The following is a 56,082-nucleotide window of genomic DNA, read 5'->3' as shown; positions in this document are numbered from 1 at the left end:
CGATCCACACACACCTTCATCAAAGCATCGGGGAGGAAATTAGCCAATCGGCGGCAGAGGGACTGATTTATCAGTTGGAGGAAGCCCATTTTTTAAGCAAAAGGGAAGCGTGTTTAATGAAGGCCGCTTTATCGAGGGATACATTATTGCTGAAGCTTCCCTATCGCGACCAACTGCGAGCAAGGTTGCTTAAAGCTATGCTGATCTCGTTGCTGGCGACCAAATAGCCAGTAGCCATTAACCAGTGAATAGAGATTTGCGATTCAGATGTAGGGATTTGTGAAAATCCAGACGTTGAAGGAGGTGCTTTTATGCTGTGCCAAGAATGTAATATGCGGCCGGCAACTTTGCATTTCACCAAAATTGTGAATGGCGAAAAGACAGAGTTTCATATTTGTGAGACATGTGCGAAGGAAAAAGGGGAAATGCTCCCTGGAACACCTAACGGCTTTTCGATTCATAGCTTGTTGTCGGGGATGCTGGATTTTGACTCCAGTACCAAGAGCCACTCTTCAGGTCACACTGGCCCACAAAATCTGCAATGCAAGGATTGTGGCATGACCTATACACAGTTTAGTAAACTGGGGCGTTTTGGGTGCCCGTCGTGCTATCAATATTTTGACAGTCGTCTGGACCCTCTGTTCAAGCGTGTGCATGGCAGCACAGGTCATGTGGGTAAAGTTCCGGTCCGGACTGGAGGCCGATTGAAGGTTAAACGGCAAATTGACGATTTGAAAAAAGAGATGCAACAGCATATTGTACAGGAAGAATTCGAGGCAGCTGCCGAGCTTAGGGATCAAATCAGAAAGCTTGAAAAAGAAATGACTGAAGAGTAAAGTTTGTGAAGAGTAGGAGGGAATGCGTGATGCCCAATATCCGATTTACGGAAAAGCCGCTAAGTGATTGGATGCGTGGTGATGCTGCGGATTCGGAGATTGTCATTAGCAGTCGGGTAAGAATTGCGCGTAACTTGCAACATCTGCCTTTTCCCATGCTTGCTACCAATCAGCAGTCGGAAGAAGTGCTTCAACGCTTGACGGATATCCTTCAGTATGATGATTTGGGTCGTTTTGGTACTTTTCATACCTTGAAAATATCCGAGTTGGATGAGATCGACAAGCAGGTACTGGTTGAGAAGCATTTGATTAGTCCTAATTTGGCGAACGAATCTCGTAACGGTGCTGTGTTGATTAGTGATGATGAATCGGTTAGTGTTATGATAAACGAAGAGGATCACCTGCGTATTCAGTGCTTGTATCCGGGATGTCAGGTTAGAGAAGCTTGGGAACGAGCTATGGTCATTGATGATGCATTTGAAGCGCATGTTGATTATGCATTTGATGATCGGAGAGGTTTTCTGACCAGTTGTCCGACGAATGTCGGCACAGGTATGAGAGCTTCGGTGATGATGCATCTGCCCGCATTAGTCATGACTCACCAAATCAATCGTATATTGTCTGCTGTTTCACAGGTAGGTCTTACGGTTCGCGGTATTTATGGTGAAGGCAGCGAAGCGGTCGGTAATTTGTTTCAGATATCCAATCAGATTACATTAGGACAAACCGAAGCGGAGATTATTGAAAATCTACATGGCGTGGTGCTGCAAATTATAGAGCACGAGCGTTCTGCAAGAGAACGGCTGATGAATGAGTCCATGCTGCGAATTACAGATCGAGTGATGCGTTCATTCGGTATTTTGTCATATGCAGCGGTGCTGGATTCGAAGGAGGCTGCGCAGCGGCTGTCCGATGTACGTCTTGGCGTAGATTTGGGGATTTTGGAGCGTCCATCCATCGCAGCGATGAATGAGCTGAATGTGATGACACAACCCGGATTCCTGCAAAAAAGCTTTGGCGATAAAATGAACACCGGTGAGCGCGATATGTACCGGGCGAAGCTGATCCGGCAAAAATTAGGCTCAACCCTTTAATATATATTTTTATCTGAAATACACACTGTGGAGGTGCAGGATATATGATGTTTGGAAGATTTACGGAACGTGCACAAAAAGTGCTTGCCTTGGCCCAGGAAGAAGCTGTTCGATTGGGACATAACAATATTGGCACAGAGCACATTTTGCTCGGCCTCATTCGTGAAGGCGAAGGAATAGCAGCCAAAGCCTTGATCGGTTTGGGGCTGGGACTGGAAAAAATCCAGGATGAAGTGGAGACGCTTATTGGACGCGGTCAAGAGCAACCGACGAACATTGCCTATACTCCACGTGCCAAAAAGGTCATCGAGCTGTCTATGGATGAAGCGCGCAAACTGGGTCATACCTATGTAGGCACAGAGCATATTTTGCTTGGTCTCATTCGTGAAGGCGAAGGCGTAGCGGCCCGTGTACTGAACAATCTGGGCATCAGTCTGAATAAAGCGCGTCAGCAAGTGCTTCAATTGCTCGGCAGCAGCGAGGCGGTTTCCAGTCACCACGGTGCTCCGGCTAATGTCAGCACACCAACCCTGGATAGTCTCGCACGCGATCTGACGGCATCTGCGAAAGAAAACAACCTGGACCCTGTTATTGGGCGTAGCAAGGAAATCGAGCGCGTCATTCAGGTGCTCAGCCGCCGTACTAAGAACAATCCGGTTCTGATCGGTGAGCCTGGGGTAGGTAAAACAGCGATTGCCGAAGGATTGGCACAAAAAATTATAGCAAATGAGATTCCTGAAACGCTGCGCGACAAACGCGTAATGACACTCGATATGGGCTCTGTGGTAGCAGGCACCAAGTATCGTGGTGAATTTGAGGATCGTTTGAAAAAAATTATGGACGAGATTCGTCAAGCCGGTAACATCGTATTGTTTATTGATGAGCTGCATACGCTGATCGGTGCTGGTGGAGCGGAAGGTGCAATTGATGCCTCCAACATCCTGAAGCCTGCATTGGCGCGTGGCGAACTGCAATGCATCGGTGCGACAACGCTGGATGAATACCGTAAATATATTGAGAAGGATGCTGCTTTGGAGCGTCGTTTCCAACCGATTACAGTGGACCAACCTTCTCCGGAAGAAGCAATTCAAATTTTGTATGGTCTGCGTGACCGTTACGAAGCGCATCACCGTGTGAAAATCACGGATGAGGCTATTGAAGCGGCAGTAAAATTGTCTGATCGTTATATCACTGACCGATTCCTGCCGGATAAAGCCATTGACCTTATTGACGAAGCAGGCTCCAAGGTAAGGCTGAATTCCTACACCGTACCGCCAAACCTGAAACAGCTGGAAAACCGTCTGGAAGATATCCGTAAGGAAAAGGATTCAGCGGTACAAAGCCAGGAGTTCGAAAAGGCAGCAGCGTTGCGTGATACAGAACAAAAAATTCGTGAAGAGCTGGATGTTACGAAAAACCAATGGAAAGAACAACAGGGTCGTACAGATTCCGAAGTTACGCCGGAGGATATCGCTCAGGTCGTTGCAATCTGGACAGGTGTCCCAGTCAGCAAGCTGAAAGAGGAAGAAACACATCGTTTGCTGAATATGGAACAGCTGCTGCATGAGCGGGTGATTGGGCAGGAGGAAGCTGTTAAGGCAGTAAGTAGGGCCATTCGCCGGGCACGTGCGGGTCTGAAAGATCCGAAGCGTCCGATCGGCTCCTTTATTTTCCTCGGTCCAACTGGAGTTGGTAAAACCGAATTGGCACGTGCATTGGCTGAATCCATGTTCGGAGATGAAAATGCGGTTATCCGTATTGATATGTCTGAATATATGGAGAAGCACTCCACGTCCCGTCTGGTAGGAGCGCCTCCAGGGTATGTTGGATATGAAGAGGGCGGCCAACTGACCGAGAAGGTACGTCGTAAGCCATACTCTGTTGTGTTGCTGGATGAAATCGAAAAAGCACACCCGGAGGTATTCAATATTCTGCTGCAAGTGCTGGAAGATGGACGTCTGACCGATTCCAAAGGCCGTGTCGTTGATTTCCGCAACACCCTCATCATCCTGACCTCCAATGTAGGTGCACAGGCGATCAAACGCAACTCCACGCTTGGCTTTACAGCCGTTGTGGACGCTGGAGCGGATTACGATAACATGAAGGGCAAAGTGATGGATGAACTGAAGAAAAGCTTCCGTCCTGAGTTCTTGAACCGGATTGATGAAATTATCGTTTTCCATTCTCTTGAAGAAAAACATATCGCGGAAATCGTGTCGCTCATGTCTGAGGAACTGCGTAAGCGTCTAAATGAGTATGAGGTGGACTTTGATCTGACAGACAAGGCCAAGACATTCCTTGCGAAGGAAGGCTTTGATCCGGCTTACGGTGCGCGTCCATTGCGGCGTGCAATCCAGAAGCATATCGAGGATCGTCTGTCCGAGGAGCTGTTGACTGGAAATATTGCTAAAGGTGATTCTCTGCTCATTGATGAGGAGAATGGTGCATTGACAGTAACGAAAAAGGATAACGTATCCGCGAAGTCCTAAAACGTTTTACTAAATAAAGCTGTGCAAAAGAGTGTCTCGCAGGCTAAAAAGCCATTGCGAAGGCACTCTTTTTGTATATTGAACACTGCGAAAGTGTTGGATAAATGCTTTGGAAAAGTTTGTGATATTGCTTTACGTCCGCCAAGCTTCAATGGTAAACTTTTATTGTTACAGCTCATTCCGGGCTGTAACAGATAAATTTGACATCATTTGTCGTCAATAAGGAGCCAGGGATCAAAGTATGGCTAAAGTGAAAACTAAATTTTCCTGTACCGAATGCGGGTATGAATCGCCCAAATGGTACGGAAAATGTCCTGGATGCCAGGCATGGAATTCCATGGTGGAAGAAACGGAAAGCATTGTAAAAACTCAAGGAATGGGTTCTTCCCTTCTTACTCATAGCACAAAAGATAAGCCGCTCCCTATTATTGAGGTAGAGAGTGGCAAAGAAGCACGAATTTTGACGGGAATTGGCGAATTGAATCGTGTACTAGGCGGAGGCGTAGTGCCAGGGTCCCTCGTTCTGGTGGGCGGTGATCCGGGAATTGGCAAGTCTACGCTTATGCTACAAACATCTAATGAGCTCGCTTTAACCGGTTTAAAGGTGCTGTACGTGTCTGGTGAGGAGTCGGTTCGTCAAACGAAGCTGCGTGCAGACCGTCTGGGTGCCTTATCTCCCAATTTATACGTATTATGCGAAACAAATTTGGAGACGATTGAAGAAGCAGTGGACAGCTTGAAGCCCGAGTTTTTGGTGATCGACTCTATTCAGACCGTATATTTGCCTGAGGTGACAAGTGCGCCGGGGAGTGTGGCTCAGGTGCGGGAGTGTACTTCACGCTTTATGCGAATTGCCAAGGGACTAGGTATTGCTACGGTACTGGTAGGACATGTGACCAAAGAAGGGGCAATTGCAGGCCCGCGTCTGTTGGAGCATATGGTCGATTGCGTGCTTTATTTTGAAGGAGAGCGTCATCACACGTACCGGCTGCTGCGTGCAGTTAAGAACCGTTTCGGTTCTACGAATGAAATTGGTATTTTTGAAATGGCTGAAAGTGGTTTGCGTGAGGTGGCGAATCCTTCTGAGCTTTTCCTGTCTGAACGACCACTGGGGGTGGCTGGTTCCACTGTCGTAGCCAGTGTGGAAGGAACTCGGCCTGTGCTGGTTGAGCTGCAGGCACTGATTGCAGCCACGCATTTTCCTTCTCCACGCCGAATGGGTACAGGAATCGACCATCATCGGATGGGATTAATCATCGCTGTGCTGGAAAAGCGAATGGGTATGTTTTTGCAAAATCAGGATGCTTATCTCAATGTAGCCGGAGGTGTAAAGCTGGATGAGCCTGCGGTGGATTTGGCTATAGCGGTGAGCATCGCTTCCAGCTTTCGGGATGCCCCTACCAAGCCGTACGATGTGATTTTTGGCGAAGTAGGGCTGACAGGCGAGGTGCGAGCTGTATCCCGAGCAGAGCAGCGAGTGCGGGAAGCGGAAAAGCTGGGTTTCAAACGGGTGATCATGCCGGAGAAAAGCTTGAAGGGCTGGACACATCCGAAAGGGATACAAATTATAGGAGTAGCAACGGTGGCAGATGCATTGGCAGCCGCATTAGATTAGGGGGCAATGAGAATGAAAGAAGCGAGCCAACTGGATAAAATGAATGATTTGCTGCGGCTTGTGGCACCGGGAACTCCCTTTCGCGACGGATTGGAAAACGTTTTACGTGCTAAAACGGGCGCTCTTCTGGTCGTTGGCTATAGCCCGGAAGTAATGGAAGTCGTGGATGGTGGTTTCTCTATTAACTGTGATTTTTCGCCGAACTATTTGTATGAATTGGCTAAAATGGACGGCGCAATCATATTGAGCGAAGATTTAAAGCGGATTTTATACGCAAATACGCAATTGATTCCTGACTCTTCTATTTCGTCGATTGAAACAGGAATTCGGCATCGGACAGCAGAGCGAGTTGCAAAGCAGACAGGCAAGCTAGTTGTGTCCATTTCCCAGCGGCGTAATATTATCACGTTGTATCAGGGAACGCTACGCTATGCGCTCAAGGAAATCGGAGTTATCTTAACGAAAGCCAATCAGGCGATTCAGACGCTGGAAAAATATAGATCCGTGTTGGGGCAAGCCTCGACGAATTTGACAGCATCTGAATTCGAAGAGCTGGTTACCATGCCGGAGGTCGTTAATGTCATTCAGCGGATTGAAATGGTATTGCGCATTAAAATGGAAATCAAACGCTTTATTAACGAGCTTGGAAACGAAGGCCGACTCATTAGCATGCAGATGGAGGAGCTTGTCAGCAATATAGAGGAAGAAGCCTGGCTGCTGTACAAGGATTATGCTAAAGACGACAGCGATGAGAAAATTCGTGAAATCATACTCGGACTCAAGCGATCTACGGACGACGAGTTGCTGGATGTGAACCATATTGTACGTTTACTTGGTTATCCGTCTTCGGCTGCAACGTCAGAGGAGTATATTGCTGCACGCGGGTATCGGGTGCTGAACAAGATACCGCGTCTACCGAATGTGATTATTCATAATCTGGTGGAGCGGTTTGGACGTTTTACGCATGTGATGACAGCCACGATTGAAGAGCTGGATGAAGTGGATGGCATTGGAGAGGTTCGTGCGCGTACAATTAAAGAAGGTCTCAAACGGTTGCAGGAGCAAGTTTTCATTGACAGGCAAATGTAAATGTAATACAGTGAAAGGATTATAATGGAACAATTCATACATCGAGGTGAAGAGATGATTACCAAATCAATTCCGAACATGTTTACCTTGGGTAACTTGTTTCTCGGAATGATCGCCATTTTACTGGCCGTAGACGGAAAATACAGTCTTGCCGCTATTATGGTCATTGTCGCCATGTTGTTGGATGGACTGGACGGAAGAATGGCCCGGGCGCTGAATGCCCAGAGCGAATTCGGTAAAGAACTGGACTCCTTATCAGATATGATATCTTTTGGTGTAGCTCCTGCAGTTATTATGTACATGGTTGCTTTTCATGATGCCAATTCGGCTTTGGCTTGGACGGTTACGGCCATTTTTCCGATGTGCGGAGCTTTGCGTTTGGCTCGATTTAACGTACGCCCCGGTGTACCAGGTTATTTCACCGGTTTGCCAATTCCGGCAGCAGGTGGCGTATTAGCCACTTTGTCCTTATTTCATAACGATATTTCATTGTTATACATGTCGATTGCCATGCTGCTGGTCTCTTATTTGATGGTCAGCTCCATGAGATATCCGAATTTTAAAAAGGTCGGCCTGCCGAAAAAAACGATCTGGATCGCTCCTTGGGTTGTGATTGCAGCGGTAGTGCTGGCTGTTAAATTTCCCGATCAGCTATCGAAACTGATTTTTGTTCCACTGGTACTGTATGCATTATATGGAATGAAACTGAACATCCGTAAACTTTCACGCAGACGTGGACGTGATCGGGAGCGTTCCAATCAGGAAGAGCAGGACGATCAATATCGTCATTCGCAACGTTAGTATCAGGCAAGAAACAAATGAGCATTTATTTCCTTGAATCATTTCAGGGAGATAAATGCTTTTTTTGTGCATAAAAAATGAAAACACAGGGTTAGCTGCGCGAGAATTGGATCATACTGGTAAGGAAAATGGTGTATATCCAATAAATAGCAGGATGTATGAAAACAAATAAAGGAGGTATAGAGACTCGATGTGGAGAAAGGCTATTTTAACTTTTACAGGATTGTGTGGAGCATGGTTTGGCTATACGTTGTACTATCGGGTAGGAGGTATCGTATCATGGATGCCGCAGTGGTTGAATGATGGTTCTTTACCGGGAATGGCCGCTTGGATGATTGCAGGAGCAGTGCTGTTTATGGCCGGTTGCTCATTCGCAGGGGCATCGGTGGCGAATCGGCTGCAGCAGGGTATTGAAGGCCTGGTACGGATACCTATGAATGAGTTGCTGGCAGGGGTAATTGGACTAGCGGTGGGATTGATACTTTCCTTGGCAGTATACCCGCTCTTATCATGGTTGGGAGCACCTGGTCAACTGATTCAGACAGCCGTTACCATTGTATGCGGATATGTAGGATTGATGGTCGGTCTGGAAAAACGGGACGAGCTGTCATCCTTTTGGAGCTCTGGCTTTTTTGGCCGGGGGGCGGGCGTAGAAGAACGGAAGCTGGAGGAACATAAAATTTTAGACACCAGCGTCATTATTGATGGGCGTATTGCGGATATTTGTAAGACAGGCTTTATTGAGGGAACGATTGTGATTCCTGAATTTGTGTTGGAGGAGCTTCAGCATATTGCAGATTCATCTGATTTGCTTAAGCGTAATCGTGGACGTCGGGGTCTGGATATTTTGAATAAAATCCAAAAAGAGCTGGATGTGAATGTGCTCATTTATGAAGGGGATTTTGAGGAAATTTCAGAGGTCGACAGTAAGCTGGTCAAGCTGGCGAAGGTGCTGGAGGGTAAAGTTGTAACCAATGATTTTAACCTGAATAAGGTATGCGAGCTTCAAGGTGTATCGGTGCTGAACATTAACGATTTGGCGAATGCAGTCAAGCCTGTCGTATTGCCCGGTGAGGAAATTATGGTACAGATTATTAAAGACGGCAAGGAGCATGGACAGGGTGTAGCCTATCTGGATGATGGTACGATGATTGTTGTGGAGGGCGGACGTGACTATATCGGTTCCCTGATGGAGGTGCTGGTTACAAGTGTACTTCAGACCTCTGCAGGTCGTATGATCTTTGCTAAACCGAAATTATTGGAAAAAGCTCAATAAACGCGGTATGATGAAGTAGATGTGTTATCATACGGATCGTACAAGTGCGATCAGGGCAGGAGTTATTTCAATGAACAATCGGGTAGGGGTCGTTATTGTGGCGGCCGGGCGCGGCTCCCGTATGGGGACGCAGGAGAGTAAGCAATTTCTGCTTTTGCGGGACAAGCCCATCTTCATACATACACTTGAAATATTTGCAGCTATGCCCGAAGTGGATGAAATGGTGATGGTGACGGGAGCTGAAGATGTGGAGCGCTGTCGGGAATGGATTCGTCAATACCAGATCGGTAAAGAGGTGCAGGTAGTAGCTGGTGGCAGTGAACGCCAGCACTCGGTGTATCGCGGCCTGCGCCACTTGCATGCGGATTGGGTGATGGTGCATGATGGTGTGCGCCCATTGATCCAGCCTGAGCTTGTACGTTCATGTCTGGAGGCGGCCCAGCGTACCGGTGCTTCTGTAGCGGCAGTACCTGTAAAGGATACGGTCAAGCAAGTGAACGGGGATGGTATCATTACAGCAACGCCGGATCGCCGAAGTCTGTGGAGTATTCAAACGCCACAGACTTTTCGTCTTTCCGATTTGCTTCGTGCCTATGAGGAAGCGGAGCAGGCGGGATTTTTGGGGACAGATGATTCTATGTTGGTGGAGCGGCTAGGCATTCCGGTTACGGTCGTTCAAGGCAGCTACAAGAACATCAAAATTACTACGCCTGAGGATTTGGACATGGCGGCGTTATGGGTAAAGACAGAGGGAGAGGATATCAAGTGATCAGAGTAGGACAAGGATTTGACGTTCACCAGTTGGTGGAAGGAAGGCCATGCATCATCGGAGGCGTGAATATTCCGTATGAAAAAGGTTTGCTGGGTCATTCCGATGCAGATGTGCTGCTGCATGCCATTAGCGATGCCATCCTTGGCGCGCTTGGCTTGGGAGACATCGGAAAGCATTTTCCGGATAACGACCCGGAATTTAAGGATGCCGACAGCCTGAAGCTGCTGGAGCATGTCTGGGGCCTGGCTAAAGAGCGGGGGTATCGCTTGGGGAATATTGATTCTACGATTATTGCGCAAAAGCCCAAAATGGCATCGTACATCCCGCAGATAAATGAAGTCATCGCCCGCGCGCTGGAAGCAGAGGAGCCATCCCAGGTCAACGTCAAGGCGACTACGACAGAGCAGCTTGGCTTTACCGGGCGGGGCGAAGGGATCGCGGCTCAATCGGTTGTCTGTCTTATCAAATAAATGCTATCATCTTGAGTAATTCAATTTGGAGGAGATTATATGAGCACGGAAGTTCGTGTACGCTATGCACCAAGCCCTACAGGACATTTGCATATTGGAAATGCCAGAACGGCATTATTTAATTATTTGTTTGCCCGCAATCAAGGCGGGAAATTTATTATTCGCATCGAAGACACAGATGTAAAGCGCAATATTGAGGGCGGAGAGGAAAGTCAGCTTAAATATTTGAAATGGTTGGGCATGGATTGGGATGAGAGTGTAGACGTGGGAGGCGAGTTTGGACCTTATCGCCAGACCGAACGCTTGGACATATACAAAACATACTGGCAGGATTTGCTGGATCGTGGTTTGGCCTACCGCTGCTACTGCACGGAGGAGGAACTGGAACGCGAGCGTGAAGAGCAGACGGCACGTGGGGAAACACCACGCTATTCTGGAAAGCACCGTGACTTAACAGAAGAACAATGTCAGGCATTTGAGGCAGAGGGCCGTGTGCCAAGCATTCGTTTTCGTGTACCGGAGAACCGCGAGTATACGTTTGACGATATCGTTAAAGGTCAAATTACGTTCAATTCCAAGGAGAGCGGCGATTTTGTTATCGTCAAAAAAGATGGTATTCCGACATACAACTTCGCTGTAGCAGTTGATGATTATTTGATGAAAATATCACATGTACTACGGGGTGAGGATCATGTTTCCAATACACCGCGGCAGTTGATGATTTTTGAAGCTCTCGGCTGGGAGCCTCCACGCTTTGGTCATATGACGCTGATCGTAGGCGAGGATCACAAAAAGCTCAGCAAACGTAACGAGTCCATTATTCAGTTCATGGAGCAGTATGACAAGCTGGGCTATCTGCCGGAAGCTATATTCAACTTTATTGCGTTGCTGGGCTGGTCCCCGGAAGGCGAAGAAGAGATCTATGATCGGGAGCAACTGATTTCAATTTTCGATCCCAATCGTTTGTCCAAAAGCCCGGCCGTATTTGACACGAACAAGCTTGCTTACCTGAACAATCACTATATTAAAAAGGCTGATCCTGAGCGGATTGCCAGCATGGCGATTCCTCATTTGCAGGCAGCGGGGCTGTTGCCGACTGAATTGTCGGCAGAACAGCAGGATTGGGCTAAGGCCCTCGTTCGCTTATATCAAGAGCAGATGACTTCTGCGTCCGATATTGTAGCGTTGTCTGAGCTGTTTTTCCGTTCACATCTGGAGATGGATGCCGAAGCGGCGGCTGTGCTGGCGGAAGAGCAGGTTCCTGAGGTGCTTAGAGCCTTTGCCGGCAAGGTTGAAGCAAGCGAGGAATTTACTGCTCCACAAATGGCCAAGCTGATCAAGGAAGTTCAAAAGGAAACTGGCTTTAAGGGTAAACAGCTGTTCATGCCGATTCGTGTGGCTCTTACAGGTCAAACTCATGGTCGGGATCTGAACGAAACCATCTATTTGCTTGGACGCGACAAGGTGTTGGACCGACTTAAGGCACAAATTAAAGGCTGATATTTCTTGTCAATTTGTTGTCTTTTCGCTATAATGACTCCATTGATACGGATTGATATTTACGTGTAAAGGCTGCGAACAGGAGAAGTACACTGCATATGGGCATCTGCCAGAGAGGACGGCCGAGGGAAACCCCGGGCTGGAAGCCGTCCAGATGACCTGCGGAGGAAATGCACCTGGGAGCCGTGCGCCCGAACCCTAATTAGCATCAACCGCTGGTTGTGGCAAGGGCGTGCCGAGTCGTTCCCGTTACCGGACGCCAAAGACGGACTTCTCTGCTTTTTAGGCAGCAGATATGTCCGAAGCAGAGTGGAACCACGTTCATGCGTCTCTGCAGCTTAGGCTGCGGAGGCGCTTTTTCATTTTTATCAGATTCAGACTCGACATAGATTGAAAAATGTCGAAGAATGCTGATGGATGCGAAAATTGGCGAAACGTGAAGTTTGTGAAGATGCGGCAAGGATATAGAGGGAGTAGGAGGGCGACATGTTCAGACATATCAAATCCGACATTCAGACTGTTTTGGATAATGATCCGGCCGCCCGGAGTAAGCTGGAGGTCATTTTTACGTATTCCGGCGTTCATGCCCTTTGGGCACACCGAATCGCACATTGGTTTTACTTACGAAAGTGGTGTACTCTAGCTCGTGTTATATCTCAGGTATCGCGGTTTATGACAGGTATTGAAATTCATCCTGGCGCTCGTATCGGAGATCGGCTGTTCATTGACCATGGTATGGGAGTGGTCATCGGTGAAACCTGTGAGATTGGCGACGATGTCGTATTGTATCAGGGGGTCACTCTTGGAGGGACCGGAAAAGAGAAGGGGAAGCGCCATCCCACTATTGGGAATAATGTAGTTATAGGCTCTGGCGCCAAGATATTGGGATCTTTTACAATTGGGGCGCAGTCCAACATTGGCTCCAACTCGGTTGTACTTAAAGAGGTTCCGCCTAACAGTACGGTAGTGGGGATACCGGGGCGAGTGGTCAGACAGGATGGCAGACGTCCAGACCGACTTAGTCATCAGCTGCCTGATCCGGTCGTAGATTCTATACGGGCTCTTCAATTGGAAATAGAACGATTACGTGCAGAATTGTCTGATTTGAAGGATGAGCAATCTGCTCGGAAACATCAGGTGACCCAAGAGAATAAATGACAAGGATAATTTTCATGAGGGAGGAACATAACGATGCCGCTTCAAATTTATAATACAATGACGAGGAGTCGGGAGCCTTTTGTGCCACTGGAGCCTGGAAAGGTTAAAATGTATGTATGCGGACCTACCGTGTATGATTATATTCATATTGGTAATGCACGACCTGTAATTGTGTTTGACTTGGTACGCAGCTACCTGGAGTATTTGGGTTATGATGTGAACTATGTAGTGAATTTTACAGATGTCGATGATAAGCTGATCCGCAAAGCTCGGGAACTTGATATGGAGGTTCCGGCAGTTGCCGAGAAATTTATTGCAGCCTATCATGAGGATCTGACCGGATTGAATGTTCCTGCCGCCAGCATAAATCCGCGCGTAACAGAGAGCATGGAGCTGATTGTTGATTTTATTAAGGAATTGGTAGACAAAGGCTATGCCTATGAGAATGATGGCGATGTGTTCTATCGGACCAAAAAGTTCAAAGATTACGGACAACTGTCAGGTCAAAATCTGGAGGAGCTTCAGTTCGGAATTCGCATCCATGTGGATGAGCGTAAGGAAAATGCCGAAGATTTTGTGCTCTGGAAGGCAGCAAAGCCGGGAGAAATTTATTGGTCGAGCCCTTGGGGAGATGGACGACCGGGCTGGCATATCGAATGCTCGGCTATGGCTCGCCATTATTTGGGGGATACGCTGGACATCCATGGTGGCGGACAGGATTTGCAATTTCCGCATCATGAATGTGAATGCGCGCAATCCGAAGCGATTACGGGGAAGCCATTGGCCCGCTACTGGATGCATAACGGATATATTCGCATTGATAATGAAAAAATGTCGAAATCGCTCGGTAACGGTATTTTGGTTAAAGATCTGCGTGCTCGTCACAAGCCCGAGGCTTTACGCTATTTTATGCTGTCGACACATTACCGCAATCCGTTGAACTACAACCAAGAGACGATGAGTCAGGCGGAGAACAGTGTCGAACGGATTGCCAATGCAGTCGCCAACGTAAAGCATCGTTTAGCTAATGCTTTGAAAGGTAATGAAGAAGTATCGGCTGGGCTGCAAACGAAGCTTGACGGGATTTTGCAGCAGTTTGGCGAAAAAATGGATGATGATTTCAATACACCTGATGCGATTACTGCGGTATTCGAATGGGTCAGCGAAGCCAACCATCTGTTGCAGCGTGATGTTGTCAATCAGGCAGAATTGCAGGCCGTGCTGCATACCTTTGATTCGATGAATAAAGTACTTCGTATATATTCGGAACCCAAAGAAGAGCTGTTGGATGATGAAATTGAGCAATTAATCGCAGAACGTGTCGAAGCTCGTAAAACCAAAAACTGGGGCAGAGCTGATGAAATTCGTGATCTGCTGGCTGCTAAAGGCATTGTGCTTGAGGATACGGCGCAGGGTATGCGGTGGCGGCGAAAATGAATGATAAGCCACTGAATACGGGGGCTTTGAAGGACGCGGGAAACTGGTTCCCGTATCCTGCGTCCAAACCGGCCCGTCTGATGCCTCCCATTGCGTTAGCTTACATTGGCGATGCCGTGTATGAGGTCGCCGTCCGTCAATATTTGTTGGCACAGCCCAACCTGCGCCCCAATCATTTGCATCGCCGAGCCACAGGGCTAGTCTCCGCGAAGGCGCAGAGCCGTATGCTGGGATTGCTGGAAAAGGTGCTGACGGAGGAAGAGTCCGACATTGTCCGGCAAGGGAGAAACGCCAAGTCAGGAAGCCTGCCCAAAAATGCGGATGTACTTGAGTACCGTCACGCGACTGCGCTGGAGGCACTGATCGGCTTTCTTTATAGCGATGGACGCTTGGACAGATTGAGAGAATTGATCACGTACGGTATTGCACAAATGGAAAATACAGAAAAATCATAATTGGGAACGGATCAGATGGATTTAGCATCTGGTGTTTCCCGGGAGGAAGCTAGCTATGGAAGAAGAATGGATTGCCGGTAAGCATTCGGTAACGGAGGCATTACGTTCAGGTAGAACGATAAATAAAATATGGATTGCAGACAATGCGCAAAAGCATTTGACACTACCGATTACAGCTGAGGCCAAAAAAGCAGGAATCATTGTTCAGCAGGTGGACAAGCGTAAGCTGGATCAAATGGTACCGGGGATTCAGCATCAGGGAGTGGTTGCACAGGCTGCGCCTTTTGCCTATGCTGAAGTGGAAGAATTGCTCGCCAATGCCCGTGATAAAGGGGAAGAGCCGTTTTTGATTTTGCTGGATGAAATTGAAGACCCGCATAATCTGGGCTCCATCCTTCGTACAGCGGATTGCACAGGAGCGCATGGTGTTATTGTGCCTAAAAGGCGTTCGGCAGCCGTAACTGTAACGGTGTCCAAAACATCGGCAGGTGCTGTTGAGTATGTCCCGGTGGCGCGTGTGAATAATTTGGGGCAAACCATTGACCGTCTTAAAGAAGAAGGTGTATGGGTAGTTGGCACGGATGTGGCAGCGACCGACCCTGTTTTTGGGAATGGAGTATTCACGGGGCCGGTGGCCATTGTCATCGGCAACGAAAATAAAGGAATGGGTCGTTTGATTCGTGAAAAATGCGACGTGCTCGTCAAGCTGCCGATGGCGGGGCAAATCAATTCCCTGAATGCTTCTGTAGCTGCAGGTGTCGTTATGTACGAAGTATTGCGCGGACGACAGGCACGGGGCTAACGATATGGCTGACACGCGGGATGTTCTGCTTGTGGACGGTTACAACATGATTGGAGCCTGGCCCGAACTTTCCGCACTGGTACAGTCTGGTATGCAGGAAGCGAGGGACAGACTTCTCGAACGACTCGCAGATCATCAGGCGTATTCCGGCAGAAGAGTCATCGTCGTATTTGATGCTTACAGGGTGCCAGGATTGGGTAAAACTTTTGCCCAGAGTAAAGTCCAGATTTATTTTACGAGAGAAAAAGAGACAGCAGACGAGTGCATCGAGCGATTAGTTCGGGAACTGAGCAGCAAGAGGAGAAGCATTTACGTAGCGACAAGTGATCAGGTAGAGCAGCATGTCGCCTTTGGCCAGGGAGCACTCAGGGTATCGGCGCGGGAACTGCTCATCGAGATTGAGGAATCCGAAAGGGAAGTACAGAAGCGAATTCAGCAGGATAGCGCTAAATTGTCCCGTAACTCGCTGGATGCCAAGCTGAGCCCGGAGCTTCGAAAGCTGTTTGAACGATGGAGAAGAGAATAATCCAGTAATTGGTCGCCCCTCCATTTTGAAACCATTGACAATTTTGTTAGCGCTCTTCTTTTTTAGGCTGTTGTGGTTGACGGTATCAGGTTGCATCGCGTATACTTGTCGTATATTTGAGAGAGTAACGGGTACCTTGCGTTGCAGCCGGAGGGATTGTTAGTGAGTGTGGACCTCAAGGATATCATGTTGTCAAAGTTTGATTACAAAAATGATGAAGACATTGTCGGAGCAGTCCATGAAGGTGATGGGGAGGCGCTGGAGTTCCTGATTAATAAGTACCGGAACTTTGTGCGGGCCAAGGCCAGATCCTACTTCCTGATCGGCGCCGATCGCGAGGATATTATTCAGGAGGGCATGATTGGTCTCTACAAATCCATTCGTGATTTTAAGGGAGACAAGCTTTCTTCGTTCAAGGCCTTTGCCGAGTTATGCATTACGCGACAGATTATTACGGCAATCAAGACGGCTACACGCCAAAAGCACATTCCTCTGAATTCTTACGTATCTCTGGACAAGCCCATCTATGATGAAGAGTCAGACCGGACGTTGCTCGATGTGATTTGCGGAACACAAGTAAGCGACCCTGAGGAATTAATTATCAATCAGGAAGAGTTTGTAGGGCTCGAGGACAAGATGTCGGAAATTCTGAGCGAGCTGGAACGAAAGGTGCTTATGCTGTATCTGGACGGACGTTCGTATCAGGAGATTGCAGAGGATCTTGACCGTCATGTAAAATCGATTGATAATGCACTGCAACGGGTCAAGCGTAAACTTGAAAAGTATCTGGAAGTAAGGGATAGTTGAAAGTAGAGGCTGACAAGGAAAGGCTCGAGTCCGAGTCTTTTTTTATTCGTTAAGGGCAGGATCCGCAGGTTTATATGTGCCCAAAATGATTTATACTAAAAAATATGAATAATAGATGTCGCTTGGATCTTGCAGCGGTTTTTCAGGGAATATTTTCGAAGGATGAACAGATGTTAAAATGCACCACAGTTGAGACTGCGAAATGTATGCAAACATTCGTTGACATGGAAAACCCCGTGTGATAAAGTGTTTTAGGTAGGCCTAAATTCGCGGTTTTTTTTAGGATCAATTAAGAGACTTCCGGTGTTGGATGTCTTCGGGAGGTGCACATCATGCGGGTAATTATTACTTTGGCTTGTACAACTTGCAAACAAAGAAATTACACAACGACGAAAAACAAGCGTAATCACCCCGACCGCATGGAGATGAAGAAATTCTGTAAGTTCTGTAACGAACAGACTTCTCATCGGGAAACCAGATAGTTTGTGGAGGTGTAGTCGGCGTGAAAAGCAGTTTCAAGTCTCTGTTTTCCTTTTTCTCTGAAAGCTGGGCTGAACTCAAGAAGGTTCGCTGGCCCAATCGTAAAGAACTGACCAACTATACGCTGATTGTCATTGGGACAATTGCGTTTGTCACGGTTTATTTTTGGGTTCTCGATATCGGCATTTCCGCTGTGATCGAAGCGATTATCTAGGAAGGGTTCCAGGTGGCTTGGTATGGAAAAAAGATGGTATGTCGTTCATACCTATTCAGGGTATGAGAACAAAGTCAAAGCCAATTTGGAAAAACGCGTTGAGTCCATGGGCATGGAAGACAAGATATTCCGTGTTCTTGTTCCAATGGAAGAAGAACTGGTAACCAAGGACGGTAAGAAAAAAACCGTTATGCGTAAAGTATACCCTGGTTATGTCTTAGTCGAAATGGTCCAAACCGACGACTCTTGGTATGTTGTTCGCAATACACCAGGTGTTACGGGATTTGTAGGGTCGACAGGCTCGGGTTCCAAACCGACGCCATTGCTTCCGGAAGAAGTTGAACAGATTCTGAAGCATATGGGCATGGTAGAGCCGAAACCGAAGATTGAATTCGATGTTAAGGAATCCGTGCGGATTAAAGTTGGTCCTTTTGCGAATTTTGTGGGCTCCGTGGAAGAAATTTTGGTTGAGAAAAGCAAGCTTAAGGTTCACGTCAACATGTTTGGACGGGAAACCCCGCTTGAGTTGGATTATACTCAAGTGGAGAAAATATAGATTTTTCTTACAGGTTTCTTGTGGGAGGATCAATAGGTCCGTCTACCACTATTGAGTCAAGGAGGTGTCATCCATGGCAAAAAAGGTAATTAAAATGGTAAAACTGCAGATTCCTGCAGGGAAAGCTAATCCAGCGCCTCCAGTAGGTCCAGCTTTGGGTCAAGCAGGTGTCAACATCATGGCATTCTGTAAAGAGTTCAATGCTCGTACTGCTGATCAAGCAGGCCTGATTATCCCGGTTGAAATTTCGGTATTTGAAGATCGTTCTTTTACGTTCATCACCAAAACTCCACCGGCTGCTGTTCTGTTGAAAGTTGCTGCTAAAATCGAAAAAGGTTCCGGTGAACCGAATAAAACGAAAGTTGCAACTGTAAATCGCGCTGCTGTTCGTCAAATTGCAGAGCAAAAAATGCCTGACCTTAACGCAGCTTCCGTAGAATCGGCAATGCGTATGGTTGAAGGTACTGCTCGCAGCATGGGTATCACCATCGTAGATTAATTTTATTAATCTACGTGTGTCGGCAGTTTGACTGTCCGGCAAGTGTGGGAGGAATATCCGCTAATACCACATAAGGAGGAAAACATAATGGCTAAACATGGTAAGAAGTACCTGGAAGCTGCTAAGCTGATTGACAGCGAAGCAACTTATGAGCCTTTGGAAGCCGTTGAACTGGTGAAAAAGGCTGCAACTGCTAAATTCGACGAAACCGTTGAAGCAGCAGTTCGTCTGGGCGTAGATTCCCGTAAACAAGACCAGGCTGTTCGTGGTGTTGTTGTCCTGCCGCATGGTACAGGTAAAACACAACGCGTTCTGGTATTTGCAAAAGGTGACAAAGTGAAAGAAGCGGAAGCGGCTGGCGCTGATTTTGTTGGCGATCAAGATATGATCAATAAAATCCAACAAGGCTGGTTCGAATTCGACGTCTGCGTTGCGACACCTGATATGATGAGTGAGGTTGGTAAACTGGGTCGTTTGCTCGGTGGTAAAGGCTTGATGCCTAACCCTAAAGCAGGCACAGTTACTTTCGATGTTGCCAAGGCTGTTCAAGAAATTAAAGCCGGTAAAATCGAATACCGTCTCGACAAAGCAGGTCAAATTCATGCACCAATCGGCAAAGCTTCCTTCAGTGCTGAACAACTGAACGAGAACCTTAAAGCCTTGATTGAAGCCTTGAACCGTGCGAAGCCAGCGGCTGCTAAAGGTGTATACCTGAAAAACATCGCTATTTCTTCGACTATGGGACCAAGTGCACGTGTGAACGCATCTGTTTACAGATAATATTTTGATTGACACGTTCAATCGAATTTGTTATTCTGTAAAAGTTGTGAGTCCTTGTGACTGACTGTTAAAGTTGAATATGCTTACCGTAGACAGTAGGTGCTTTCGGGCTTAATTTCCTACCGAGGTGTTATGATAGAACGTTTCATGTGGCGGGCTTGTCCCGTCCATGTGGATTTATCAAGCCTTCGTACTCTACGGAGGCTTTTTTCATGCTCAAGAAAGCAGCTTTGGGAGATTACCGGATCAGGTGTTTCGAACAGAGCGGATAAATTGATCAGGAGGTGTACAGTTTGGCAAATGCAAAGGTGATTCAAGCAAAACAAGAAGCTGTGGAAGTTGTAGCTGCAAAATTGCGCGAGAGCGTAACGACTGTGGTTGCGGACTATCGCGGTCTGAATGTTGCCCAAGTAACTGAGCTGCGTAAGCAGCTTCGCGAAGCCGGAGTCGAATTTCAAGTGCTGAAAAACACGCTGCTTCGTCGCGCTACTGCGGCAGCAGAATTGACTGAACTGGACGCAGTATTGACAGGTCCTACTGCAATCGCGTTCGGCAAAGATGATGCTGTGTCTGCAGCTAAAATCTTGAATGATTTCGCTAAGAAAAACAATGCGCTCGAACTGAAAGGCGGAGTTGTAGAAGGTCGCGTTATCGGTGTTGAGGAAGTCAAAGCGCTGGCAGAACTGCCATCCCGCGAAGGTCTCCTTTCTATGCTCCTCAGCGTGCTTCAAGCTCCTATGCGCAACTTCGCGCTTGCAGTTAAAGCTGTTGCGGAAAAAGAAGAGCAAAGCGCATAAGTTAAGGATTAAACCTGCTGTATAGCAGTTAAAAACAAAAAATACGAATTTAAATGGAGGTTCAACCATGAGTAAAGAGCAAATCTTGGAAGCAATTAAAGGTATGTCCGTATTGGAACTGAACGATCTCGTTAAAGCAATCGAAGAAGAATTCGGCGTAACTGCAGCAGCTCCAGTAGCTGTAGTTGGCGGCGCAGCAGGTGGCGCAGCAGAAGCTGAGCAATCCGAGTTCGACGTAATCCTGGCAAGCGCTGGCGCTTCCAAAATCAACGTTATCAAAGCAGTTCGCGAAATCACAGGTCTTGGCCTGAAAGAAGCAAAAGAACTGGTTGACAACGCTCCAAAACCACTGAAAGAAAAAATCGCTAAAGAAGAAGCTGAATCCATTAAAGCAAAATTGGAAGAAGCAGGCGCTTCTGTAGAAGTAAAATAATTGACTGCTATCTAGCAGACAATGAGTTAAAACAAACCCCTTGAGGTGATCTTCAAGGGGTTTGTTGCTGTAAAACGGTAGTATCAGCATGTCTGAAACATGATGACAAAGGCTATGATGGTATTACAACCGAAAGAGGTGGTCATGAATGGCTGATCATTATTACTCTAAACGGCCAGAGGCGGCGCATGAACGACGGAGTCTGGAGACAGTGCTAAGGGGACGGACATACCGTTTTGCCAGTGATTCAGGTGTTTTTTCAAAGCAAGGGATTGATTACGGCAGTCGTGTGCTGATTGAAGCGATGCAGCTTCCCGTACAAGCCTCCGTGTTGGATGTCGGATGTGGGTATGGACCGATTGGATTGACGGCAGCAACGCTTGTGCCAGAGGGCCACGTTACAATGATTGATATTAATGAGCGAGCCGTTCAACTGGCAAAAGAAAATGCGGAACGAAATGGGATTAAGAATGTAACCGTTAAGCAAAGTGATTTGTTCGCGGAAGTGAAGCATCAGCATTTTGACGTAATTTTGACGAATCCACCTATACGTGCAGGGAAAGAAACGGTACATGCTATTTTCGAGTTGGCGTATGAGCATTTAAACGAAGGTGGAGCTTTGTGGGTGGTCATCCAGAAAAAGCAGGGGGCTCCTTCGGCGAGTGCTAAAATCGAGAGTCTTTTTGGCTGTGTGGAGGAAGTTACGAAGGATAAAGGTTATCGAATTTTAAAAGCTGAAAAAAGTTTTGGAAAAAAGCAATAGGACCATTGACTTGAATCCTGGTCTGTGATATCATTGTAAAATGTCAGTATTAGGATGCCCTCCATGGCTTTAGTTTGTTGAAATGTCAATAGGTTTATGCGTAGAAGGGTATAGTATGTCTCCCTATTACGTATAATATAATCATTTTGGGCAAATCTACAAGTGATGAAGATCTTCCGGCAAGAGGATTCTGCAGATACGTCGCTCTTTTTTCGAATGCATTCGAGTAAGGGCTTTTCTGTATTTGTAAGATTGAATCTTCTGTATGTGTCTTATTATAAGGTCACAAACAGAGGTTCGCAATGTATTTTTAAAGTGAGTAGACATGAGGGGTGAGTTTAAGTTGGCAGGACATCTTGTTCAATATGGTCGACGCACTCGGCGCAGTTATGCACGTATTAATGAGGTACTCGAGGTTCCGAACCTGATTGAAATCCAACAAAAATCCTATGATTGGTTTTTGGAGGAAGGATTACGGGAGATGTTTCGGGATATTTCGCCAATTCAGGATTTCACAGGAAACCTGATTCTGGAATTTATCGATTACTCTCTCGGAGAACCTAAATATACCGTTGACGACGCAAAGGAACGCGACGTGACGTATGCAGCACCGCTTCGGGTAAAAGTCCGGCTTATTAATAAAGAAACCGGGGAAGTGAAAGAGCAGGAAGTATTCATGGGAGACTTCCCGCTGATGACTGAAACGGGTACGTTTATTATTAACGGTGCGGAACGGGTTATTGTCAGCCAGTTGGTTCGCTCTCCCAGCGTCTATTTCAGCACAAAAGTCGACAAGAATGCGAAAACAACATACACCGCAACGGTAATTCCTAACCGGGGGGCTTGGCTCGAGCTGGAGATGGATGCGAAGGATATTATCTATGTCCGGATTGACCGTACCCGTAAAATTCCGGTTACGGTGTTGCTGCGTGCGCTTGGCTTTGGCACTGATGCTGAGATTTTGGATTTGCTCGGCAATGACGAATATATCCGTAACACGCTTGATAAAGACAATACTGACTCTACGGAGAAAGCGCTGATTGAAATTTATGAGCGTCTTCGTCCGGGTGAGCCGCCTACACTGGATAATGCAAAGAGCTTGCTCGTTGCACGCTTCTTTGATCCAAAACGTTATGATCTGGCCAACGTAGGCCGCTACAAAATCAATAAAAAGCTTCACATCAAAAACCGCCTGTTCAATCAACGGCTTGCTGAGACCCTGATTGATACGACAACGGGTGAAATCATCGCTGAAGCAGGACAAATGGTTGACCGCCGTCTGTTGGACGAGATTTTGGCCCAACTGGAAGAATCGGTTGGACACCGTACGTATCATGTTGCTAGTGGCGTACTGGAAAGCAATGATATTCCGCTTCAAACGATTGACGTATTCTCACCAATTGAGGATGGTAAAGTTGTAAAACTGATTGCTAACGGAAATATTGATAAATCGGTTAAAAATATTACGCCTGCCGATATTATTTCCTCCATCAGTTATTTTATTAACTTGCTTCACGGAATCGGAAGCACAGACGATATTGACCACTTGGGTAACCGTCGTTTGCGTTCTGTAGGTGAGTTGCTCCAGAATCAGTTCCGTATCGGTTTGTCCCGTATGGAACGCGTGGTTCGCGAAAGAATGTCGATCCAGGATGCCAATGTAATTACGCCACAGGCGCTGATTAACATACGTCCGGTAATCGCCTCGATTAAAGAGTTCTTTGGTAGCTCCCAGCTGTCTCAGTTTATGGATCAGACGAACCCGCTTGCTGAATTGACACACAAACGTCGTTTGTCCGCACTCGGACCTGGTGGTTTGACACGTGAGCGCGCAGGCATGGAAGTACGTGACGTCCATCCGAGTCACTACGGCCGTATGTGTCCTATCGAGACGCCGGAGGGACCGAACATTGGTTTGATTAACTCCTTGTCTACCTTCGCGCGTATCAACGAGTACGGATTTATCGAAGCTCCTTATCGTTGGGTAGATCCGAAAACCGGAAAAGTTACAGATCAGATTGATTACCTGACTGCTGATGAAGAAGATAACTACATCGTAGCCCAGGCAAATGCGGAATTGACTGAGGAAAACACTTTTAAGGATGAAGTCGTCATTGTCCGCTATAACAAACAGTCTGATAACATTATTCCAATGGCGAGTAGCCGTGTTGATTACATGGACGTATCACCTAAACAGGTCGTATCGGTCGCAACTGCACTGATTCCGTTCCTGGAGAACGATGACTCTAACCGCGCATTGATGGGTTCCAACATGCAGCGGCAGGCTGTCCCGCTCCTGATTCCAAAGGCTCCTTTGGTTGGAACAGGAATGGAGCATAAGTCTGCAAAAGATTCCGGTGTTTGCGTTGTGTCCAAGTACAACGGGGTAATCGAACGTTCTTCGGCTAATGAAATTTGGCTGCGCCGTATTGAAACTGTAGATGGCGCTGAAGTAAAAGGCGACATTGTTAAGTATAAATTACACAAATTTATGCGTTCTAACCAAGGAACATGCATCAATCAGCGGCCAATTGTTAACAGAGGCGATATTGTCAAAGTTGGCGATATTCTTGCAGACGGTCCTTCCACAGAGATGGGCGAGTTGGCATTGGGACGTAACGTTGTCGTGGCCTTCATGACTTGGGAAGGTTACAACTATGAGGATGCGATCCTGCTGAGCGAGAAGCTGGTTAAGGAGGATGTATACACCTCGATCCATATCGAGGAATACGAATCCGAGGCCCGCGATACGAAGCTTGGACCTGAAGAAATTACTCGTGATATCCCGAATGTTGGTGAAGAAGCGCTTCGTAATCTGGATGAGCGCGGCATCATTCGCATTGGTGCTGAAATCGCCGCAGGCGACATTCTCGTTGGTAAAGTAACACCTAAGGGTGTGACTGAGCTGACAGCCGAAGAGCGTCTCTTGCATGCAATCTTTGGTGAGAAGGCACGCGAGGTTCGCGATACTTCCTTGAGAGTTCCTCACGGAACAGACGGAATCGTTGTAGACGTTAAAGTGTTTACACGTGAAAATGGCGATGAGCTGCCACCGGGTGTGAACCAACTGGTACGCGTATACATTGCTCAAAAACGTAAAATCTCCGAAGGCGATAAAATGGCTGGACGTCACGGTAACAAGGGTGTCGTTGCCCGTATCTTGCCTGAGGAAGATATGCCGTTCCTGCCGGATGGTACACCGGTACAGGTCGTTCTCAACCCACTGGGCGTACCTTCGCGGATGAACATCGGACAGGTGCTCGAAGTCCATCTGGGTATGGCTGCAATGCGTCTTGGTATTCATGTGGCTACGCCAGTATTTGATGGTGCCAAGGAGTATGACGTGTTCGATACTATGGAAGAAGCAGGCATGCAGCGTAACGGTAAGACTGTGTTGTATGACGGCCGTACAGGTGATCGTTTTGAACGTGAAGTTACTGTTGGTGTCATGCACATGATTAAACTTGCGCACATGGTTGACGATAAAATCCATGCCCGCTCTACGGGTCCTTACTCTCTCGTTACGCAACAACCATTGGGTGGTAAAGCTCAATTCGGTGGTCAGCGCTTCGGGGAGATGGAAGTATGGGCGCTGGAAGCCTACGGCGCGGCGTACACGCTTCAGGAAATTTTGACTGTGAAATCCGATGATGTGGTTGGACGTGTTAAAACCTACGAATCCATCGTCAAAGGTGAAAATGTCCCTGAACCGGGTGTTCCTGAATCATTCAAGGTCTTGATCAAAGAGCTGCAAAGCTTGGGGATGGACGTGAAGATTCTGTCCGAAGACGAACAAGAGATCGAAATGAGAGAGCTTGATGATGAAGATGATACAACTGGCGATAAGCTGAGTTTGAATCTGGAAGGCTCTGAGGTTGGCGTAGAGTAGTTTGTTGCCGACTGAATCATATCAACTTTGTATATGCCTTGATCCATTTTAGGATGGAATGGGCTTCTTGATACCGCCCGGTTATGCCGGGCGGTATCAAACCTAAAAACTCAGGATTTGGTTAAGGAGGGTTGCTCCTTGTTGGACGTTAACAATTTCGAATATATGAAAATCGGGCTTGCTTCCCCCGAAAAAATTCGTTCTTGGTCCCGCGGAGAAGTCAAAAAACCGGAGACGATTAACTATCGTACGCTTAAACCGGAAAAAGAAGGACTATTTTGCGAGAAAATTTTTGGACCTACGAAAGATTGGGAATGTCATTGTGGTAAGTACAAACGTGTACGCTATAAAGGTGTTGTCTGTGACCGTTGTGGTGTAGAAGTTACCCGCGCTAAAGTTCGTCGTGAACGCATGGGACACATCGAGTTGGCTGCCCCTGTATCGCACATTTGGTACTTCAAAGGCATTCCAAGCCGTATGGGTCTTGCTCTTGATATGTCTCCAAGATCTCTCGAAGAGATCATTTACTTCGCATCTTATGTTGTAACTGATCCAGGAGATACGCCGCTGGAGAAAAAACAGCTTCTGTCCGAAAAAGAATACCGCAGCTACCGTGAAAAATACGGCTACGGATTCCAGGCAGGTATGGGTGCCGAAGCGGTTAAAAAGCTTCTTCAAGATTTGGACATCGATAAAGAACTGGAATTCCTGAAAGAAGAGCTGCGTACAGCTCAAGGACAACGTCGTAACCGTGCCATCAAGCGTCTTGAAGTTATCGAGGCGTTCCGTAACTCCGGCAACCAGCCGGATTGGATGATTATGGACGTATTGCCTGTTATTCCTCCTGAGCTTCGTCCAATGGTACAGCTGGATGGTGGACGTTTTGCTACTTCCGACCTGAATGATCTGTATCGCCGTGTTATTAACCGTAATAACCGTCTGAAACGCCTGTTAGATCTGGGTGCGCCAGATATTATCGTACAAAATGAAAAACGGATGCTGCAGGAAGCTGTTGACGCTCTGATTGATAATGGTCGTCGTGGTCGTCCTGTTACAGGTCCGGGTAATCGTCCTTTGAAATCCCTCAGCCATATGCTGAAAGGTAAACAAGGACGTTTCCGTCAAAACTTGCTCGGAAAACGTGTTGACTACTCCGGTCGTTCCGTTATCGTAGTAGGTCCGTACTTGAAGATGTACCAATGCGGTTTGCCGAAAGAAATGGCGCTGGAACTGTTCAAGCCTTTTGTTATGAAAGAACTTGTCAATAAAGGTCTGGCACACAACATCAAGAGCGCGAAGCGTAAAGTAGAGCGTGTGAGCGCAGAAGTATGGGATGTGCTCGAAGAAGTAATCAAGGAGCATCCGGTTCTTCTAAACCGTGCCCCTACGCTGCATAGACTGGGTATTCAAGCGTTTGAACCGATTTTGGTTGAAGGTCGTGCGATTCGTTTGCACCCACTCGTATGTACGGCATACAATGCCGACTTTGACGGTGACCAAATGGCGGTTCACGTTCCGTTGTCTGCGGAAGCTCAAGCAGAAGCTCGTCTGCTCATGCTGGCATCCGGCAACATTTTGAATCCAAAAGACGGCAAGCCTGTTGTTACTCCTTCCCAGGATATGGTCCTTGGTTCTTTCTATTTGACTATGGATAACAAGGAAGAAAAAGGAAGCAACATGATCCTCCGTAACCCGAATGAGGCGATCTCGGCTTACCAGCGCGGTACAGCGGGTCTTCATGCTCGTGTAGCTATTCCAGTTAAAGCTTTGAATAAAACGAGCTTTACAGAGAAGCAACAGGAAGCAATGTTGATTACAACCGTGGGTAAAATTATCTTTAATGAGATCTTCCCGGCAAGCTTCCCGTACATCAATGACGCTACTCGTGCCAACCTGCTTTATGGTACTGCGGAGGAGTTCTTTGTTTACGAGAAGGGTGCAGATCTTACTGAAGCCATCCAAAATGCTCCACAAGCTGGTGGGGTGGGCAAGGATTACCTTGGTAATATCATCGCTCGTTGCTTTGAGATTTACCATACGACAGAAACCGCTGTAATTCTGGATAAGATCAAGCAGCTGGGCTTTACGTATTCTACTCGTGCAGGTGTTACGGTTGCTGTGGCAGACGTAGTTGTGCCTCAAGAGAAACAGGATATTCTTAAAGCGTCTGACGATAAAGCACAAGTCGTAACAAATCAGTACCGTCGTGGTCTGATTACGAACGAGGAACGCTATGACCGGATTATTGATATTTGGTCCAAGGCTAAAGACGATATTACAGACATTTTGATGAAATCCATGGATCGCTACAACTCCATCATGATGATGGTTGACTCCAAAGCGCGTGGTAACAAATCACAGATTACCCAGCTCGGCGGTATGCGTGGACTGATGGCGAATCCATCCGGTCGTATTATCGAGCTCCCAATCAAATCGAATTTCCGTGAAGGTCTGACAGTACTCGAGTACTTCATCTCCACACACGGAGCGCGTAAAGGTTTGGCGGATACAGCCCTGCGTACGGCTGACTCTGGTTACCTGACTCGTCGTCTCGTTGATGTGGCACAGGATGTTATCGTGCGCGAAGATGACTGCGGAACGGATAAAGGCTTTACGGTAAGTCGTATCCAGGACGGCAAAGAAGTAATTGAGGACCTGTACGATCGTCTGGAAGGCCGTTATTGCTTCGAAACAGTACGTCATCCGGAGACCGGAGAGATCTTGGCTAGACGCAACGAACTGATTGACTCCAACAAAGCTGAAGCGATTGTTAAAGCTGGTGTAGAGAAGGTCCAAATTCGTTCCGTACTAAGCTGCCGCGCCAAACATGGCGTCTGCAAAAAGTGCTACGGTCGTAATCTGGCTACTGGTAAGCATGTTGAGATTGGTGAAGCGGTTGGTATTATCGCGGCGCAATCCATCGGTGAACCGGGAACACAGCTCACCATGCGTACGTTCCACACAGGCGGCGTAGCAGGAGACGATATTACACAAGGTTTGCCTCGTATCCAGGAGCTTTTCGAAGCGCGTAATCCTAAAGGTCAGGCAACCATCAGTGAAATTGACGGTATAGTTAAAGAAGTACGTGAAGGTAAAGACCGTCGTGAAATCGACATTCAGGGTGAAGCTGAAACGAAAACTTACTCGGTAACTTATGGTTCACGTCTGCGTGTAAGCGAAGGCATGACTGTTGAAGCCGGGGACGAACTGACGGATGGTTCAATTGACCCTAAAGAAATGCTGCGTATTAAAGGTATTCGCGGGGTACAAAACTATATCCTTCAGGAAGTTCAACGTGTATACCGAAATCAGGGCGTAGAAATCAACGATAAGCACGTGGAAGTTATGATTCGTCAAATGCTGCGTAAAATCCGTATCATTGATGCGGGTGCCACGACGCTGCTTCCAGGCTCCTTTGTTGATGTGCATGAGTATGAAAATGCGAATAAGATAGCGATTCTCAGCGGACAGGAGCCAGCGGTAGCTAAACCGGTTCTGCTAGGTATTACCAAGGCGTCTCTGGAAACTGATTCCTTCTTGTCAGCAGCTTCCTTCCAGGAAACTACTCGTGTCCTGACCGATGCTGCCATTAAGGGCAAAGTCGATCAGTTGCTTGGTCTGAAAGAAAATGTAATTATCGGTAAGCTGATTCCTGCTGGAACAGGCATGAACCGCTACCGTAGTGTGAAATTTGCCCAGCCGGAAGAGGAGCAATCCTCATCTGAGGAACTTGAGCCGATTTCCGCTGAATAATAAAAAGCATTAATACCCGGGGCATCTTATCCTTGCTGGAGTCTTGCGTAAAGGCTTCAGCAGGGGGTGTTCCGGTGTTTTTTCTGAAAATGAACGTGTTAGCTTTGGTTAAGTGAATTATAGTTGATAATTGTCTTGACATTGTTAATAGTCAATGCTAATATAGCAAAGGTGCGTGAGCAGCCTATATGCTATTGGTCTTTTCGGAGGAATGAGATATGTCTAAAGAACAGGGACTGCAAGATGCTCATGTCAAAATCGGTACCAAACAAACCATTCGTATGGTAGAATTGGGCTTCGCCTCTGAAGTATATGTGGCAGAAGACGCAGATCAGCGTCTCACTTCCAACATCATTGCTTTGTGCAACAAGCAAGGAGTCAAAGTGACTCTCGTAGACACAATGAAAAATCTCGGAGCTGCATGTGGGATTGAAGTGGGGGCCGCAATGGCTGCTATCGTAAAACAATAGGGTAAGGAACGTTTTTGTCTAGGGAATTGTATTCTTGGCGGCAAAGACTTTTCATTTGTTCTTTTATGAACCGCCTGGGTCTGTGGGCTTAGAAAAAGGTTTATAAAGTAACAGCAAAAATTGAGGAAGGGGGTGGCAACCAACATGCCAACTATTAACCAACTGGTTCGTAAAGGACGTCAAGCCAAAATCGAGAAATCGAAATCACCGGCTTTGCAAAAAGGTTTTAATGCCTTGAAACGTGAAGCTACCGACATCAGTGCCCCGCAAAAACGCGGAGTGTGCACTCGTGTAGGTACTATGACTCCGAAAAAACCAAACTCCGCACTTCGTAAATATGCTCGTGTTCGTTTGACGAACCGTGTAGAGGTGACTGCTTACATTCCAGGTATTGGACATAACCTTCAAGAACACAGCGTAGTGCTGATTCGTGGCGGTCGTGTAAAAGACCTTCCGGGTGTGCGTTACCATATCGTTCGCGGTGCTTTGGATACTGCAGGCGTAAACAACCGCATGCAAGCTCGTTCCAAATACGGCGCAAAACGCCCTAAAGCTAAAAAATCCTAATGAATATAAACCGCGTATGTAGGTTTAACATGTAAGAAAGGGGGATATCCATGCCACGCAAAGGTCCAGTTACCAAAAGAGACGTGTTGCCAGATCCGGTATACAACAGCAAGTTGGTTACCCGCTTGATCAACCGCATCATGCTCGACGGAAAACGAGGCGTTGCTCAAAGCATTCTGTACAATGCGTTCAAGCTTATCCAAGAACGTACGGGGAATGACCCGATGGAAGTTTTTGAAGCAGCTATCAAGAATATCATGCCAGTCCTGGAAGTTAAAGCACGCCGTGTCGGCGGTGCCAACTACCAAGTACCAATCGAGGTAAAACCAGAAAGACGTACGTCCCTGGGATTACGTTGGCTCGTAAACTACTCCCGCAACCGCGGCGAGAAGACTATGGAAGAGCGTTTGGCGGCTGAGATTATCGATGCTTCCAACAACACAGGCGCTTCCGTGAAAAAACGTGAAGACACACACAAAATGGCTGAAGCGAACAAAGCGTTTGCTCACTATCGTTGGTAGGATTCAGCTCAAAAAAATAACTTCAATTTTGAAGGGAGACCCATTTCATGGCAAGAGAGTTCTCCTTGAAAAATACACGTAATATCGGGATCATGGCTCATATTGACGCGGGTAAAACCACAACAACAGAGCGGATCTTGTTCTACACAGGCCGTACGCACAAAATCGGTGAAGTTCACGAAGGCGCTGCGACAATGGACTGGATGGAACAAGAACAAGAGCGCGGAATCACGATTACTTCCGCTGCGACGACCGCTGCCTGGAAAGGTCACCGCGTCAATATCATCGACACCCCGGGGCACGTTGACTTCACTGTTGAAGTTGAACGTTCCCTTCGTGTATTGGACGGAGCAGTTGGTGTTTTCAGTGCGAAAGAAGGCGTTGAGCCTCAGTCCGAAACCGTATGGAGACAGGCTGATCGCTATGGCGTTCCTCGGATCGCATATGTAAACAAAATGGATATCATTGGTGCTGACTTCCTGAATGTTGTCTCTGACATGCGTGATCGCCTTCAAGCGAACGCAGTTGCGATTCAATTGCCAATCGGCGCTGAAAATGACTTTTTAGGTATCATTGATATTGTTGGACAAAAGGCCTATATGTACAAAGATGACCTTGGTCAAGATATCGAAGAAACCGAAATTCCTGCGGAATTCAAAGATCAAGTTGAAGAACTTCGCAACGAATTGATTGAGAAGGTTGCAGAACTGGACGAAGATTTGACTATGAAATACCTGGAAGGCGAAGAGATTTCCGTTGAAGAAATTAAAGCCGCTCTCCGTAAAGGTGTTGTAGAGGTTAAGATCTTCCCTGTTATCTGTGGATCTTCTTACCGTAACAAAGGTGTTCAGTTGATGTTGGATGCTGTTGTTGACTACCTGCCAGCTCCTATTGATGTACCAAGTATTCAAGGTCATCTGGAAGATGGAACGGAAGTTGAACGTCATTCTTCTGATGAAGAGCCTTTCTCCGCATTGGCCTTCAAAATTATGACGGATCCTTACGTGGGTAAGTTGACATTCTTCCGCGTATATTCCGGTGTGCTTCAATCCGGTTCATACGTATTGAATGCAACAAAGGGCAAACGCGAACGTATCGGACGTATTCTTCAAATGCATGCGAACAGCCGTCAAGAAATCACTGAAGTTTACTCCGGTGATATTGCGGCAGCCGTAGGTTTGAAAGATACAGGTACAGGTGATACACTGTGTGATGAGAAGAATCCTGTTATTCTTGAGTCCATGAACTTCCCTGATCCGGTTATCGAAATCGCGGTTGAGCCTAAAACCAAAGCTGACCAAGACAAAATGGCAGTTGCCCTCGGTAAGTTGACCGAAGAAGATCCAACTCTTCGCGCTTCTACTAACGAAGAAACTGGCCAAACCATCTTGGCAGGTATGGGTGAGCTTCACTTGGACATTATCATTGACCGTATGCGTCGTGAGTTCAAAGTGGAAACCAATGTTGGTAAACCACAGGTAGCATACCGTGAAACATTCCGCGCTCCAGCGCGTGTTGAAGGTAAGTTTGTTCGCCAATCCGGTGGTCGTGGTCAGTACGGTCACGTATGGGTTGAGTTCGAACCACTCGAAGCAGGTACTGGTAGCCAGTTTGAAAGCAAGGTTGTCGGTGGTTCTGTTCCAAGAGAATACATCGGTCCTGCACTTGCTGGTATTGAAGAGCAAATGAAAAACGGTGTCCTGGCGGGCTTCCCGCTTGTGGACGTTAAAGCTACAATTGTGGATGGATCATACCATGATGTCGATTCCAATGAAATGGCATTTAAAATTGCCGGCTCAATGGCGCTGAAAGCAGCGAAAGACAAATGTAAACCAGTATTGCTCGAGCCGATTATGAAAGTTGAAGTAACGGTTCCAGAGGAATACATGGGTGACGTAATGGGTATGTTGAACTCCCGTCGTGGTCGGATTGAAGGTATGGATTCCCGTGGTGGTGCCCAAATTATTCGTGCAATGGTTCCATTGTCCGAAATGTTTGGATATTCGACTACACTTCGTTCCGGTACACAAGGACGCGGTGTGTTCTCCATGGAGCTTCATCATTATGAAGAAGTTCCGAAGAGCATTGCTGAAGAGATCGTTGCCAAAACCAAAGGCGGCGAGTAATACAGTGTATTAGCTGATCGGTATACTCAAGGTTTTTCCAAAAAGTATCCGGCAGCCTAAAAATAAAACAAGTTATTGAGGAGGAATTGTTCAAATGGCAAAGGCTAAGTTTGAACGTAACAAACCGCACGTTAATATCGGTACTATTGGTCACGTCGACCATGGTAAAACAACTTTGACTGCTGCAATCACAACTGTACTTTCCAAAACTTACGGTGGTGCTGCTGTAGCGTTCGACCAAATCGATAAAGCTCCAGAAGAGCGCGAACGCGGTATCACAATCTCCACAGCACACGTGGAATACGAAACACCTAATCGTCACTATGCACACGTTGACTGCCCAGGTCACGCCGACTATGTTAAAAACATGATCACTGGCGCTGCACAAATGGACGGAGCGATTCTGGTTGTATCCGCAGCTGACGGCCCAATGCCACAAACTCGCGAACACATCCTGTTGTCCCGTCAAGTAGGCGTTCCTTACATCGTTGTATTCCTGAACAAATGCGACATGGTTGAAGACGAAGAATTGTTGGAACTGGTTGAAATGGAAGTTCGCGACTTGCTGAGCGAGTACGAATTCCCAGGCGACGACACTCCAATCACTCGTGGTTCCGCTCGTGAAGCACTGCAAAACCCAGAAGGCGACTGGGCTAAGAAAATCGTTGAAATGTTCGAAACAATCGACACTTACATCCCAACTCCAGAACGCGACACTGACAAGCCTTTCCTTATGCCTGTCGAGGACGTATTCTCCATCACTGGTCGTGGTACAGTTGCTACAGGCCGTGTAGAGCGTGGTACTGTTAAAGTCGGCGACGAAATCGAAATTATCGGTATTCAAGAAGAATCCCGTAAATCAGTTGTAACAGGCGTTGAAATGTTCCGCAAATTGCTTGACTCTGCTCAAGCTGGTGACAACATCGGCGCACTGCTTCGCGGTGTAGATCGCGCACAAATCGAGCGTGGCCAAGTATTGGCTAAACCGGGTTCTGTTAATCCACATACAGAATTCTCTGCTCAAATCTATGTTTTGACTAAAGAAGAGGGTGGACGTCACAAACCTTTCTTCACTGGATACCGTCCACAGTTCTACTTCCGTACAACTGACGTTACTGGTATCATCACTTTGCCAGAAGGTTCCGAAATGGTAATGCCTGGCGACAACATTACGGTTACTGTTCAACTGATCAGCCCAATCGCGATTGAAGAAGGAACTAAGTTCTCCATTCGTGAAGGCGGTCGTACAGTTGGTGCCGGTGCCGTAGCAACAATCTCTAAATAATAAGGCTGCAAGCCTTGAACATAGCAACATTGTACTGGAACGAGTAACATTGTACTGGAACGAAGCTACAACGAGCCCCTGCCCTGGTGCGGGGGCTTTTCTCTTGAATGAATGGCAAGCTGCGAGCGCAAGTGTATCTTTTTGAAAATAAGATGCATTGTTTTTTCGTTTTTGCTTGCAATAGGCAGAACTATTAGATATAATAACTAATGTTGTTTGTGACTGTGCGATGATGTGAGAGGTTACTGACACACCCGGCCCCTTTGCCATGGGAGGGTTGTCTGAAAATTTTCACGGAGTATGTCCGATACCAAATTGGGCGATAGAAGGAGGGACTAAAATGGCAAAGCAAAAAATTCGTATTCGTTTGAAAGCTTACGATCACAGAATTCTTGATCAATCCGCTGAGAAAATTGTTGAAACAGCTAAACGTTCGGGCGCTGGTGTATCCGGACCAATTCCGCTGCCAACTGAAAAACAAGTTATTACTATTCTCCGTGCGGTACACAAGTACAAGGATTCCCGGGAACAATTCGAAATGCGCACACACAAGCGTCTGATCGACATTGTTAATCCGACTCCACAAACTGTGGATGCCTTGATGCGCTTGGACCTGCCGTCCGGTGTAGATATCGAAATTAAACTGTAATATGTGATTAGGAAAAGAAAAGAGGTGTCAACATGAAAGGTATCTTAGGAAGAAAACTCGGAATGACTCAAGTGTTTACCCCTGAAGGCAACGTGCTTGCTGTTACGGTTATCGAAGCGGGGCCTTGTGTTGTTCTGCAAAAGAAAGATCAGGAAAACGATGGATACGAAGCGATTCAACTTGGTTTCTCTGATAAAAAAGAAAAAAGATCCAATAAACCTGAAGCAGGACATGCGAAAAAAGCAAATACTGCACCTAAGCGCTACGTTCGTGAACTTCGTGGCATCGACCTTGCTGCGTACGAGGTTGGCCAAGAACTGAAGGCTGATGTCTTCACAGAAGGCGAATTCGTTGACGTAACAGGTATTTCTAAAGGTAAAGGGTTTGCTGGCGTTATCAAACGTTGGGGACAAAGCCGCGGACCAATGGCACACGGCTCGCGTTACCACAGAGGTCCAGGTTCCATGGGCTCCATTCAAGCTAACCGCGTTCCTAAAGGTAAACACCTGCCAGGACACATGGGGCATGAAACGGTAACGATTCAACGTCTTGAAGTTGTTAAAGTTGATACAGAACGTAATGTATTGCTCGTGAAAGGTTCCATTCCTGGAGCTAAAAACAGCTTCGTTAAAGTATTAGAAACGGTAAAAAAATAAACGACTGAAGAAAGGAGGAACACGAAATGCCAAAAGTAGCACTTTTAAATATTAGCGGTAGCCAAGTAGGCGAAATTGAATTGAACGATGCAGTATTCGGTATCGAACCGAACAAACACGTTCTTCATGACGCTGTTGTTATGCAATTGGCTTCCCTGCGTCAAGGTACTCACAAAGTAAAAGGACGTTCTGAAGTACGTGGCGGCGGACGTAAGCCTTGGAAACAAAAAGGTACTGGCCGTGCTCGTCAAGGTTCGATCCGTGCACCGCAATGGGTTGGTGGCGGTACTGTATTCGGTCCGACTCCACGCAGCTACGCTTACAAATTGCCTAAAAAAGTTCGTCGTCTGGCGATCAAATCGGCATTGTCATCCAAAGTGATTGAGAATGAAATTATCGTATTGGACGCTCTTACACTGAACGGACCTAAAACGAAAGAATTCGCAGCCATTTTGAATAACCTTAAAGCTGATCGTAAAGCATTGATCGTAGCTCCTAGCTATGATGATAATGTTGCACTTTCCGCTCGTAATATTCCTGGTGTGAAGTTTGTAGCCGCAGACGGCATTAATGTTCTTGACGTGCTTGGACACGACAAACTGATCATTACGAAGGAAGCAGTTCAGAAGGTAGAGGAGGTGCTCGCGTAATGAAGGATCCTCGTGATATTATCAAACGTCCGGTTATCACCGAACGTACGGCTGGTATGATGAATGACTTGAAATACGTTTTCGAGGTTGACATTCGTTCTAACAAAGTCGAAATTAAAAAAGCAATCGAAGCGATCTTTAACGTGAAAGTAAGTAACGTAAATACGCTTCGCGTTCCTGCGAAACCAAAACGCTACGGACGTCATTCCGGCTATACGAGCGAGTGGAAAAAAGCGTTCGTAACGCTGAGCAAAGACAGTAAGCCGCTTGAGTTTTTTGAAACGGTATAATTGAAACTGTAAAGTAAGGAGGGAAACTCAGTGCCAATTAAAAAGTATAAACCAACGTCCCCGGCCAGACGTGCAATGTCTGTATCTACTTTCGAGGAGATCACAACAAATCAGCCCGAGAAATCGTTGCTGGCACCTCTGAGCAAGCAAGCTGGACGCAATAACCAAGGTAAAATTACAGTTCGTCATCAAGGCGGCGGACACAAACGTAAATACCGTATTATTGACTTCAAACGTAACAAAGATGGAATACCGGGCCGCGTTGCTACGATCGAATATGATCCGAACCGTACGTCCAACATCGCACTTATCTACTATGTGGATGGTGAAAAACGTTACATCATCGCTCCTAAAGGTTTGAAAGTAGGAGACGAAGTGGTATCCGGTCCGGATTCCGATATCAAAATCGGTAACTCCTTGCCATTGGAAAACATTCCAGTAGGTACGGTTATCCACAACATCGAATTGAAACCGGGCAAAGGTGGCCAACTCGTTCGTGCTGCTGGTACGGAAGCCCAACTTCTTGGTAAAGAAGAGAAGTATGTAACAATTCGTTTGACTTCTGGTGAAGTTCGTCGCATTCTGAAAGTTTGCCGCGCTACAATCGGTTCTGTTGGTAACGAAGACCACGAACTTGTTAAGATCGGTAAAGCCGGTCGTAGTCGTTGGTTGGGACAACGTCCTGAAGTTCGTGGTGTTGTTATGAACCCTAACGATCACCCACACGGTGGTGGTGAAGGTCGCGCTCCAATCGGACGTAAATCTCCAATGTCTCCATGGGGCAAACCAACCCTTGGTTACAAAACGCGTAAAAAAGGTAAAGCATCTGATAAATACATCGTTCGTCGTCGTACTAAATAATGAAACGTGCGCTTAAGCCGCACGTTAACATTTTAAGGAACGACAATGTTTTAACGAAGGGAGGATTCATAAATGGGTCGCAGTCTCAAAAAAGGACCATTCATTGATGGTTACTTGCTGAAAAAAGTAGAGGTTTTGAACGAGTCGGACAAAAAAGTCGTGATCAAAACTTGGTCCCGTCGCTCTACGATTTTCCCGCAATTTATCGGACATACGTTTGGTGTATACGATGGTCGTAAACATGTGCCAGTATACGTAACGGAAGATATGGTCGGACACAAACTGGGCGAATTCGCTCCAACGCGTACGTACAAAGGCCATACGGATGACGATAAGAAAACAAGAAGATAATCAACACAGCGTAGTGTTTGAGAGGAGGTAACTCAATGGAAGCAAAAGCACATGCTAAATCCGTGCGGATTTCCGCTCGCAAAGTGAAACTTGTTATCGATTTGATTCGTGGCAAGCAGGTTGGTGAGGCGATTGCAATTCTTCGTCACACTCCGAAATCCGCTTCTCCAGTCGTTGAGAAATTGTTGAATTCTGCAATCGCAAATGCAGATCACAACTACTCTATGGACGTAAATAAATTGGTAGTATCTGAGGTTTTCGTAAACCAAGGTCCTACAATGAAACGGTTCCGCCCGCGTGCAATGGGTCGCGCAAGCCGCATCAATAAACGCACCAGTCATATTACTCTGGTGGTATCTGAAAAATAAGGAGGGAAAACGTGTGGGCCAAAAGGTAAATCCCGTCGGACTCCGAATCGGTATTATCCGTGATTGGGAATCCAAATGGTATGCAGGCAAAGATTTCGGTGATCTTTTGCTGGAAGACGTTAAGATTCGTGAGCATCTGAAGAAAAGATTGAAAGACTCCGCTGTATCCCGTGTTGAAATCGAGAGAGCAGCTAACCGCGTCAACGTAACGATTCACACTGCGAAACCAGGTATGGTTATCGGTAAGGGTGGTTCCGAAGTTGAAAACCTGCGTAATGAAATCACTAAAATTGCAGGCGGCAAAAAGGTACACATCAATATCTCTGAAATTAAAAATCCTGAACTGGATGCAATTCTGGTTGCTGAAAGCATTGCACAACAATTGGAACGTCGTGTTTCTTTCCGTCGTGCATTGAAACAAGCAATTCAAAGAACTATGCGTTCCGGAGCAAAAGGAATTAAAACTCAAGTAGGCGGACGTCTTGGCGGTGCCGAAATCGCTCGTTCCGAAGGGTACAGCGAAGGAACTGTTCCACTGCACACGCTTCGTGCTGACATCGACTACGGTACAGCAGAGGCTCATACTACTTATGGCCGTCTTGGCGTAAAAGTATGGATCTATCGTGGAGAAGTTCTTCCTCCAGCTAAGAAACAAGCTCCTCAGGAAGGAGGCAACTAATCATGTTGGTACCTAAACGCGTAAAACATCGTAAACAACAACGTGGTCACATGAAGGGTCGTGCAAAAGGCGGTACTACACTGAATTTTGGTGAGTACGGTTTGCAAGCTACTGAACCAGCATGGATCACTAACCGTCAAATCGAAGCTGCTCGTATTGCGATGACTCGTTACATCAAACGTGGTGGTAAGGTTTGGATTAAAATTTTTCCTGACAAACCAATTACTCAAAAGCCTCTTGAGGTTCGTATGGGTAGTGGTAAAGGTAACGTAGAAAAATGGGTTGCAGTAGTGAAACCAGGTAAGATTATGTTTGAACTTGCTGGTGTACCGGAAGAGATTGCTCGTGAAGCAATGCGTCTTGCCGCTCACAAACTGCCAATCAAAACTAAGTTTGTGAAACGTGAAGAATTGGGTGGTGAAGCAAATGAAGGCTAGTGAATTCCGCAACCTAACCACTGCTGAAATCGAACAAAAGATCTCTGGTTTTAAAGAAGAACTTTTTAACCTTCGTTTTCAACTCGCTACCGGTCAGCTTGATAACCCGACTCGGATCGGCGCTGTGCGTAAGGAAATTGCTCGTGCTAAAACTGTGATCCGTGAAAGAGAACTTGGGATTAGCTAAGATATTAGACCGGGTGGGAAATCCGCCTGTAATTAGGAAGGAGGCCAACAATGAGCGAACGTAATGCCCGTAAAGTATTAGTCGGTAAAGTAGTTAGCGACAAAATGGATAAAACGATTGTGATTGCTGTAGAAACCTACAAAAAGCATGATCTCTACCATAAACGCATTAAAGTGACTAAAAAATTCAAAGCTCATGATGAAAACAACACCGCACAAATCGGTGATACTGTTAAAATCATGGAAACTCGTCCTTTGTCCAAAGACAAAAACTGGAGACTGGTCGAAATCGTTGAAAAAGCTGTTATAATCTAATGTAGCGTAGTTTTTCCGAAAGGAGGATAAATAAATGATTCAACCATTTACACGTTTGACTGTGGCTGACAATTCCGGCGCGAAGGAACTGATGTGTATCCGTGTGCTCGGTGGTACGGGACGTCGTACAGCTCAAATTGGTGACCTGATCGTTTGTTCCGTAAAACAAGCAACACCAGGCGGCGTTGTCAAAAAGGGTGATGTAGTAAGAGCGGTTGTCGTTCGTACTAAACGTTCTATCCGCCGTAAAGACGGTTCCTACATCGGATTTGATGAGAACGCAGCAGTGGTCGTTAAAGAAGACAAGAGCCCACGCGGTACTCGTATTTTCGGACCAGTTGCTCGCGAACTTCGTGACAAGGACTTCATGAAAATCGTTTCCTTGGCTCCGGAAGTGATCTAAATTCACCTTAAAATGTGCCCGTAGGAGGTGTACGAAATGCCAAAAGTGAAAAAAGTTCTGGAATCCCATAACAACAAGCTGCACGTCAAAAAGGACGATACTGTTCTGGTGATTACAGGTAAAGATAAAGGTAAAAAAGGTCGCGTTATCGCTGCTTACCCTCGTCAAAACCGTGTGCTTGTGGAAGGTGTTAACATGATTAAAAAACACCAGAAGCCTAATCAGCTGAATCCACAAGGCGGCATCATCGAGAAAGAAGCTCCGATTCACGTTTCCAACGTTATGCACATTGATCCGAAGAGCGGAAAAGTAACTCGTATTGGTTACAAAGTATTGGACAACGGAAAAAAAGTGCGTATTGCAAAACGTTCTGGCGAAGTGATCGACTAATTATTTTTTTGAAGAAAGGAGGACTATGATTCATGGCAACAACAAGAATGAAAGAACGTTTCTTGAAAGAAATCACTCCTGCTTTGATGCAGAAGTTCAACTATACAACAGTGATGCAAGTGCCTAAAATCGAGAAAGTTGTAATCAACATGGGCGTTGGCGACGCAGTTCAAAACTCCAAAGTGCTTGATTCAGCTCTCAATGACATGCAGCTGATTGCTGGTCAAAAACCAGTTATCACTCGCGCTAAAAAATCTATTGCAGGTTTTAAATTGCGTGAAAACATGCCAATCGGTGTTAAGGTAACACTTCGTGGCGAGCGTATGTATTATTTCTTGGACAAATTGTTCAACATTACGCTTCCTCGCGTACGTGACTTCCATGGTGTATCAACAAAAGCTTTTGACGGACGTGGTAACTACACGCTTGGTCTGAAAGAACAGTTGATCTTCCCGGAAATCGAGTATGATCAAGTTGATAAAGTTCGTGGTATGGACATCGTTATCGTAACGACTGCCAAAACTGACGAAGAGTCCCGTGAGCTTCTGACTCAGCTGGGCATGCCTTTCGCAAAGTAATGTTGGCATAACGTTTTGGGCGTCTGATTTAAAGGACCCCTGTTCTCCGAAACTATTTAGGAGGTGTCAGGCTAAGTGGCAAAAACTTCAATGAAAGTCAAACAACAACGCGCACCAAAGTTTAAAGTTCGTGCTTACACTCGTTGTGAGCGTTGTGGTCGTCCACATTCGGTGCTGCAAAAGTTTAAAATCTGCAGAATTTGCTTCCGTGAATTAGCTTATAAAGGCCAGATTCCTGGCGTGAAAAAAGCAAGCTGGTAAAAAGTCCTGTTTGGGAAGGAGGTTTATACACAATGACTATGTCTGATCCAATTGCAGATATGCTTACTCGTATTCGTAACGCGAACACTGTTCGTCACGAAACGGTAGAAATGCCTGCATCTACAATGAAAAAACAAATCGCCGACATCCTGAAACGTGAAGGATTCATTCGTGATGCGGAATTTGTTGAAGATAGCAAACAAGGGATCATCCGTATTTTCTTGAAATACGGTGCGAACAACGAGCGTGTTATTACAGGCTTGAAAAGAATTAGTAAACCAGGTCTTCGCGTTTACACGAAGAGCAATGAGATTCCACGCGTTCTGGGTGGACTCGGGATCGCAATCATTTCAACATCCAAAGGTATCATGACTGATAAAGAAGCACGTCAGTCCAAAGCCGGCGGAGAAGTGGTTTGCTACGTTTGGTAAGATAACGTTTAAAAGATAGGAGGTGCAACAGATATGTCCCGTATTGGTCGTAAACCAATCACAGTACCAAGTGGTGTTGACGTAACTTTGAACAACACAGTGATCACAGTTAAAGGTCCTAAAGGAACATTAACTCGTGAGCTTCACAAAGACATGTCCGTTACTGTGGAAAACAATGAAATTAATGTAGCTCGTCCTTCGGACAACAAACTTCACCGTTCTTTGCATGGAACAACCCGCAGCGTTGTTAGCAACATGGTAAGTGGTGTAACTGAAGGCTTTTCCAAATCTCTGGAGCTGGTTGGGGTCGGATATCGTGCAAGCAAATCCGGAGATAAAATCGTTCTGAACGTTGGATACTCTCACCCGGTTGAAATCACACCGGAAGCGGGCATCGAATTCGAAGTTCCTTCGAACACTAAAATCATCGTTCACGGAATTGATAAAGAGCGTGTAGGTGCCTACGCTGCTAAAATTCGTTCCGTTCGTGAACCTGAACCGTACAAAGGTAAAGGGATTAAATACGAAGGCGAGCGCATCATCCGTAAAGAAGGTAAAGCCGGTAAGAAGAAATAAGTTTCTTACCGACTTTGTGCGGTCTTTCTGCAGGAAAGACTTTGTACTTCTTTTTTACCCAGTGCGTCTTAGTATAAAGCTTTAAAAGGCAAACTGAAGGGAGTGAAAACTTGAGATGATTACAAAACAAGATAAAAATAAAGCACGTGTCAGAAGACATCTGCGTGTACGTAAAAAAATCGAAGGTACGGCTGTACGTCCTCGTCTGAACGTGTTCCGCTCTTCCAAGCATATCTACGCGCAACTGATTGATGATGTAGCTGGTGTAACATTGGTATCTGCATCCACTATGGATAAAGAACTGAGCAGCGAAATCAAAAACGGTGGTAGTGTTGAAGCAGCTCGTAAGGTTGGCGAACTCGTTGCTAAACGTGCAAAAGAAAAAGGTCATGCTAACATCGTATTTGACCGTGGTGGATACTTGTATCATGGACGAATTCAAGCTTTGGCTGATGCAGCTCGCGAAGCAGGCCTTGAATTCTAAGACATTTCTCAAAAGGAGGTTAACGACTTGCGTGTAGATCCGAATACTTTGGAACTGACTGAAAGAGTAGTAAATATTAACCGTGTAGCTAAAGTTGTCAAAGGCGGACGCCGTTTCAGCTTCAGTGCTCTGGTAGTAGTGGGCGACGGCAACGGCTGGGTAGGCGCTGGAATCGGTAAAGCTGGCGAAGTACCTGATGCGATTCGCAAAGGTATTGAAGATGCTAAGAAAAACCTGATTCACGTTCCACTCGTAGGCACAACAATTCCTCACCTTGTTACAGGTAAGTTCGGTGCTGGCCGGGTTCTGTTGAAACCGGCATCGGAAGGTACTGGGGTTATCGCTGGTGGTCCAGTGCGTGCTGTACTGGAGCTTGCTGGTGTAGGTGATATCTTGACAAAATCTCTGGGTTCTTCGAATTCCATGAATATGGTCAATGCGACTTTGGAAGGTTTGTCCCGCTTGAAACGCGCCGAAGAAGTTGCAAAATTGCGTGGCAAATCCATCGAAGAGCTGCTGGGCTAAGGAGGGAATATCATGGCGAAATTAGAAATTACCCTCGTTCGTTCGTTGATCGGCCGTCCTGGTACTCAGAGAACGACTGTTAAGACGCTCGGCTTGCGTAAAATCAACCATAAAGTAGTTCAACCAGACAATGCAGCAATTCGTGGGATGATTAATAAAGTTAGCCATTTGGTTTCTGTTAAAGAAATCGAAGCTTAAGAAACAAAGCATTTTAAGAATAATCAAGGAGGTGCAACGAACGATGAAGTTACATGAGCTTTCCCCAGCTCCAGGTTCCCGCAAAGAACGTAAACGTTTGGGTCGTGGTCCTAGTAGTGGTACGGGTAAAACTTCTGGTCGTGGTCATAAGGGTCAAAACGCTCGTTCCGGCGGTGGTGTACGTCCGGGCTTCGAGGGTGGTCAAAATCCACTGTATCGTCGCTTGCCTAAACGCGGTTTCGTAAATCCTACTCGTAAAGAGTATGCGGTTTTGAATATCGAAGATTTAAACAGTTTTGCAGCAGGTACAGAAGTAAGTCCTGAGTTTTTGCTGAACAATGGCATTGTGAAAGACGCGAAGTCCGGAATTAAAATTCTGGGTAACGGTGAAATCACTGTGAAATTGACAGTTAAAGCGAACAAGTTCTCTCAATCTGCGGTAGAGAAAATTGAAGCTGCCGGCGGTAAAACCGAGGTGATCTAATGTTCAAGACCCTGAAAAATATATGGCGAGTTGAGGATCTTAGAACCCGTATTCTGTTCACCCTGTTTATACTTTTGGTATACCGTATTGGCTCCTTCGTGCCGGTTCCCGGCGTGAACAAGCAAGTCTTTACATCTCAGGATCAGGCAGGAAGCGAGTTATTCGGACTCCTTAATACCTTCTCGGGGGGCGCTTTGTATCAGTTTTCGATCTTCGCCCTCGGGATTATGCCATATATTACAGCGTCTATCATTGTACAGTTGCTGTCGATGGACGTGATTCCGAAACTTGCGGAATGGGCTAAACAAGGAGAACATGGTAAAAAGAAGTTGGCTCAAATTACACGGTATGGTACGGTAATACTGGGTTTGATTCAAGCTTTTGGAACGTCGATTGGCTTTAACCGACTGTACGGTGCAGCAATGATTCCTGGAGCGACTTTTGCTGATTATTTGGTAATTGCAATTGTGCTTACAGCAGGAACTACGTTTCTTATGTGGCTTGGTGAGCAAATTACTGAAAAAGGAATCGGCAATGGTATCTCCATTGTTATCTTTGCAGGGATTGCGGCAGGTATTCCAAGACATATTCGCACGATTGTAGAATCCCAGTTTATTCAGGCAGATCAGCTGTTCATGAATATTCTGAAAGCAATTATTATTGCCTTGGTAGTTATTCTGATTATTGTTGGTGTTATCTACATCCAGCAAGGTATTCGGAAAATACCAGTACAATATGCGAAACGTGTAGTTGGTAACAAAATGTACGGTGGCCAGAATACGCATATTCCGATGAAGATTAATGCAGCAGGCGTTATTCCGGTAATTTTTGCGGTATCATTGCTGCAATTCCCGACTATTATTGCGAGTTTTTGGGCGGATCATGCGTGGGCTAAGTGGATTACCACTTACTTGTATTATGACAAGCCACTAGGCATGGTTTTGTATGTCGTAATGATTATCGGTTTCACATTCTTCTATACCTTTGTACAGATGAATCCGCAGCAAATGGCCGACAACATGAAGAAAAACGGCGGTTATATTCCGGGAATTCGCCCGGGTAAAGCTACGGAAAAATACCTGACACGTGTAATGTCACGGTTGACAATGACAGGGGCTTTGTTCCTTGCAGTCATATCCGTATTGCCGGTATTCTTTGGTTCGCTTTCGGGCTTGCCTCGTTCCGTGCAAATTGGCGGTACTTCACTGCTCATTATTATCGGTGTTGCATTGGATACAATGAAGCAAATCGAAAGCCAACTGATTAAACGCCATTACAAAGGCTTCATCAACAAATAGGCAATAGGTTCCGGCTTAGGATGTTCGCATGCTTACCGGCACCTTTTGTGCTGTTTCTTGTGTAGGGGTCGTCTGAGGAGTGACAGGTTGTGAATATTTTGATCATGGGCCCTCCGGGGGCTGGTAAAGGTACACAAGCAGATGTCATTGTGAAGGAATTTGGCATTCCTCATATCTCGACAGGTGATGCATTTCGCCTGGCGATGAAGCAGGGAACACCTATTGGCATTAAAGCCAAAGAATATATCGACAAGGGCGAACTTGTTCCAGATGACGTAACAATCGGTATCGTTGAAGAACGGCTGCAACAGTCGGACTGCAAGAAAGGGTTCTTGCTGGACGGGTTTCCGAGAACTTTAGCTCAGGCTGAAGCCTTGGATCAAATTCTGGGTCGTTTGAACACGAAGCTTGATGATGTTGTCAACCTGAAAGTGGATCGTGACAACTTATTGGCACGAATCACAGGACGGCGGGTTTGCAAAAGTTGTGGTTCTAGCTATCATGTTGTCTTTAATCCTCCTAAGGTTGAAGGCATTTGTGATAAAGACGGCGGGGAGCTCTATCAGCGCCCTGACGATAACGAAGATAGCGTAAGAACACGACTAGACGAATATAGTAATAAAACAGCACCACTCCTCACGTTTTATGAGAACCAGAATCTTCTGCGTCATATTGACGGAGAACAGGATATTGATGTGGTTTCCCAAAATATCGTGTCCTTGTTGCGGGGTTAGCTGTAATGATCATTTGCAAGTCGGAAACGGAATTAAGCTTTATGAGGAAAGCTGAGAGGATGGAGAAGGAAACGATTCATTGCTTGGCAGGACACATCGAGCCCGGTTTTACGATCGGTAAACTTGATCATTTAGCTGATTGGTATATTCGCAGTCAGGGAGCTGTGCCGTCTTTTAAAGGTTATAACGGTTTTCCTGCTAGCATTTGCGCTTCAGTCAACGAACAACTGGTGCACGGATTTCCCGGCAGACGCAAGTTAAACAAAGGCGATATCCTCGCGAAAACTCGCCAGTTTACAATGTCGCATGCCATTCGGCAATATATTGAGAATCCAAACCGTGGTATTCCCGAACAGGGGCCGAGGCTGAAAACCGGCATTGAGCTGGCTATTGAATCGTTGATTCAAATAGGTTCTCGCCATATAGGGACGCTGGAAGACAACTGGATGGTCGTTACGCTGGGCTTGGTTCCTTGTGCTCATAACGGGCACACGAAGACGGTCGCAACGGACGGCATGGACATTTTCACGAAACTGAGTGCGTAGGTGATTGGAATGATTCAGCAAGGAAGCCTGCAAATCGGTCAGCTGGTGAAGATTCTGAAAGGCAGAGGTGCCGGACAGATTGCGGTTGTCGTTTCAATAGCGGACAGCAGGTTTGTATATATTGCGGATGGGGATAAACGAAAGTTTGATCAAGCGAAGAAGAAAAATGTTCTTCATTTGATGCCTCAGTCTAAGATTAGTAGCGAGATTGTAAACAGTTTAAACGAAAGCGGTCGGGTGACGAACGGAAAGCTGCGTCACGCAGTGAAAACTTTCCTGGACTCGTCCGAATACCAAGCTGAAGAGAAAGGAGACTGACTTTGGCCAAGGAAGATGTCATTGAGGTTGAAGGTACGGTAATCGAGCCCCTGCCGAACGCTACGTTCAAGGTAGAGCTTGAGAACGGTCATCAAATTCTTGCTCATGTTTCCGGAAAGCTGCGGATGCACTTTATCCGTATTTTGACAGGCGACAAGGTGGTTGTACAGTTATCGCCTTACGATTTAACGAAAGGCCGTATAACGTACCGCAAGTAATTCATGCAGGTTTTTATTAAACGTACGTCATTTAAAAAAACTTGTTTTGCTCGGCAAAACGATGTGAATGTTCACGAAGCGAGTTTTACCAGGGTAAAGCTTGGAGGAGGTAATCAACATGAAGGTAAGACCTTCTGTAAAACCTATTTGCGAGAAATGCAAAGTCATTCGCCGCAAAGGGAATGTAATGGTTATTTGCGAAAATCCGAAACACAAACAAAAACAAGGTTAATAGAAGGGGGTGTAGCGTAAAATGGCTCGTATAGCTGGTGTGGATTTACCACGTGACAAACGCGTTGAGATCGCCTTGACTTACATTTTCGGAATCGGTAAAACGACTTCTCAGAAAATTTTGAAGGAAACAGGCATCAGTGCAAACACGCGTGTTCGTGATTTGACTGAAGATGAAGTGAGCAAATTACGTGAAACGATCGACAAAGAAGTTAAAGTAGAAGGCGATCTGCGTCGTGAAATTTCCTTGAATATTAAACGTCTGACTGAGATTGGCTGCTACCGTGGTGTTCGTCACCGTCGTGGATTGCCTGTTCGCGGACAACGTACTAAAACCAATGCTCGTACGCGTAAAGGTCCTCGTCGGACTGTAGCGAACAAAAAGAAATAAGAAGGGAGGATAACATTCAATGGCTAAACCGAAAAAAGTTGTACGTACAAAACGCCGTGACCGTAAAAATATCGAGAGTGGCGTGGCACACATCCGTTCCACGTTCAACAACACGATCGTTACGATCACAGATCCACACGGTAACGCAATCTCTTGGGCAAGCTCAGGCGGTATGGGATTCCGCGGTTCCCGTAAATCTACTCCATTTGCAGCGCAAATGGCCGCAGAAACTGCTGCTAAAGCTGCAATGGAACACGGCATGAAAACTGTCGAAGTTATGGTTAAAGGACCAGGTGCAGGCCGCGAAGCAGCAATCCGCTCTTTGCAAGCTGCTGGTCTGGAAGTTAACCTGATTAAAGACGTAACTCCGGTACCTCATAACGGATGCCGTCCTCCAAAACGTCGTCGCGTCTAATGAGATTTCTCCTCTGCGTGTAGTATAGATCCGGCACAAATTGCCAAGAATGGATGTTTAGGTATACTGCATGATTGACTATGGATAAGGTGAATGTTTCATATAGGAGCGACGTTTTGAAGGAGGGATATTGCAGTGATAGAAATCGAAAAGCCGAAAATTGAGACGGTTGACGTCAATGATGATGGCACCTATGGAAAATTCGTAGTAGAACCGCTGGAACGCGGATACGGTACGACGCTGGGGAACTCGCTTCGCCGTATTCTGTTATCCTCGTTACCGGGGGCAGCAGTCACATCGGTTCAGATCGATGGGGTTCTGCACGAGTTTGCAACGGTTCCCGGTGTGAAGGAAGACGTAACGGAGATCATACTGAACTTGAAAGCTTTATCGCTTAAAATCCACTCGGATGAAGAGAAGGTACTCGAAATCGATGCGGAAGGCGAAGGAGTTGTAACGGCAGGAGATATCCGTGCGGATAGTGATGTGGAAATTCTTAATCCGGATCTTCACATAGCTACTCTCGGACCGGGTTCGAGACTTCACATGCGTATTTTTGCCAATCGCGGTCGCGGTTACGTTAAGCAGGATCGGAATAAACGTGATGACCAGCCGATCGGCGTCATTCCCGTCGACTCCATCTACACTCCGATTGCACGCGTGAACTACGGCGTAGAAAATACGCGTGTCGGCCAGGTTACGAATTATGACAAGCTGACACTTGAGGTTTGGACTGACGGAAGTATTCGACCTGAGGAAGCAGTGAGCCTTGGAGCCAAAATTTTGACCGAGCATGTAATGTTGTTCGTGGGTCTCACGGACGAAGCAAAAGATGCGGAAATTATGGTCGAAAAAGAAGAAGATAAGAAAGAAAAAGTTCTTGAAATGACGATCGAAGAGCTGGATCTCTCCGTCCGTTCCTATAACTGCCTTAAGCGCGCTGGTATCAATACGGTACAAGAACTCACGACTAAATCTGAAGAAGATATGATGAAGGTTCGCAACTTGGGCCGCAAATCTTTGGAAGAAGTACAAGAGAAGCTTGAGGAACTTGGTTTAGGACTTCGTACGGAAGAATAGACAGCGACGTTTTTGTGAAGGAGGGGAAATTACATGGCATACCAAAAATTGGGTCGTAACTCTAGCGCCCGTAAAGCTTTGTTTCGTGATTTGGTAACCGATCTGTTCTTGTACGAGCGTATCCAAACTACTGAGGCTAAAGCAAAAGAAGTTCGTTCTATTGCTGAAAAACTGATCACCAAAGCGAAAAAAGGGGATCTGCACGCACGCCGTCAAGTGGCTGCGTTCGTTCGCCGTGAAACTGTTGATGGTGAGCAGGATGCAATCCAAAAACTGTTTAGCGAATTGGCTACACGTTACAATGAGCGTCCAGGTGGATACACTCGTATCTTGAAACTGGGACCTCGTCGTGGCGACGCTGCTCCAATGGTATATCTGGAATTGGTTGACCGCGCGTAGACAGGCGAAGATGAGGGAAGGGTGGACAGAATCAGTTTGATTCTGAACAACCCTTTTTTTCTCTTGGAGAAGTCCGGAGGGACTTCTCCTTTGCTATGTTCGGTTAATCCTCATAGACCCAGAGATTACCCTGTAAAGGTGTGAAGAAATGTGCGGAACTTGTGCATGAAAGTGAACTACGACGGAACCGAGTATGATGGTTTTCAGACTCAGCCCAATGGCAATACGATTCAGGATTATCTGGAGAGTGCTATATGCTCATTGACAGGTGAACGTCTTAAAATCACAGGTTCCGGTCGCACAGACGCTGGTGTACATGCATATGGGCAAGTATTTAATTTTCATACCGAGTCGCCTATTCCTATTGAACGTTGGTGCCTTGCCCTAAATGCGTGGTTGCCCCGTGATATTATTGTTACGGATGCGAGAGAGGTGCCGTTGTCTTTCCACGCGCGCCGCATGGCGAAGCGGAAGACTTATCGGTACAGCATTAATGCTAACCGATTTCCAGACATCTTTCACCGTCGTACACAGGCGCATCACCCAACAAAATTAGATGTACAAGCAATGGAGCAGGGACTGGCACATTTAATAGGGACCTTTGACTATACTTCGTTTGCATCCCGACGTTCCCAGAAGACGAATCATGTCCGCACAATTTACGAAGCCTATATGACGGTAGACCATTCCTTTTCACGTCCGGGCTCGGATGATCAGGGAATTATTCATACTTATATTACAGGTAGCGGATTTTTGCAGCACATGGTTCGGATTATTATGGGAACTCTGCTCGAAGTGGGAGAAGGAAAGAAATCTGCCGACGATATTCCATTTATTTTAGAGGCGAAAAATCGCTCAAAGGCAGGACCTACAGCGGTAGGACATGCTTTAACTCTCTGGAGTGTGGAATATGAAGAAAACATCAAAAAACATTGATTTTTCCCTTGCGAATTTGCTGGTTATCCTGTAATATAAAAGTTGTGTTTTCTTAATGGCTTTCCCACAGCCCCAATTAAGATGATCACATTAAAGCAACATCTAATCCATCAATAATGTAGCAAGTTAACGAACGAAGATAAATGACGATTTCTGTTAATGAACTTAAGGAGGAAACTTTTCATGCGTACTACGTATATGGCTAAGCCAAATGAAGTTGAGCGTAACTGGCACATCATTGATGCCGAAGGTAAAACGCTCGGTCGTCTGGCAAGCGAAGCGGCTGCGTTGATTCGCGGTAAACACAAGCCACAATTTACACCACATGTGGACACAGGTGATTTCGTTGTTGTAATCAATGCAGAGAAGATCGTATTGACTGGTAAAAAAATGGAGAACAAGAAATACTACCGTCACTCCATGCACCCAGGTGGTTTGAAAGTAACAGTTGCACAAGACATGGTTAAAAACAAACCTGAACGTATGTTGGAATTGGCTGTTCACGGTATGCTTCCTAAAACTCGTCAAGGCGAAAAAATGAAGCTGAGATTGAAAGCTTACAGAGGCACTGAGCATCCACATGCAGCACAAAAACCTGAAGTTTACGAACTTCGCGGATAATTAAAAGGAGGACAGTTTCATGGCACAAGTACAATACTATGGGACAGGTCGTCGTAAACATTCGGTAGCTCGTGTTCGTCTCGTACCGGGTGAAGGACGCATTGTCATCAACAAACGTGATATTAATGAATATTTCGGTTTGGAAACACTCAAACTGATCGTTAAACAACCATTGAACCTGACAGAAACAATTGGTAGCTATGACGTACTCGTTATCGCTCATGGCGGTGGTATCTCTGGTCAAGCAGGCGCAATTCGCCACGGTATTTCACGTGCTCTGCTGAAAGCAGATCCAGAATTCCGCCCAGCTTTGAAAAAAGCAGGATTCTTGACTCGTGACCCACGTATGAAAGAACGTAAAAAATACGGTCTCAAAGCTGCTCGTCGTGCACCACAATTCTCGAAACGTTAATTATCAACGTTCAAAGGCTCTCAACCAATTGGTTGGGGTCTTTTTTTATGCTAAAAAATGCCTGTGACCGTATCATTTTTGACCACATTTGATCTTAAATTAAAGCTCAATGTATTGTGAAATTTAGCAGCCGTTTGTTCATTGAGGCTGTTTGCCCCCATGTATTTTCCTCATTCCCGTTGATTTCCATTTTCCATCCTTTCCTTTGTTTAATAGCCTTGCCCATCCATTTCAATTTTATTGCTTATAAATGCCTTATGCTACTTGGTTTGCCTGTCGCTCAGCATTCCATCCGTAAAGAATTACTACTCATCGATTTGACTACGATAACTGGGGAAACCCAGACTGCCTTGTGTTCACTATGACGGAGAAACAGCTTCTAGCCATCAAAACATGGGTCTCAGGCACGGCGGATTTGTTCATGGAGCCATTAGTCTAATTTTGGTCATGGATCGGCTTGTGGGAAACTGGAGCGTCTGAGCACAGCGAAATCAGCAGACAATTAAACAACACGTTCTTTCTTTTTGAGGGGCTTTGGCTAGCTGCTTTTAGTTTCCAACTAACTAGAACATTCCAAAATAAATTGTATAAGAATATTTTATATAAAGTCAAAGAGCCTGGTCGAATGCAAGGAATAGGGTTACAGAATGCTGATAGAACAATGCTTCTGCTGAATTCAGGCTGAAGAATGATTATATCAAAGCACATTACTGTGGATTGACAATGAATGTGAAAGTTTTATACTTTATTTATTCTTATTAGTTTAGTCGGCATTGGGTACATGGCACTTATTTATGAATCTTCAGATGGAGGCGCATTAATAATGAACTTATTGGAGAAAGAAGCTTTGATCAAGGTCAAGGCGATTGAGCTGGAAGAGGCGACGCCGGAGGAAATTATCCAGTATGCTATTCAAACATTCCCTAATCTCACCTTTGCTTGCAGCTTTGGAGCGGAAGATGTAGTACTTGTAGATATGCTGCAAAAAATTAGCCCCTCCACCGACATCTTTTACTTGGACACGGACTTTCATTTTCAAGAAACGTACGATACACGAGATCAGATCAAGGCTAAATATAACTTGGATTTTGTCCGGGTATCTCCCTTGATTACTCCCGAAGAGCAAGCGGCTGAGCATGGGGAGGAACTGTGGAAATCAGATCCCAACACATGCTGTGGTATACGAAAAGTTGAGCCGCTGACACGCATTTTATCTCAATACGATGCATGGATTACCGGTATTCGCCGCGACCAGGCTCCAACCCGTGCGAATGCCAAAAAGGTAGAGTATGACCAGAAATTTGGACTTGTTAAATTCAATCCGCTGGCGAGTTGGACATCAGAAGATGTGTGGAATTATATCCATACTCATAAAGTGTTGTATAATCCACTGCATGACCGGAATTATCCAAGTATTGGATGCGAGCAATGCACACGTCAGGTCCTACCGGGTGAAGATCCTCGTGCGGGGCGCTGGTCAGGCAATGAGAAGACTGAATGCGGGCTCCATCAATAAAAATGTGCTCATTAGCTGTGAATCATATTTATGAATGGAAAGGGAGTTCGTTATGACTGCAATTCTTCCGCATGGCGGAACACTAGTTGATAGAATCATCACAGGACCGGAGCAAAAAGCCCTTTTGCAGACTGCACGTGAATTGTTTCCTATTCGAGTAAACTCGTGGACTATTTCTGACCTGGATTTGATTGGGGTGGGGGCGTTCTCCCCATTGACCGGATTTATGAACGAGTCTGATTATCGGTCGGTCGTTAAGGATATGCGTCTTGCCGACGGTACAGTCTGGAGTATTCCCATTACACTTGCAGTTACGGAGAGCATAGCTAGTGAACTCAACGTGGGTCAGCAAGTCGCTTTGGTAGGTGAAACAGACGGAATTATCTATGCAGTGCTTGATATTGAAAGTATTTATCAGGTTGATCAAGCCGAGGAAGCCAGACGTGTATTCAAAACGAATGATTCGGCTCATCCTGGCGTAAAAAAACTGCTGGATCGACCAGCCACTTATGTGGGAGGCTCTGTGCAAGTACTGAATCGGCCTGAGCCTGCGCAATTTAGCGATTTTTATTACACACCAGCACAGACACGCGATCATTTTGCTGAAAAGGGCTGGAAAACAGTAGTCGGCTTCCAAACGCGTAATCCGGTACACCGTGCGCATGAGTATATCCAGAAAAGTGCGATGGAAATTGTTGATGGACTATTTCTCAATCCGCTCGTGGGTGAAACCAAGTCAGATGATGTTCCAGCAGATGTGCGCATGAAGAGCTACCTGGTGCTGCTGGACCATTATTATCCGGCGGAACGGACTTTTCTGGGTGTGTTTCCTGCTGCCATGCGATATGCTGGCCCGAGAGAGGCCATTTTTCACGCTATGGTGCGGAAAAACTATGGCTGCACCCATTTTATTGTTGGAAGAGATCACGCCGGTGTAGGAGACTATTATGGAACTTATGAAGCGCAGGAAATTTTCAGGAATTTTACTCCTGAGGAGCTGGGAATTACTCCATTATTCTTTGAACACAGCTTTTATTGCACTCGTTGTGGGAATATGGCCTCAAGCAAAACCTGCCCTCATCCCAAGGAGCACCATTTGACGCTCTCGGGCACCAAAGTACGGGGATTGTTACGCTCCGGGGTATGCCCGCCGCCTGAGTTTACACGACCAGAAGTCGCCCAAGTGCTGATAGAGGGCATGAAAGAATTTGTTAACTCCTGAGTTGTACTATTTACACGCCTCGTCCCATATAGATCATTAGTATCTGTATAGGACGGAGGCGTTTTGTTATGCAAAAAAATAATCGTAAACACCAGCTTACACTGTGGATTCGCTATCGGACGCTGCAAAAAATGCTATTGGGCTGTTGTCTTGCCGTTCTGTTTATTGTGCTGACTTTGTATGAGATACCTGCTTCGAGAGTCTGGACCCATTGGAGTCTTCCGCTCGCGGGTAAAGTCATTGCTATAGATGCAGGACATGGAGGGCCTGATGGAGGGGCAGTTAGCAAAGAGGGTGTCATTGAAAAGGACATTAATTTGGCGATTGCTTTTTATTTGCGGGATTACTTACAACAAGCAGGAGCTGTTGTCGTCATGACACGTGAGGATGACCGAGATCTGGCGCTGCCAGAAACCAAAGGCTATGCCAGAAGAAAAACAGAGGATCTAAAACAACGTGTGCGCATGATTGAGGAGCATAAAGCGGATCTTTTTTTGAGCATTCACATGAACAGCATCCCCTCCAGTCGTTGGAGTGGAGCTCAAACCTTTTATGTTCCCAATCATGAGGATAATGAAAATTTGGCTTCCCTTATTCAGGAGGAAATCAAGCGCAATCTGGAAAATACGGACAGAGTGGCCAAGACTGTGGACACAGTGTATTTGTTAAAGGCCCTCAAAATGCCAACAGCCCTCGTAGAGGTCGGATTTTTATCCCATCCTGAGGAAGCTCGGCGACTGAGTGACGTAACCTATCAGAGACAGGTGGCAGCATCCGTCTATAAAGGAATTTTACGTTATAGCGCCGGAGAGAAGGTAACATCGTCAGCACCTAAAGCCAGATAGTGGTATACTGTAATTGTTTACAACTACGTAAATTCACTGAAGCAGAGGTGCTGATTATTCATGCAATCTAGAGAGCAGGTTATAGAGCTACTTCAACAGGTACGAGAGCCTCACACGGGCCGTCGTCTGGTTGATCTTCATTTTATTCGGGATGTTGTTGTAAAAGAAGAACGCGTATCCTTGACCGTGGTTAGTTTGAATACGGAGGAAGGGGCGCGGGCCGATTTGGAGCGGGAAATCCGTCAGACGTTGGAAGAGGCGAGCCTGAGACACGTTCATATTCGTATTCGGGAAGCCTCTGAGCATGAAAGATCCGCTATTCAAACAGAGGATGATTCCGAGGCAGCAGCTGACCCGGTCTTGACCAAGGGACATGCTGCTGGTATGGAACAACATGAGCTGCTTGATCCATCATCTGGAGTTCGGTTTATTGCGATTGCGAGCGGAAAAGTTGGTGTAGGGAAATCAACGGTAGCTGTAAATTTGGCGGCCGCTTTGGCTAGGCAAGGCCAACGTGTCGGTTTGATCGATGCCGATATTTACGGGTTTAGTGTACCGGATATGATTGGGGTAGAGGACGTTCCTTCTGTAGAAGAAGGGATTATTCAGCCAGTGGAGAGATTTGGTGTTAAGCTCATGTCTATGGGCTTCTTTGTCAGGGAGAACAATCCCGTCATCTGGAGAGGCCCCATGCTGGGAAGAATGCTCAGACAGTTCTTTAGCGATGTCCAATGGGGCAAGCTGGACTATATGATTCTCGATTTACCGCCGGGTACCGGAGATGTAGCGCTTGACGTACATCAAATGATTCCGCAGAGTGAAGAAATCATTGTCACTACCCCTCATGCGACGGCTGCTTTTGTGGCAGC

70 protein-coding genes and 1 other annotated feature (1 of these 71 cut by a window edge) are annotated in these 56,082 nt (G+C 46.3%); all 70 genes read left to right on the top strand.

Annotated features, from left to right (window positions below; translation table 11 throughout):
* Positions 1-227 carry the final stretch of a CtsR family transcriptional regulator gene (locus tag WG8_RS22715; RefSeq protein ID WP_007432614.1) on the top strand. The gene continues 238 nt to the left of window position 1, outside the view, so 227 of the gene's 465 nt are visible here — the last part of the coding sequence; its start codon lies beyond the left edge, outside the window; it ends in the stop codon at positions 225-227.
* An 84-nt stretch (positions 228-311) separates the two neighbouring features.
* A complete protein-coding gene (locus tag WG8_RS22710) occupies positions 312-836 on the top strand; it encodes a UvrB/UvrC motif-containing protein (RefSeq protein ID WP_007432613.1) in 525 nt (174 codons plus the stop codon).
* A gap of 29 nt (positions 837-865) precedes the next feature.
* Positions 866-1,930: a protein arginine kinase gene (locus WG8_RS22705; RefSeq protein WP_007432612.1), complete on the top strand. Its 1,065-nt coding sequence runs from the start codon at positions 866-868 to the stop codon at positions 1,928-1,930.
* A 44-nt stretch (positions 1,931-1,974) separates the two neighbouring features.
* Complete coding sequence (gene clpC / locus WG8_RS22700; RefSeq protein ID WP_007432611.1) at positions 1,975-4,419, top strand: ATP-dependent protease ATP-binding subunit ClpC; 2,445 nt, start codon at positions 1,975-1,977, stop codon at positions 4,417-4,419.
* Positions 4,420-4,660: 241 nt separating this feature from the next.
* Positions 4,661-6,034: a DNA repair protein RadA gene (gene radA / locus WG8_RS22695; protein ID WP_007432610.1), complete on the top strand. Its 1,374-nt coding sequence runs from the start codon at positions 4,661-4,663 to the stop codon at positions 6,032-6,034.
* 12 nt (positions 6,035-6,046) lie between these two features.
* Positions 6,047-7,123, top strand: coding sequence for a DNA integrity scanning diadenylate cyclase DisA (gene disA, locus WG8_RS22690; RefSeq protein ID WP_007432609.1), 1,077 nt, complete (start codon positions 6,047-6,049; stop codon positions 7,121-7,123).
* Between the two features lie 54 nt (positions 7,124-7,177).
* Positions 7,178-7,924, top strand: coding sequence for a CDP-diacylglycerol--serine O-phosphatidyltransferase (gene pssA, locus WG8_RS22685; RefSeq protein WP_007432608.1), 747 nt, complete (start codon positions 7,178-7,180; stop codon positions 7,922-7,924).
* A gap of 190 nt (positions 7,925-8,114) precedes the next feature.
* The gene (locus tag WG8_RS22680) at positions 8,115-9,200 is read left to right on the top strand and encodes a PIN/TRAM domain-containing protein (RefSeq protein ID WP_007432607.1); all 1,086 of its coding nucleotides are present in this window, start codon (positions 8,115-8,117) and stop codon (positions 9,198-9,200) included.
* A gap of 70 nt (positions 9,201-9,270) precedes the next feature.
* Positions 9,271-9,969 carry a 2-C-methyl-D-erythritol 4-phosphate cytidylyltransferase gene (gene ispD, locus WG8_RS22675; RefSeq protein ID WP_007432606.1) on the top strand — a complete coding sequence of 233 codons (699 nt, stop codon included), beginning with the start codon at positions 9,271-9,273 and terminating at the stop codon, positions 9,967-9,969.
* The gene (ispF, locus tag WG8_RS22670; protein WP_007432605.1) at positions 9,966-10,442 is read left to right on the top strand and encodes a 2-C-methyl-D-erythritol 2,4-cyclodiphosphate synthase; all 477 of its coding nucleotides are present in this window, start codon (positions 9,966-9,968) and stop codon (positions 10,440-10,442) included. Before ispD ends, ispF begins: the two co-directional genes overlap by 4 nt.
* Positions 10,443-10,481: 39 nt before the next feature.
* Positions 10,482-11,942 carry a glutamate--tRNA ligase gene (gene gltX / locus WG8_RS22665; RefSeq protein ID WP_007432604.1) on the top strand — a complete coding sequence of 487 codons (1,461 nt, stop codon included), beginning with the start codon at positions 10,482-10,484 and terminating at the stop codon, positions 11,940-11,942.
* 486 nt (positions 11,943-12,428) lie between these two features.
* The gene (gene cysE / locus WG8_RS22660; protein ID WP_007432603.1) at positions 12,429-13,100 is read left to right on the top strand and encodes a serine O-acetyltransferase; all 672 of its coding nucleotides are present in this window, start codon (positions 12,429-12,431) and stop codon (positions 13,098-13,100) included.
* Between the two features lie 33 nt (positions 13,101-13,133).
* The gene (gene cysS, locus WG8_RS22655) at positions 13,134-14,537 is read left to right on the top strand and encodes a cysteine--tRNA ligase (RefSeq protein ID WP_007432602.1); all 1,404 of its coding nucleotides are present in this window, start codon (positions 13,134-13,136) and stop codon (positions 14,535-14,537) included.
* Positions 14,534-14,992 carry a Mini-ribonuclease 3 gene (locus WG8_RS22650; RefSeq protein WP_007432601.1) on the top strand — a complete coding sequence of 153 codons (459 nt, stop codon included), beginning with the start codon at positions 14,534-14,536 and terminating at the stop codon, positions 14,990-14,992. Before cysS ends, WG8_RS22650 begins: the two co-directional genes overlap by 4 nt.
* Positions 14,993-15,047: 55 nt before the next feature.
* Positions 15,048-15,794: a 23S rRNA (guanosine(2251)-2'-O)-methyltransferase RlmB gene (gene rlmB / locus WG8_RS22645; RefSeq protein WP_007432600.1), complete on the top strand. Its 747-nt coding sequence runs from the start codon at positions 15,048-15,050 to the stop codon at positions 15,792-15,794.
* A 4-nt stretch (positions 15,795-15,798) separates the two neighbouring features.
* On the top strand, positions 15,799-16,320 hold the full coding sequence (locus WG8_RS22640) for an NYN domain-containing protein (RefSeq protein ID WP_007432599.1): 522 nt from the start codon (positions 15,799-15,801) through the stop codon (positions 16,318-16,320).
* Between the two features lie 162 nt (positions 16,321-16,482).
* Positions 16,483-17,127 (top strand): RNA polymerase sporulation sigma factor SigH, encoded by a 645-nt coding sequence (gene sigH / locus WG8_RS22635; protein ID WP_007432598.1) that lies wholly within the window; start codon positions 16,483-16,485, stop codon positions 17,125-17,127.
* Between the two features lie 332 nt (positions 17,128-17,459).
* Positions 17,460-17,609, top strand: a complete 150-nt coding sequence (rpmG, locus tag WG8_RS26840; RefSeq protein ID WP_081752062.1) for a 50S ribosomal protein L33 — start codon at positions 17,460-17,462, stop codon at positions 17,607-17,609.
* Between the two features lie 20 nt (positions 17,610-17,629).
* The gene (gene secE / locus WG8_RS22630; RefSeq protein WP_007432597.1) at positions 17,630-17,821 is read left to right on the top strand and encodes a preprotein translocase subunit SecE; all 192 of its coding nucleotides are present in this window, start codon (positions 17,630-17,632) and stop codon (positions 17,819-17,821) included.
* A gap of 22 nt (positions 17,822-17,843) precedes the next feature.
* Positions 17,844-18,377 (top strand): transcription termination/antitermination protein NusG, encoded by a 534-nt coding sequence (gene nusG / locus WG8_RS22625; RefSeq protein WP_007432596.1) that lies wholly within the window; start codon positions 17,844-17,846, stop codon positions 18,375-18,377.
* Positions 18,378-18,450: 73 nt separating this feature from the next.
* On the top strand, positions 18,451-18,876 hold the full coding sequence (gene rplK / locus WG8_RS22620; RefSeq protein ID WP_007432595.1) for a 50S ribosomal protein L11: 426 nt from the start codon (positions 18,451-18,453) through the stop codon (positions 18,874-18,876).
* Positions 18,877-18,963: 87 nt separating this feature from the next.
* Entirely contained in the window at positions 18,964-19,656 is a 693-nt protein-coding gene (rplA, locus tag WG8_RS22615) for a 50S ribosomal protein L1 (RefSeq protein ID WP_007432594.1), read from the top strand.
* Positions 19,657-19,724: 68 nt separating this feature from the next.
* Positions 19,725-19,876, top strand: a sequence feature (ribosomal protein L10 leader region).
* Between the two features lie 73 nt (positions 19,877-19,949).
* Positions 19,950-20,453 carry a 50S ribosomal protein L10 gene (gene rplJ, locus WG8_RS22610; protein WP_007432593.1) on the top strand — a complete coding sequence of 168 codons (504 nt, stop codon included), beginning with the start codon at positions 19,950-19,952 and terminating at the stop codon, positions 20,451-20,453.
* A gap of 67 nt (positions 20,454-20,520) precedes the next feature.
* Positions 20,521-20,886, top strand: coding sequence for a 50S ribosomal protein L7/L12 (rplL, locus tag WG8_RS22605; RefSeq protein WP_007432592.1), 366 nt, complete (start codon positions 20,521-20,523; stop codon positions 20,884-20,886).
* 148 nt (positions 20,887-21,034) lie between these two features.
* Positions 21,035-21,649 (top strand): class I SAM-dependent methyltransferase, encoded by a 615-nt coding sequence (locus WG8_RS22600; protein WP_007432591.1) that lies wholly within the window; start codon positions 21,035-21,037, stop codon positions 21,647-21,649.
* Between the two features lie 343 nt (positions 21,650-21,992).
* Positions 21,993-25,538 (top strand): DNA-directed RNA polymerase subunit beta, encoded by a 3,546-nt coding sequence (gene rpoB / locus WG8_RS22595; RefSeq protein ID WP_007432590.1) that lies wholly within the window; start codon positions 21,993-21,995, stop codon positions 25,536-25,538.
* 138 nt (positions 25,539-25,676) lie between these two features.
* Entirely contained in the window at positions 25,677-29,291 is a 3,615-nt protein-coding gene (gene rpoC / locus WG8_RS22590) for a DNA-directed RNA polymerase subunit beta' (RefSeq protein ID WP_007432589.1), read from the top strand.
* 218 nt (positions 29,292-29,509) lie between these two features.
* Positions 29,510-29,761 carry a ribosomal L7Ae/L30e/S12e/Gadd45 family protein gene (locus tag WG8_RS22585; protein ID WP_007432588.1) on the top strand — a complete coding sequence of 84 codons (252 nt, stop codon included), beginning with the start codon at positions 29,510-29,512 and terminating at the stop codon, positions 29,759-29,761.
* Between the two features lie 144 nt (positions 29,762-29,905).
* Positions 29,906-30,328 carry a 30S ribosomal protein S12 gene (rpsL, locus tag WG8_RS22580; RefSeq protein WP_007432587.1) on the top strand — a complete coding sequence of 141 codons (423 nt, stop codon included), beginning with the start codon at positions 29,906-29,908 and terminating at the stop codon, positions 30,326-30,328.
* 50 nt (positions 30,329-30,378) lie between these two features.
* The gene (gene rpsG / locus WG8_RS22575) at positions 30,379-30,849 is read left to right on the top strand and encodes a 30S ribosomal protein S7 (protein WP_007432586.1); all 471 of its coding nucleotides are present in this window, start codon (positions 30,379-30,381) and stop codon (positions 30,847-30,849) included.
* Positions 30,850-30,896: 47 nt separating this feature from the next.
* Positions 30,897-32,975 (top strand): elongation factor G, encoded by a 2,079-nt coding sequence (gene fusA / locus WG8_RS22570; protein ID WP_007432585.1) that lies wholly within the window; start codon positions 30,897-30,899, stop codon positions 32,973-32,975.
* Between the two features lie 94 nt (positions 32,976-33,069).
* A complete protein-coding gene (tuf, locus tag WG8_RS22565; RefSeq protein WP_007432584.1) occupies positions 33,070-34,260 on the top strand; it encodes an elongation factor Tu in 1,191 nt (396 codons plus the stop codon).
* Positions 34,261-34,600: 340 nt separating this feature from the next.
* A complete protein-coding gene (gene rpsJ, locus WG8_RS22560) occupies positions 34,601-34,909 on the top strand; it encodes a 30S ribosomal protein S10 (RefSeq protein WP_006676490.1) in 309 nt (102 codons plus the stop codon).
* 32 nt (positions 34,910-34,941) lie between these two features.
* Positions 34,942-35,565, top strand: coding sequence for a 50S ribosomal protein L3 (gene rplC, locus WG8_RS22555; RefSeq protein WP_043891340.1), 624 nt, complete (start codon positions 34,942-34,944; stop codon positions 35,563-35,565).
* 26 nt (positions 35,566-35,591) lie between these two features.
* Positions 35,592-36,215: a 50S ribosomal protein L4 gene (rplD, locus tag WG8_RS22550; RefSeq protein WP_007432582.1), complete on the top strand. Its 624-nt coding sequence runs from the start codon at positions 35,592-35,594 to the stop codon at positions 36,213-36,215.
* Positions 36,215-36,505 (top strand): 50S ribosomal protein L23, encoded by a 291-nt coding sequence (gene rplW, locus WG8_RS22545; protein WP_007432581.1) that lies wholly within the window; start codon positions 36,215-36,217, stop codon positions 36,503-36,505. The genes rplD and rplW overlap by 1 nt, the downstream gene beginning before the upstream one ends.
* 30 nt (positions 36,506-36,535) lie before the next feature.
* Positions 36,536-37,366, top strand: a complete 831-nt coding sequence (rplB, locus tag WG8_RS22540) for a 50S ribosomal protein L2 (protein ID WP_007432580.1) — start codon at positions 36,536-36,538, stop codon at positions 37,364-37,366.
* A 72-nt stretch (positions 37,367-37,438) separates the two neighbouring features.
* Positions 37,439-37,717 (top strand): 30S ribosomal protein S19, encoded by a 279-nt coding sequence (gene rpsS, locus WG8_RS22535; RefSeq protein ID WP_007432579.1) that lies wholly within the window; start codon positions 37,439-37,441, stop codon positions 37,715-37,717.
* A gap of 35 nt (positions 37,718-37,752) precedes the next feature.
* Entirely contained in the window at positions 37,753-38,085 is a 333-nt protein-coding gene (gene rplV / locus WG8_RS22530; protein WP_007432578.1) for a 50S ribosomal protein L22, read from the top strand.
* 13 nt (positions 38,086-38,098) lie between these two features.
* Positions 38,099-38,764 carry a 30S ribosomal protein S3 gene (gene rpsC / locus WG8_RS22525; protein ID WP_007432577.1) on the top strand — a complete coding sequence of 222 codons (666 nt, stop codon included), beginning with the start codon at positions 38,099-38,101 and terminating at the stop codon, positions 38,762-38,764.
* A 2-nt stretch (positions 38,765-38,766) separates the two neighbouring features.
* Positions 38,767-39,201 (top strand): 50S ribosomal protein L16, encoded by a 435-nt coding sequence (rplP, locus tag WG8_RS22520; protein WP_007432576.1) that lies wholly within the window; start codon positions 38,767-38,769, stop codon positions 39,199-39,201.
* Positions 39,191-39,388, top strand: coding sequence for a 50S ribosomal protein L29 (gene rpmC, locus WG8_RS22515; RefSeq protein WP_007432575.1), 198 nt, complete (start codon positions 39,191-39,193; stop codon positions 39,386-39,388). Before rplP ends, rpmC begins: the two co-directional genes overlap by 11 nt.
* Before the next feature lie 50 nt (positions 39,389-39,438).
* Entirely contained in the window at positions 39,439-39,702 is a 264-nt protein-coding gene (gene rpsQ / locus WG8_RS22510) for a 30S ribosomal protein S17 (RefSeq protein WP_007432574.1), read from the top strand.
* A gap of 34 nt (positions 39,703-39,736) precedes the next feature.
* Entirely contained in the window at positions 39,737-40,105 is a 369-nt protein-coding gene (rplN, locus tag WG8_RS22505; protein ID WP_007432573.1) for a 50S ribosomal protein L14, read from the top strand.
* A 36-nt stretch (positions 40,106-40,141) separates the two neighbouring features.
* Positions 40,142-40,495 carry a 50S ribosomal protein L24 gene (gene rplX / locus WG8_RS22500; RefSeq protein WP_007432572.1) on the top strand — a complete coding sequence of 118 codons (354 nt, stop codon included), beginning with the start codon at positions 40,142-40,144 and terminating at the stop codon, positions 40,493-40,495.
* Between the two features lie 32 nt (positions 40,496-40,527).
* A complete protein-coding gene (gene rplE, locus WG8_RS22495) occupies positions 40,528-41,073 on the top strand; it encodes a 50S ribosomal protein L5 (RefSeq protein WP_007432571.1) in 546 nt (181 codons plus the stop codon).
* A 75-nt stretch (positions 41,074-41,148) separates the two neighbouring features.
* Complete coding sequence (locus WG8_RS26835) at positions 41,149-41,334, top strand: type Z 30S ribosomal protein S14 (protein WP_010348808.1); 186 nt, start codon at positions 41,149-41,151, stop codon at positions 41,332-41,334.
* 32 nt (positions 41,335-41,366) lie between these two features.
* Complete coding sequence (rpsH, locus tag WG8_RS22490; RefSeq protein ID WP_007432570.1) at positions 41,367-41,765, top strand: 30S ribosomal protein S8; 399 nt, start codon at positions 41,367-41,369, stop codon at positions 41,763-41,765.
* A gap of 33 nt (positions 41,766-41,798) precedes the next feature.
* On the top strand, positions 41,799-42,341 hold the full coding sequence (gene rplF / locus WG8_RS22485) for a 50S ribosomal protein L6 (RefSeq protein ID WP_007432569.1): 543 nt from the start codon (positions 41,799-41,801) through the stop codon (positions 42,339-42,341).
* Positions 42,342-42,456: 115 nt separating this feature from the next.
* Positions 42,457-42,825, top strand: a complete 369-nt coding sequence (gene rplR / locus WG8_RS22480) for a 50S ribosomal protein L18 (RefSeq protein WP_007432568.1) — start codon at positions 42,457-42,459, stop codon at positions 42,823-42,825.
* Between the two features lie 27 nt (positions 42,826-42,852).
* A complete protein-coding gene (gene rpsE / locus WG8_RS22475; protein ID WP_007432567.1) occupies positions 42,853-43,350 on the top strand; it encodes a 30S ribosomal protein S5 in 498 nt (165 codons plus the stop codon).
* Between the two features lie 12 nt (positions 43,351-43,362).
* Positions 43,363-43,548, top strand: a complete 186-nt coding sequence (gene rpmD / locus WG8_RS22470; RefSeq protein WP_007432566.1) for a 50S ribosomal protein L30 — start codon at positions 43,363-43,365, stop codon at positions 43,546-43,548.
* Positions 43,549-43,591: 43 nt separating this feature from the next.
* The gene (rplO, locus tag WG8_RS22465; RefSeq protein WP_007432565.1) at positions 43,592-44,032 is read left to right on the top strand and encodes a 50S ribosomal protein L15; all 441 of its coding nucleotides are present in this window, start codon (positions 43,592-43,594) and stop codon (positions 44,030-44,032) included.
* On the top strand, positions 44,032-45,330 hold the full coding sequence (gene secY / locus WG8_RS22460; RefSeq protein ID WP_007432564.1) for a preprotein translocase subunit SecY: 1,299 nt from the start codon (positions 44,032-44,034) through the stop codon (positions 45,328-45,330). The genes rplO and secY overlap by 1 nt, the downstream gene beginning before the upstream one ends.
* 89 nt (positions 45,331-45,419) lie before the next feature.
* Positions 45,420-46,064, top strand: coding sequence for an adenylate kinase (locus tag WG8_RS22455; RefSeq protein ID WP_007432563.1), 645 nt, complete (start codon positions 45,420-45,422; stop codon positions 46,062-46,064).
* 5 nt (positions 46,065-46,069) lie between these two features.
* Positions 46,070-46,609, top strand: coding sequence for a M24 family metallopeptidase (locus WG8_RS22450; protein WP_043891339.1), 540 nt, complete (start codon positions 46,070-46,072; stop codon positions 46,607-46,609).
* Between the two features lie 9 nt (positions 46,610-46,618).
* Positions 46,619-46,927 (top strand): KOW domain-containing RNA-binding protein, encoded by a 309-nt coding sequence (locus WG8_RS22445; RefSeq protein ID WP_007432561.1) that lies wholly within the window; start codon positions 46,619-46,621, stop codon positions 46,925-46,927.
* A gap of 2 nt (positions 46,928-46,929) precedes the next feature.
* Positions 46,930-47,145 carry a translation initiation factor IF-1 gene (infA, locus tag WG8_RS22440; RefSeq protein WP_006212898.1) on the top strand — a complete coding sequence of 72 codons (216 nt, stop codon included), beginning with the start codon at positions 46,930-46,932 and terminating at the stop codon, positions 47,143-47,145.
* 118 nt (positions 47,146-47,263) lie between these two features.
* The gene (gene rpmJ / locus WG8_RS22435; protein WP_003333770.1) at positions 47,264-47,377 is read left to right on the top strand and encodes a 50S ribosomal protein L36; all 114 of its coding nucleotides are present in this window, start codon (positions 47,264-47,266) and stop codon (positions 47,375-47,377) included.
* 21 nt (positions 47,378-47,398) lie between these two features.
* On the top strand, positions 47,399-47,767 hold the full coding sequence (rpsM, locus tag WG8_RS22430; protein WP_007432560.1) for a 30S ribosomal protein S13: 369 nt from the start codon (positions 47,399-47,401) through the stop codon (positions 47,765-47,767).
* 19 nt (positions 47,768-47,786) lie between these two features.
* Complete coding sequence (gene rpsK, locus WG8_RS22425) at positions 47,787-48,182, top strand: 30S ribosomal protein S11 (RefSeq protein ID WP_007432559.1); 396 nt, start codon at positions 47,787-47,789, stop codon at positions 48,180-48,182.
* A gap of 135 nt (positions 48,183-48,317) precedes the next feature.
* Positions 48,318-49,262, top strand: coding sequence for a DNA-directed RNA polymerase subunit alpha (locus WG8_RS22420; protein WP_007432558.1), 945 nt, complete (start codon positions 48,318-48,320; stop codon positions 49,260-49,262).
* Between the two features lie 33 nt (positions 49,263-49,295).
* Positions 49,296-49,661: a 50S ribosomal protein L17 gene (gene rplQ, locus WG8_RS22415; protein WP_007432557.1), complete on the top strand. Its 366-nt coding sequence runs from the start codon at positions 49,296-49,298 to the stop codon at positions 49,659-49,661.
* Between the two features lie 150 nt (positions 49,662-49,811).
* Positions 49,812-50,597, top strand: a complete 786-nt coding sequence (gene truA, locus WG8_RS22410) for a tRNA pseudouridine(38-40) synthase TruA (RefSeq protein ID WP_007432556.1) — start codon at positions 49,812-49,814, stop codon at positions 50,595-50,597.
* A 183-nt stretch (positions 50,598-50,780) separates the two neighbouring features.
* On the top strand, positions 50,781-51,218 hold the full coding sequence (gene rplM, locus WG8_RS22405) for a 50S ribosomal protein L13 (protein WP_007432555.1): 438 nt from the start codon (positions 50,781-50,783) through the stop codon (positions 51,216-51,218).
* A 19-nt stretch (positions 51,219-51,237) separates the two neighbouring features.
* Positions 51,238-51,630 carry a 30S ribosomal protein S9 gene (gene rpsI / locus WG8_RS22400; protein WP_007432554.1) on the top strand — a complete coding sequence of 131 codons (393 nt, stop codon included), beginning with the start codon at positions 51,238-51,240 and terminating at the stop codon, positions 51,628-51,630.
* 823 nt (positions 51,631-52,453) lie between these two features.
* Positions 52,454-53,146 carry a phosphoadenylyl-sulfate reductase gene (locus WG8_RS22390; RefSeq protein WP_007432553.1) on the top strand — a complete coding sequence of 231 codons (693 nt, stop codon included), beginning with the start codon at positions 52,454-52,456 and terminating at the stop codon, positions 53,144-53,146.
* Between the two features lie 52 nt (positions 53,147-53,198).
* Positions 53,199-54,368: a sulfate adenylyltransferase gene (gene sat / locus WG8_RS22385; RefSeq protein ID WP_007432552.1), complete on the top strand. Its 1,170-nt coding sequence runs from the start codon at positions 53,199-53,201 to the stop codon at positions 54,366-54,368.
* 68 nt (positions 54,369-54,436) lie between these two features.
* Entirely contained in the window at positions 54,437-55,213 is a 777-nt protein-coding gene (gene cwlD, locus WG8_RS22380) for an N-acetylmuramoyl-L-alanine amidase CwlD (protein WP_007432551.1), read from the top strand.
* Positions 55,214-55,273: 60 nt separating this feature from the next.
* Positions 55,274-56,082, top strand: an 809-nt coding sequence (locus tag WG8_RS22375) for a P-loop NTPase (protein ID WP_007432550.1), incomplete at its 3' end; no start/stop codon positions are given.

It is taken from the genome of Paenibacillus sp. Aloe-11 (genome assembly GCF_000245715.1).
Taxonomy (GTDB): Bacteria; Bacillota; Bacilli; order Paenibacillales; family Paenibacillaceae; genus Paenibacillus; species Paenibacillus kribbensis.
The sequence above is the reverse complement of the archived record's forward strand: the minus strand, read 5'-3'. Positions and strand labels throughout refer to the sequence as shown.

What these genes read in the sequence shown, in the direction of transcription:
- WG8_RS22710 (WP_007432613.1), top strand. Translation starts at nt 312, where the DNA reads ATGCTGTGCCAAGAATGTAATATGCGGCCGGCAACTTTGCATTTCACC.
- WG8_RS22705 (WP_007432612.1), top strand. Translation starts at nt 866, where the DNA reads ATGCCCAATATCCGATTTACGGAAAAGCCGCTAAGTGATTGGATGCGT.
- clpC (WP_007432611.1), top strand. Translation starts at nt 1,975, where the DNA reads ATGATGTTTGGAAGATTTACGGAACGTGCACAAAAAGTGCTTGCCTTG.
- radA (WP_007432610.1), top strand. Translation starts at nt 4,661, where the DNA reads ATGGCTAAAGTGAAAACTAAATTTTCCTGTACCGAATGCGGGTATGAA.
- disA (WP_007432609.1), top strand. Translation starts at nt 6,047, where the DNA reads ATGAAAGAAGCGAGCCAACTGGATAAAATGAATGATTTGCTGCGGCTT.
- pssA (WP_007432608.1), top strand. Translation starts at nt 7,178, where the DNA reads ATGATTACCAAATCAATTCCGAACATGTTTACCTTGGGTAACTTGTTT.
- WG8_RS22680 (WP_007432607.1), top strand. Translation starts at nt 8,115, where the DNA reads ATGTGGAGAAAGGCTATTTTAACTTTTACAGGATTGTGTGGAGCATGG.
- ispD (WP_007432606.1), top strand. Translation starts at nt 9,271, where the DNA reads ATGAACAATCGGGTAGGGGTCGTTATTGTGGCGGCCGGGCGCGGCTCC.
- gltX (WP_007432604.1), top strand. Translation starts at nt 10,482, where the DNA reads ATGAGCACGGAAGTTCGTGTACGCTATGCACCAAGCCCTACAGGACAT.
- cysE (WP_007432603.1), top strand. Translation starts at nt 12,429, where the DNA reads ATGTTCAGACATATCAAATCCGACATTCAGACTGTTTTGGATAATGAT.
- cysS (WP_007432602.1), top strand. Translation starts at nt 13,134, where the DNA reads ATGCCGCTTCAAATTTATAATACAATGACGAGGAGTCGGGAGCCTTTT.
- WG8_RS22650 (WP_007432601.1), top strand. Translation starts at nt 14,534, where the DNA reads ATGAATGATAAGCCACTGAATACGGGGGCTTTGAAGGACGCGGGAAAC.
- rlmB (WP_007432600.1), top strand. Translation starts at nt 15,048, where the DNA reads ATGGAAGAAGAATGGATTGCCGGTAAGCATTCGGTAACGGAGGCATTA.
- WG8_RS22640 (WP_007432599.1), top strand. Translation starts at nt 15,799, where the DNA reads ATGGCTGACACGCGGGATGTTCTGCTTGTGGACGGTTACAACATGATT.
- rpmG (WP_081752062.1), top strand. Translation starts at nt 17,460, where the DNA reads ATGCGGGTAATTATTACTTTGGCTTGTACAACTTGCAAACAAAGAAAT.
- nusG (WP_007432596.1), top strand. Translation starts at nt 17,844, where the DNA reads ATGGAAAAAAGATGGTATGTCGTTCATACCTATTCAGGGTATGAGAAC.
- rplK (WP_007432595.1), top strand. Translation starts at nt 18,451, where the DNA reads ATGGCAAAAAAGGTAATTAAAATGGTAAAACTGCAGATTCCTGCAGGG.
- rplA (WP_007432594.1), top strand. Translation starts at nt 18,964, where the DNA reads ATGGCTAAACATGGTAAGAAGTACCTGGAAGCTGCTAAGCTGATTGAC.
- rplL (WP_007432592.1), top strand. Translation starts at nt 20,521, where the DNA reads ATGAGTAAAGAGCAAATCTTGGAAGCAATTAAAGGTATGTCCGTATTG.
- WG8_RS22600 (WP_007432591.1), top strand. Translation starts at nt 21,035, where the DNA reads ATGGCTGATCATTATTACTCTAAACGGCCAGAGGCGGCGCATGAACGA.
- WG8_RS22585 (WP_007432588.1), top strand. Translation starts at nt 29,510, where the DNA reads ATGTCTAAAGAACAGGGACTGCAAGATGCTCATGTCAAAATCGGTACC.
- rpsL (WP_007432587.1), top strand. Translation starts at nt 29,906, where the DNA reads ATGCCAACTATTAACCAACTGGTTCGTAAAGGACGTCAAGCCAAAATC.
- rpsG (WP_007432586.1), top strand. Translation starts at nt 30,379, where the DNA reads ATGCCACGCAAAGGTCCAGTTACCAAAAGAGACGTGTTGCCAGATCCG.
- fusA (WP_007432585.1), top strand. Translation starts at nt 30,897, where the DNA reads ATGGCAAGAGAGTTCTCCTTGAAAAATACACGTAATATCGGGATCATG.
- tuf (WP_007432584.1), top strand. Translation starts at nt 33,070, where the DNA reads ATGGCAAAGGCTAAGTTTGAACGTAACAAACCGCACGTTAATATCGGT.
- rpsJ (WP_006676490.1), top strand. Translation starts at nt 34,601, where the DNA reads ATGGCAAAGCAAAAAATTCGTATTCGTTTGAAAGCTTACGATCACAGA.
- rplC (WP_043891340.1), top strand. Translation starts at nt 34,942, where the DNA reads ATGAAAGGTATCTTAGGAAGAAAACTCGGAATGACTCAAGTGTTTACC.
- rplD (WP_007432582.1), top strand. Translation starts at nt 35,592, where the DNA reads ATGCCAAAAGTAGCACTTTTAAATATTAGCGGTAGCCAAGTAGGCGAA.
- rplW (WP_007432581.1), top strand. Translation starts at nt 36,215, where the DNA reads ATGAAGGATCCTCGTGATATTATCAAACGTCCGGTTATCACCGAACGT.
- rpsS (WP_007432579.1), top strand. Translation starts at nt 37,439, where the DNA reads ATGGGTCGCAGTCTCAAAAAAGGACCATTCATTGATGGTTACTTGCTG.
- rplV (WP_007432578.1), top strand. Translation starts at nt 37,753, where the DNA reads ATGGAAGCAAAAGCACATGCTAAATCCGTGCGGATTTCCGCTCGCAAA.
- rplP (WP_007432576.1), top strand. Translation starts at nt 38,767, where the DNA reads ATGTTGGTACCTAAACGCGTAAAACATCGTAAACAACAACGTGGTCAC.
- rpmC (WP_007432575.1), top strand. Translation starts at nt 39,191, where the DNA reads ATGAAGGCTAGTGAATTCCGCAACCTAACCACTGCTGAAATCGAACAA.
- rpsQ (WP_007432574.1), top strand. Translation starts at nt 39,439, where the DNA reads ATGAGCGAACGTAATGCCCGTAAAGTATTAGTCGGTAAAGTAGTTAGC.
- rplN (WP_007432573.1), top strand. Translation starts at nt 39,737, where the DNA reads ATGATTCAACCATTTACACGTTTGACTGTGGCTGACAATTCCGGCGCG.
- rplX (WP_007432572.1), top strand. Translation starts at nt 40,142, where the DNA reads ATGCCAAAAGTGAAAAAAGTTCTGGAATCCCATAACAACAAGCTGCAC.
- rplE (WP_007432571.1), top strand. Translation starts at nt 40,528, where the DNA reads ATGGCAACAACAAGAATGAAAGAACGTTTCTTGAAAGAAATCACTCCT.
- rpsH (WP_007432570.1), top strand. Translation starts at nt 41,367, where the DNA reads ATGACTATGTCTGATCCAATTGCAGATATGCTTACTCGTATTCGTAAC.
- rplF (WP_007432569.1), top strand. Translation starts at nt 41,799, where the DNA reads ATGTCCCGTATTGGTCGTAAACCAATCACAGTACCAAGTGGTGTTGAC.
- rplR (WP_007432568.1), top strand. Translation starts at nt 42,457, where the DNA reads ATGATTACAAAACAAGATAAAAATAAAGCACGTGTCAGAAGACATCTG.
- rpmD (WP_007432566.1), top strand. Translation starts at nt 43,363, where the DNA reads ATGGCGAAATTAGAAATTACCCTCGTTCGTTCGTTGATCGGCCGTCCT.
- rplO (WP_007432565.1), top strand. Translation starts at nt 43,592, where the DNA reads ATGAAGTTACATGAGCTTTCCCCAGCTCCAGGTTCCCGCAAAGAACGT.
- secY (WP_007432564.1), top strand. Translation starts at nt 44,032, where the DNA reads ATGTTCAAGACCCTGAAAAATATATGGCGAGTTGAGGATCTTAGAACC.
- WG8_RS22450 (WP_043891339.1), top strand. Translation starts at nt 46,070, where the DNA reads ATGATCATTTGCAAGTCGGAAACGGAATTAAGCTTTATGAGGAAAGCT.
- WG8_RS22445 (WP_007432561.1), top strand. Translation starts at nt 46,619, where the DNA reads ATGATTCAGCAAGGAAGCCTGCAAATCGGTCAGCTGGTGAAGATTCTG.
- rpmJ (WP_003333770.1), top strand. Translation starts at nt 47,264, where the DNA reads ATGAAGGTAAGACCTTCTGTAAAACCTATTTGCGAGAAATGCAAAGTC.
- rpsM (WP_007432560.1), top strand. Translation starts at nt 47,399, where the DNA reads ATGGCTCGTATAGCTGGTGTGGATTTACCACGTGACAAACGCGTTGAG.
- rpsK (WP_007432559.1), top strand. Translation starts at nt 47,787, where the DNA reads ATGGCTAAACCGAAAAAAGTTGTACGTACAAAACGCCGTGACCGTAAA.
- rplQ (WP_007432557.1), top strand. Translation starts at nt 49,296, where the DNA reads ATGGCATACCAAAAATTGGGTCGTAACTCTAGCGCCCGTAAAGCTTTG.
- rplM (WP_007432555.1), top strand. Translation starts at nt 50,781, where the DNA reads ATGCGTACTACGTATATGGCTAAGCCAAATGAAGTTGAGCGTAACTGG.
- rpsI (WP_007432554.1), top strand. Translation starts at nt 51,238, where the DNA reads ATGGCACAAGTACAATACTATGGGACAGGTCGTCGTAAACATTCGGTA.
- WG8_RS22390 (WP_007432553.1), top strand. Translation starts at nt 52,454, where the DNA reads ATGAACTTATTGGAGAAAGAAGCTTTGATCAAGGTCAAGGCGATTGAG.
- sat (WP_007432552.1), top strand. Translation starts at nt 53,199, where the DNA reads ATGACTGCAATTCTTCCGCATGGCGGAACACTAGTTGATAGAATCATC.
- cwlD (WP_007432551.1), top strand. Translation starts at nt 54,437, where the DNA reads ATGCAAAAAAATAATCGTAAACACCAGCTTACACTGTGGATTCGCTAT.